The organism is Nocardia nova NBRC 15556 (genome assembly GCF_001613005.1).
GTDB classification, from domain to species: Bacteria; Actinomycetota; Actinomycetes; order Mycobacteriales; family Mycobacteriaceae; genus Nocardia; species Nocardia nova.
In genome coordinates this window covers 1-57,671 of record NZ_BDBN01000023.1, presented here as the reverse complement: position 1 = coordinate 57,671, position 57,671 = coordinate 1, and the positions used below count along the sequence as shown (strand labels likewise).

Sequence of the window (57,671 nt, the reverse complement as noted above, 5' to 3'; positions counted from 1 at the left end):
GCCTCGCGCGCGATGATCCGCCCGGGTCCTTGTGGGGCATGCTCGGACGCCTCGGACACCAACTGCGCCAGCGCCTCGGCGGCCCGCATCGCCGGCGCGTCGGGGTGAACCCGGCCGCGACCACGATGCGCGACGACCACGACGGCCCCCGCGACACGCACGACGACATGGTTACCGGCGACAACCTCGACCTGCCGATCCATCAACGGAATCGGCCTCCGAGCGAGATCAGCGCAGCGGTCAACACACGGACAAGGTTAAGGCAATCGTTGTCCATGAGTCCCCGCTGTCGGGTCCGGTCCGGTAATTTCGATGTCGGAGAACCGGGAGAGAGCACCGGGAGAAGGGGGCGGTCCATGGGCCGGACGATTCGCAGATCTCTTGTTTTCACCTGCGCCGCACTGCTTGCCGCGCTGACCGGTTGCGGCGTGCAGGGAACCCCGACCGCCGCCGAACTGGATGTCCGCACGCTCGACGTCGGTCCGTATCCGGTCGACCGCCACAGCTACGACGCCACCGCGGGCAGCAAGGGCGCGCTGGCGGAGGGGATGCGGATGTCGCAGGCCGTGGTCCCGGCCGTTCGCATCGACCCGTCGCTGACGGTCGGCGCCGGAGGGCGAGTCGTCGCCGACAGCACCGAGGCCACCCGTCGCCTGCTGGCCGCGGTCTCCAAACCGGTGCTCGACCGCAACAAGATGATCGTCGCCTATGTCGCGGCGGGTTCCGACAAGCCGGGCTCGCTGGACAGCGCGGCAGCGGCGACCTCGGTCACCGATCTGGTGCTGCGTTTCCCGGACGAGTCCGCTGCCCGGCAGGCCGCGCGCGAACTCGAGGATGTCGACTTCGGTGTGGCACCCGACCTCAATCGCAAACTCGCACAGCCGAAATACCCGGATGCCTATATCCACTACCGTCCCGGGATCCCCACCATCGGCACCTTCATGGCCTACAAACAGTTCGTGATCTCGCTGTTCATCGAGCGGCCTCGCTCCGAGGAGGCCGACCTGCTGGCCTGGGTCCAGAAGACGCTCGACGCCGAGGTGCCGGCACTCGATCACTTCCAGGCGACGGCGGCCGGCGGCCTCGACGCGCTGCCGGTGGATCCGGACGGCCTGCTCGCCCGCGCCGTCGTGCGCGACCGCTCGAACCGCACACCCGATGCCGATCGCTTCGCGGTCTATGCCGCATCGGCATTCGTCCACATCTCCTCCGACGAGACCACACGCCAGCGCCTCGTCGACGACACCGGCATGGATGCCATCGCCGTCGCCGACAACAGCTCGGTGTTGCGCGTCCGCGACGCCGATGCGGGGGCGCGCATGATCAAAGGGCTGATCTCCGGTTCCGGTGAGCAGTACGAGCCGGCCGACGCGCCCGAGACGGTGCCCGGGGCCAAATGCCTGACGCTCAACAGTTCGGGAGATCCCCAGAAGGACAGCCGTTTCCGCTGCTACGTGCCCTACCGGCGATACGTGGAGGTCGTCAACGCCAACAGCCGCGAGGATATAGATCAGCGGGTCGACGCGGCGTATGCGTTGCTGGCCAACAACTTCTGACCGAGCCCGGGCGGCGCGGGAGCGTCACCGTGCTGGAGTACTATGCCGCGAGACCCAGCCTGGAAGGGGGAGCTGATGTCCACGGTCGATCTGATACTGACCGACAGCCGATTGTGGGCGCGCAGCGAATCCACTCATTGGGACGGCGCTCCCTCGGTGGTCCCCGCCAGCGACGGCGCGAGTCTCGTTGTGGGAGAACCACTTCAACCGCCCTCCCCCGCCGTCTCGGTGGTACGGCTGGCCGCAGCGGACCGCATCGCCTTCGTCCCGATGCTGCCGACCGTCGCCGACGCCTTCGCCGCGATCTTCGGCGCGGTGCTGACGAATCTGCGGCTGCCCAGCGCGTGTGAGCGGCTCACGGTGGTGAGCCCGTCGGAGTGGGGCACGCGCCGCCGCGCCGCGCTCGAGGCCGGCGCCCGCCGTCTGGCCGGCGAGATCAGCGTCGAACCGCTGGCATTGCGGGTGGCCGGACTGTCCGCGAGCACCTCGCAGCAGCAGCGCATCGCGGTGGTGGAACTGAATACGCTCACCACGACCGTCACCCTCACCGGCCGTTCGGGCACCGAGACCTGGATCGAGGCCTGCGAATACGAGCCGACGATCGGCTCCGCGGACCTGGCCGAGGGACGCGGCGTGGAGGCCGTCGTCGATGTCGTCGATCGACTGCTCGGCGGCCGCAAACCCAGCTATCTCGTGGTCGTCGGCGCCGCCGAACCCGCACTGCTCGACGCGATGCGCGCGGAACTGTCCCGGCGCTACGGCTTCGGTGTCGACCTGCGCGGGATGTCCGGTGTGGATCTGGTCCGGGGCGGGCCCGCGGTGTCCCCCGCGACTCGCCCCGCGCAGTTCGCCCCGCAGACACCGTGGGTCGGCTCGCTGCACGAGCATGCGGCCGCGACCGCGCCGCCACCGAAGCGCCGCACTCCCCTCTTCATCGGCGCCGCTGTGTTCGCGGTGATCGTCGCCGCGGTGGCGGCCGCCGTGGTGCTGACCCGATCCGGCGGCGAGTCGCAGACGGCCGAATCCACCGGTACGCACCCGTCCCCCATCGCCTCACCGACCGCGGCGGCGGCACCGCCCGCGGAGTCCTTCGGGCGGGTCGAGGCGGTGGTCCCGGCGGGCTGGCATATCACCAATCGCTCCGGCGCCCGGGTCGATTTCTCCCCGAACGACGGTGCGCGGGAACGTATTTCGCTGGTCCAGAAGGATCTCGCCGCGGGCTCCGGCATCGAGGACGTCGCCGCCACGCTCGAAACCCAGATCGCCAAACGACCGGCCGGCACGGTCGGGCCGCTGCAGCGCAACGTGATCTTCGGCGGCCGCCCCGGGCTGTCCTACGAGGAAACTCCCGGCGACGGCACCACGGTGCGCTGGCAGGTGCTGGTGGATTCGGGCCTGCAGGTCAGCGTCGGCTGCCAATATCCTGCCGGCGACTGGCAGCCCATGGCCGCAGTGTGCGAGAAGTTCGTCGGCGATCTGCGGACGGGGGCCTGACACCCCGCCCACAGCGACGCCCGCACATCGGGTGCCGCCGCCGGTGAAGGGCACCCGTCGGAGACGGGTGCTATCTTCTTCGCAGCGTCGGCCGAGCAGGCACCTGTGTTCACCGGCGTGGAGCCTGTGGGAGGGGACTATGCGAAATTCCGTGCGTGTGCTGGCCGCTGCCGTGGCCGCGCTGGCGCTGGCCGCGACGGGATGCGGCTCCGATCCGGCTCCCCCTCCGGCCGCCGAACCGACCGTCGATCTCAGCGGTCTCGACGTGGGACCGTACGACGCCACACCGCGCGATATGGGCAAGCCCGCCAATCCGGGTCAGGCCGCATTCTTCGAGGCGGAGCGACTCGGCAGCGCGATGCCGCTGCCGATGGATATCGATCCGGCCTTCACCCACACCGGCAAACTCGACACCCTGGTCTTCCTCGATCCGAAGACGTCGGTGATGAAGGACTTCACCGACCTGGGCAACTTCGCCGAAGACGCCCCGGACCTGATCGGCGGCTTCGCGTCCTACGGCCGCGACGACCCGGACAACCTGGGAAGCGAGCTGGTCAACGCGGCCATGATCTTCCCGACCGAGCAGCGCGCGACCGAGGTCGCCGTGGCCCTGGAGCGGCGCGATTTCGGCCGGGACCCGCAGACCCAAGCGGTCGCCATCCCCAATTATCCGCTGGCGCATGCACATTGGGTGCCGACCAAACAGGCGATCAGCAACTGGTATCCGGCGGGTCGGCTGGTCGTCTTCACCGCGGTCTACGACCAGGCCAAGAACTGGTTCAACAAGGTCGATCTCCCGGCGCTCGTCTCGCGTGTGCAGAAAAGTCTCGACACCGTCGCGCCCGCGCTCGCGAAGTTTCAGCCGACACCCCCGGACAAACTGATGGACCACCCGATCGACATCGACGGGATGCTCGGCCGGAGCATGATCCGGCCGAAGGAGGCGACCGGCGAATGGCTCAACCCGCCCGGTGTCTACCTCGGACATGCCGGGCTGCACTTCAGTAGCGATCCGGGCGAGTCCCGGGCGTGGTACGACCGCGACGGCGTCGACCGCTTCGCCGATTACGGCAACGAACTGTACCGAGCCCGCGATGCCGTGGCCGCCGCAGATATTCGCGACGAATTGGGCGGAGCGGAAAAACATTTCAAGCAGGCGGCGTCCCCGCGGAATCTTCCGGTCGCGAAATGCCGGGAATACAACGGCAAGGAGATGTTGGCCGTCCGCTTCTACTGCTCGGTGTACTACGGCCGATATGCCTCGCTGGCCTGGGGCGAGCAGTTACTGGATGCGCAGCAACGCATTTCGGCCCAGTACACCATCCTGGTGAAGGCGGATCCGAAATGACCACACGATTCGTCCGGGCGGCGGCCGCCGCGGCCTGCCTCGGCGGAGTTCTGGCGGCGACCGGGTGCGGCGCGACCGTCGGCGGCTGGGCCGGTCCGTCGGAAATAGATGTCCGGAAGCTCGATGTCGGCAACTACGATGTGCGGCCGCTCGATATCCACGTGGACTATCGGCCGGGCTTCGTCAACGCACCCGAGGCCGCCGGCATGCGCCTCGCCGAGTACGTGGTAACCGCGGACCAGGTCGACCCGTCGCTGACGAAACGCGAGAAGGCGGGCAGCTTCTCCGCCGGCGTCCTGCCCGATGCGCTCGGCAACGAGAACGATATGGAGGCCGTCGCCAAGCGCGACCACATGGTGTACGGATTCTCGACGGCGGCCAGCGACAAGGACGCGGGCTGGGGTTTCGCCGGCTGGCCGAAACCCGAGAAGCCCTATTCCACGGTGCTCGCACTGTCGGTCATGCAGTTCGACGACGCCGCAAGCGCCACCCGGGCCGCCACCGATTTCTACAACGCCGATTTCAACGCCTACAAAGACCAGAACCAGCCGGTGCCACTCGCGAAATATCCTGATGCGCACGCCCATTGGCTCCCCGGAACACCGTCGATCCGCTCCTTCCTCGCGCACGGCTCCTATGTGGTGTCGGTACTGGCCCTCACTCCGACACCGAACCTGAACAGCCTCACCTCGCTCACCGAGAAGGCCCTGGACGTCGAATTCCCCCTGCTGGACCGGCTGCCGCCGATTTCCGACGAGGACACGGTCAAACTTCCCTGGGATCCGGACTACCTGCTCAGCCGGGCGCTCAATACCGGTCAGTCGGGGCGTCCCCAATACGGCGACGACAACGGCGTATTCGGTCCGCACGGAATCCTGCACTACATGTCCGATCGAAAGGCCGCCGCGCAGAGCGTCGCCGCCCTGAAGGCCGACGAATTCGCCAAAACCTCCGACGCTCTGGTGGTGCGCGCCGCCGACGGCGCATCGGCGAAGAAGGCTGTCACCGATCGCATCATCTTCCAGGGCGGTGGCCCGGCCGTCGATCCGGTTCCCCAGCTCACGGATTCGGCATGCGTAGAGAACGGTACGAAGAACGCCGACGGCGGGCTGAAGCGCTATACCTGCATCGTCGCCTACCGCAACTACGTCGGCTATGTGACCTCGAATCAGCTGGTCGACGTGCATCAACGCGCGGCCGCGCAGTACGCCCTGTTCGCCAACAGCCAGTGGCAGCCGTGACTCGACCGCCCACCTCGAAGTCCAGTAAGCTCCGCGACGATACGCGGCCCGCCGAACTACCAGGAGTTTGTTACTGATGGTGATGAGTCCCGGCACCATCGTCGGTGGGTATCGGATCGTTCGCCAGCTGGGCGCCGGTGGGATGGGCACGGTGTATCTCGCCAAACATCCGAGCCTCCCCCGCATGGACGCCATCAAGGTGCTCAGCGGTGAACTGTCGTCCAACCACGAATTCCGGGGCAGATTCGAACGCGAGGCCAATCTCGCTGCCGGCCTGGATCATCCGAATATCGTCTCGGTCTACAACCGGGGTGAAGAGCACGGCCAGTTGTGGATCGCCATGCAGTACGTCGACGGCACCGACGCCTCGGCCGAACTGGCCCGCGACCCGCATTCGATGACTCCGCTGCGCGCCCTGCGCATCGTCACCGAGGTCGGTAAGGGCCTGGACTACGCGCACCGCCGCGGACTCCTGCACCGCGACGTCAAACCCGCGAACTTCCTGCTGTCGACCCCCGAGGACGATGACGAGGAACGCGTCCTGCTCACCGATTTCGGTGTTGCCAAATCCGCCGACGACGCCACCGAACTCACCCAGACCGGCAGCTTCGTCGCGACGATCGCCTATGCGCCGCCGGAACAACTCCAAGGCATGGCGGTCGACAGCCGAGCCGACATCTACAGCCTGGGTTGCGCGCTCTACAAGCTCATCACCGGCCAGAACCCGTATCCCGCAACCCAACCCGCGATGGTCATGATGGGGCACCTCTACGAGCCGCCGCCTCGCGCCACCGCCGTCAATTCCGGGCTACCACCGGCGATCGACCACGTCTTCGCGCGCGCCCTGGCGAAGAATCCCGCCGACCGCTTCAGCAGCTGCCGCGAACTCACCGACGCCGCCGCGAACGCCCTCACCCCCGGCCACAGCCCGATCCGCACCACCACCTCCCCGACCTACCCCATCCAGGTCTTCGACCCCCGCCCCCAGACCGACCCTCGCACCCCGATCCCCCACCGGACCCAATCCGCAATCCCCACCCAAACCGGCCACCGCCCCGACCCCGACCTCTCCCGCCTCCTCGAACCGAAACCCAAGAGCCGCAAACCCTTGCTCCTCGGCGGAGTCGGAGCACTCGTCGCCGTAGGATTGGCCGCCGGCATCGGAGTGTGGGCAACCCAGGGCAATTCGGGCGGGACGGGGCCGGCGACCACCTCGGCATCGGCCGCCGCGACGACGACCGTCACTGCCTATACGTCACTGCCCCAAGCGCGTGCGGCGAATCCTTCCTTCGCGGGAAAGACCATCACGATGCTGGATGTGACAGGCGAGAAGACTTTCAGCGTCTATCTCGGCGGCACCTCACAATCCAAGTTCATGGAAGACCTCGGCTTCGTCTACAACCTTCAGTATCAGAAGAACGGCGACGAAACTTCCCCGCGTCCCATCACGGACCCGTATCCGGAGCTCCAGGCTTCGGCAGACAGCTACATCCTTGCCGTGCGCAGCGACCCGAAGGCAGGCGGCGGAGGCCTGCTGGGTTTGCCGTACAGCATCGCGAGTGCACGAGCAACAGTGATTCCTCTCGATGACCCCGTTGCCGTCTCCGCCATGCGGAACTGGACACCGGCCTCGGAGCAGACACTGTTGGAGAAGCTGGTCCCGATTCTCCACAACCAGGTGAAGTAGGTCCGGCGCCGACCTGAAAAGTCCGGTCGGTCACACTCGTACGCCTCGAATTGCGGCTGGATCATCGGCCGTGCAAGATCCGAAAAAGAGGGGGGAGCATTGAAATCATTGACAGTTGCCGCCAAGATCATCGCGGCGATCGGGCTGGCCGCCGCCGCCACAACGTCTGCGGCATGCGGAACCGACACGGACACAACGAAAGTCACCGACCCGGTTGTCGATCTCGCACAACTCGACGTCGGCGGATACAGCACCAAACCGGCCGACCTCGGTCTGCCCAAGAACATGTATGTCGCACGCTTCATGGAAGCCAACCGGCTGGGGAGTGCTCTGCCACTGCCGTACGAGGTGGATTCGAAGCTCACCGTGGGGCAAAGCTCCGGAACACACGCATTTCTCGATGTCGGGCCGCAGTTCCACCTCAGCTCGATGTTTCGATGGCTTCACGAAGAGAATTTCAACGCAGCGGCGAAGAACTATGTCGGCGGATTCACCGCGTTGGGCAGTTCCAACGAAGCCTATTCGCTCTCATACGAACTTGCGAATTCGGTGCTTCTATTTTCCGATGCCGAATCCGCTCGAAACGCGGCCGGTGAATTATCTAAAGCGGACTTCTACGACGACGGACCGGTTGAGCCGACGACGTTGGCGAAGTATCCGGATACCGTTGCGAGGTGGAAGCCGGCCAAACAAACGTTGGCAACATGGACGGCATACGACAAATACGTCATAGTGACGATCGTCGACAACTTCGAGAATACCGAACTCGGAGTCTCGGATCTGCCGTCTCTTACAGATCTAGCTCAGAAATCCATTGCCGCTACCACCGACAAGTTACGAAGTTTCACTCCCACACCGGTTGATCAGCTCATGAAGGTCCCCGTCGATCCGGATGGCGTCCGCTCCCGAGCGTTGCACCGACCCGAAGGAGACTCTTTTCAAAATGTGCCCGGTACTTTCGATTTACATGGCGCTATGCAGTTGATCGACGAACCGCAGGCTATCGAAAAGCTATATCGTGACAACGGTGTGGACCGTGTCGCCTACGATGCCGGCGAGGTGGTACGCGCCAAGGACAAAGCAGCAGCTGAGCGGATATTCGAGCTTCGGAGCGCGCCGGGAAAATTCATGCGCCGAGTGGATTCACCACCCCATCTTCCCAACGCAAAATGCCTCAATTACAAGGGCCCGGACACGAATATCCGATACTACTGCCATGTTCGGTACGACCGGTATTCCGCTATTGTCTGGTCTCAGCAACTTCGAGACGCACAACAGCGCATATCGGCACAGTACTCCATTCTGGCGAACAGCAAATAGGGAGATCGAACGATGCACATTATGCGAGCATCCGGCTGCCTATCGGTCATCGCAGCATTAGCACTGACCCTCTCATCATGCGGAGCGAGCGTCGGAGGAACTCCGACACCGGGGGAGATCGATGTCCGCAAACTGGACGTGGGCAGCTATTCAACCGACCCGATCGATATGCAATATCGGTACATCCCTCAACTCTATTTCGGAAAACAATTGGCCGCAATGCGGTTGCTCGACAAAATTGCAATCGGTACCGAGATCGAACCCAAATTGACCAGCAACAGCGCGGGCGCAATCGTGGAACCGAAGGACGGGCTGAATAAAGACATGTCCGAGGGGCTCGTGACTGCTCTCGAAAGAAACGGCATGCTGTATGGAGTCATGACGGAGAAGCGGCAACAAAAAGAAAACGAGGTGTTCGACGCCGATGAGCTCGTCGATATCTCGGTATACCAGTTCCCGGACAAACAGTCGGCCGATGCCGCCGCCAAAGCCTTCGAAGACGCTGATTTCGCAATAGCGGGAGATCAAAATCAGTCCGTTCAGCTGGACAAGTATCCCACTGCCCGGTCGCATTGGCGCCCCGGGATAAGAACGATCGGTTCGAGAATGGCTGAAGGCAACTACCTTCTGGACGTATTCGCCCGCGCGCCACAGCCGGAACTACCGCAGCTCACGTCATTTATCGAGCATATTTACGACGTCCAGATTCCGTTGCTGCGCGATTTTCCACCGCTGTCCAAGCGCGATATTCTGCATCTCCCGTACGACCCGAACGGAATGTATCGCAAGACGCTCGCAGCGAAAGGTTTCTATGGCCCCAGCCTGCTCACGTCGGGGTCGTTTACGACGCGTGGATTTCTGAACGTCTCCAATTCGGACGGCAAGATATTGGCCGACAAAGGCAAGATCGAGGCGGTATCCACAACAGAAGGTTCTACAACGCTCTTTCGCTCAGCGGATGCAGCGAGCGCACAGGCACTGGCCGAGGAGTTGCGTCGAAGAGTAAGAAGCTCAATCGATCCTCCACAGGGCGTGCCGGATGCGTTTTGCGAGGAAAATACCGAACAGCAGGTGTTCACCGACAACAGATTCCGCTGTGTTGTTCGATACGGCCGCTACGCTGCCAGAGTAGCCAGCTCACAAATCAAGGACGCTCAACAACGCGCCGCAGCGCAATACGCGATACTCGCCACCAGCTGGTAGAGCGACCGCTGCGGCTCCCACACCGCGAAAGACGAACGGCCGCACCGCCCGAATTTTCGGGTGTGCGGCCGTTGCCGTCTCGATCGATCGGATACTTCCTGTCAGCCGGCGATCAGCTTGGCCGCCAGAACGTCTGCGCCCTGCATCTGCTCCCCGGCGCCGACAGTGTGGGCACCGAGCTGAGCCAGCGAAGCGCTGAGCTCATCGGACTGCTGACGCCAATTCTGCTGCACGCTCTGGAACGCGTGGGCGGCATCACTACCGGTCCAGTGCGCGGTAATGAAGTCCTGAAACTTCTTTTCCATATCCTCGAGCGCAGCGGTGATGTTCATCGCCTCGGTCTTGATACCGCTACCGGCATCGTCGATCGTTCCGAAGTCGTAGGAAATCTGGCCGAAGTCACCCATCGTTCTTCTCCTTAGGGTCTTCTAGGAATGATGTGATGAGCCGAGCGAGCTGGGTCGGTCAGGCCCAGTTCAGGCTGTCGGAGGTCTTCTGAAGAGTGCTCAAGTTGCCCTCTTCCATCTCCGCATATTTCTTGCCGGCGCTCTCGAGATTCTGCGAATTCTGCATCAGCGCCTCGTTCATCTTGTTGGCCGAGGTCAAGAACTGATCGAAGGTGTTCTGGAAGGCCGTTCCGGCGCCACCCTGGAACGCAGGACCCTGGAGAGTGGTCGCGTGATTGTGCGCGTTGGTAATCATGCGGCCGATCTGGTCGTGCTTGTCTTGCATCTCGCGGACGAAACTCGCGAGCTGCTCGGCGTCGGCGTGAAAGGGCATCGTGGCTCCTTCTATCGGTCACCGCGGGCCGCGGCGAGGAATGGTCTTTATCCTGCTAGTGGTTTGGACGCATGACGGGCGTCCTCGGTTCCATCGTCATGTCCCGCGCATCGGCGCAGTTCGACAGTCGATCGCATGGCTCGGATGCCTGCGGTGTGGATGTCTTGCACCTCCCCCTCTCGTGTTGAACAGCCCGTGTGCCGTCAGTCGGTCCCGCTCAGCGATGAGCATCGCGCCCCCGAGCGTTCCTGTTCTGTCGGCCGGTGGTACCTGGGGCGACGGTCCTGCTGGATATCGCGCATCAGACGTTCACACTGTCCGGATTCTGAGCCTGCCATCTTCTGCGCGGAATTTCCAGCGCCTTCGGATTTTCCGCTGTGGCCGTCGGTGATGACCTCGGCCACAGCGGTTTCGACACAGGCGCCGGTGCCCGTCATCAGGGTGCCGGGGTCCAGGCGGTCTGGATCAGGCTGTTTCCGGAACGGGCGACCAATGTGCCGCGGCCGGGCGGCATTTCGCTGAGCCTGACGTTGCCGAGCAGCGCGCCCTCGTCGCGGTTGCCGCTCATCAGCAGGCCGATGGTGCCGATATCCTTCATCCGGCCGATCAGCGGCTCGTACAGCGCTCGTGACGCACCACCCGAGCGCCGGGCGATGATCAGGTGGAAGCCGATGTCCTTGGCCTGCGCGAGATATTCGGTGAGGATCGACAGCGGGTTGCCCGACGGAGTGGACACCAGGTCGTAGTCGTCGACGATGACGTAGACCTCGGGGCCCGACCACCACGACCGCTCACGCAACTGCTGCTGGGTGATGTCGGGGCCGGGCATGCGTGCCTTCAGCACACCGACCAAGTCGCGCATCATCGTGTCCAGCATCTCCGCCGACGGCGCATATCCCGCGACATGGCGGCCCTCGACCACTCCGAGCAGCGTCCGGCGGTAGTCACCGATGATCAGCTTGGCATTCTCCGGCGTATTCGAGGCGACGATGTTCAGGATGATGTTGCGCAGCACATTCGTCTTACCGCATTCGGTGTCGCCGAAGATCAGTACGTGCGGTTGCTCGGCCATGTTGAGGAAGACCGGCGCGAGCTCGGATTCGTTGAGGCCGATCGGGATCTGCACGCACCGCGTGTACTGATCCACCGCGCCCGGCCAGCCACCGAGAACGTTGTGTACCAGCTCGTCGCGGTTGAGGACTTCGGGGAGCATGCGCACGCGCGGCGCCGGCCGGCCCGGGGTCGAGGCGATCAAGCGTTGCACGGCATCGGCGACACCGGCGCCGAGGGTCTCGGGATTCGAATTCCCGTCCACACGAGGCAGTGCCGTGAGCATATGCAGCGCGTCGGGGGTCATACCGCGGCCCGGACGGCCCTGCGGTACCAGCGAGGCCACCTTGCGGCCGAGATCGGAATCCATCGGGTCGCCGAGGCGCAGTTCGATGCGGGTGCCGATCTGGTCTTTGAGGGCGGGCCGCGCTTCCGCCCAGCGGTTCAGCGCGATCACGATGTGCACACCGTACGAAAGACCTTGCGTCGCAAGGTTCATGATCGGCTGTTCGAGCGAATCGAAATCCTGGCGAATGGAGCCGAAGCCGTCGACGACCAGGAAGACGTCACCGAAGGGGTCTTCGTGGGCGCCGGCCGCGGCGGGACTGCTCGCCGGGTCGGTGCCGCGCAGGCGACGGAAGTCGGCCATCGACTCGATACCGAGTTGGCGGAACCGCATTTCGCGCTGACGGACGATGGTCGTCATCTCCGAGATGGTGCGGCGCACCTTGTCCACATCCAGGCGGCCCGCGACGGAACCGACGTGCGGCAGGCCCTCCAGGCCCGACAGGGTGCCACCACCGAAGTCGAGGCAGTAGAACTGAACCTGTTCGGCGGTGTGGGTCAGCGACATGCCCATGACCAGCGACCGCAGGGCCGTGGACTTACCGGACTGTGGACCACCGACGACGGCGACGTTGCCGCGGGCGCCGGACAGGTCGACCACCATCGGATCGCGGCGCTGGTCGTACGGCCGGTCGACGATGCCGATCGCGGTGCGCAGGCTCGCGACCGGGTTGTATTCGCCGGTGAGGATCGAGCGCGGAATGAGCTGATCGAGGGTCGGCGCCGCGTCGAGCGGCGGCAGCCAGATCTCGTGGGCGGTGCGACCGTGGCCCTGGATGCGCGAGACCAGCATGCCGAGGTTGGAGATCTTCTCGGTGCTCTCGTCCTGCTGCACCTCTTCGACCGCACTGGGCTCGGGCGGCAACGGAATTCGGTCGCTCTTGCGGAAGGCCACATGGCCGGCGACGAAAGGCCTGGCGTTGATATCGATTTCGCCACCGACGATGCCGGCCTGGGTGACCTCACGCTGAGCGCCACCACCCACATACGCCCCGGAAACATAGGAGGCCTGGAAGCGCTGAATCTCACCGGAGTCCGACTTCAGATATCCGCCACCGGGACTGTTCGGCAGATTGTAGGCATCGGGCACACCGAGAACCTGACGAGATTCGTTGGCCGAGAACGTCTTCAGGCCGATGCGATAGGACAGATGTGATTCCAGGCCCTTGAGCTTGCCCTCTTCCAAACGCTGCGAGGCGAGCAGCAGATGCACGTGCAGCGACCGGCCCAGACGGCCGATCATCACGAACAGTTCGGCGAAATCCGGGTGCTGACTGAGCAATTCGGAGAACTCGTCGAGCACCACGAACAGGGCGGGCAGCGGATCCAGGTCGGCGCCGGCCGCGCGTGCCTTCTCGTATTCGGAGACGTTGGCGAAGTTGCCGGCCTGCCGCAGGACCTCCTGACGGCGGTTCATCTCACCGGCCAGCGCGTCCTTCATACGATCGACGAGATCGGCCTCTTCCTCGAGGTTGGTGATCACGGCCGCGACGTGTGGAACGCCCTCCAGGCCGAGGAAGGTCGCACCACCCTTGAAGTCGACCAGCACCAGGTTCAGCTGGTCGGGCGAATGCGTCGCCAGCAGCGAAAGCACTAGTGTGCGAAGGAATTCCGATTTGCCCGAACCGGTGGCGCCGATGCACAGACCGTGCGGGCCCATACCGTTCTCGGCAGCCTCCTTGATATCGAGGTAGACCGGCAGGCCGTCGGCGCCCACACCGAACGGCACGCGCAACCGGTCCCGGCCGTACCGCGGCTTCCACCCGTTCTCCGGGTTGAAGGTGCCGATATCGCCGAGCCCCATGAGTTGCGACCACGAACTGATGACCTCGGCGTTCTCCTCGACCACGGATTCGCCACCGCGCTGGACGGCCGCCACGCGGAACGGCGCCAACCGCCGCGCGACCTGTTCGGCCTGCCGTGCGCTGATGCGGTCGATGAGGGCGAAGCGTTCCATGTTGCCGGTGGCGCCGCGGCCGACGCATTCACCGTTCTCGACGACCATCTGAATGCCGCGCGAAACCGCCAGGCGCGGAGCGTAACTGCACAGATCGATGATGGTGACGCCCTCGTAGCCGGATTCGCGCAGCGAATCCTCTTCGGCCTCGAGCAGACCACCGTCGACGATGATGACGATGTGGACCAGATTCTGATTGGCCGGCTGGTTGCGGGAGTAGCGAACGCGGTTGTGCAGCAAAGGATTCAGGCCATCGGCGAGTTCGCGGATGGAACCGTAGACCATGCGCTCGGTGCCCACGCCGTCCTGGGAATCCGGGTGCTGGGTGTGCGGGAGCCATTTGGTCCACTCCCATTCGGCGGCGGTGTCGGGACCGCAGACCACCGCGACCAGCACCTGGTCCGGCGCCTGAAACATGCACAGCTGCAACAACATCGCGCGGGTCATATCGCGCGCCTGGGCGCGGTCACCGTTGAGCTGGATGGTGGCGAAGCCCTTGACCGCGATGGCGGTGGGCAGGTCCGGCACCGTGGAATGCGTACGTACGAAACGACGCAGCGATACGGCCGCGATCGGCTCGAGCTCCTCGACCGGGCCGGTTTCCGGCGAGACCAGCCGGGTGGCCAGGCGCTGACCGCCCAGGCCGATGCGCGCGTGGCAGAAGTCCTTGTCCCCCGGACGGCGTTCCCACATGCGGCTGGTGCCGGCCAGCATCCACACCAAACCCGGTTCCGGATGGCTCCATTCGACCGCCGCGCGCTGCTGGGAGGCGGTTTCGTCGACGTCCTTGCGGACCTGGTCCAGGTAGCGCAGATAGTCCTTGCGGTCCTCGTTGGCCTCGGCGGCCTTCTGCCCCTTACCACCCTGACCGGCGAACATGCCGACCATGGAGAAGACCATCATCATCGGGAACATCATGCTCATCGGGTTGGAGGCGATACCTCCACCGCGGGTGAACATGATGGCCATCATTCCGACCATGCCGACGACCATCACGACGGGCATCAGTTTGCCCAGTAAACTGCCAGGTATCGCGCGTGGAATCTCCGGCGGCGGTTGTAGTGTCACTTCGCCGCCCGGTGACCTCGGAACCTCCCGGCGCGCACGACGCTGGAACCTGACAGTGCTCATCGACGGAAGATCCCCCTTCGGCGGCTGTACTGCGGACTCAGTGTAGAGGCAGCGGCCGACATGTCGTACAGTTCGACCAGCATTCTGCACGGATCGGCCGCGCGACCGCAAACCGGAGCGCATGCTGAAACACCTGGTAGAGACGGAGTTGGGGGAAGCGTGACGCACGCGCGACTGGACCATATCGAAGAGGATTCGAGCCGCGGAATCGTCCGGGCGCCCGATCTGGCGCGGGTGACAATTCTGGCCAAGCACACGCAGGTCGATATGGCGATTCCGGTCGACGTTCCGGTCGCACTGGTCATTCCGAGCGTGGTCGACATGGTGGCGCAACACAGCCGCACCAACGATTTCGACAACAGCGGCGAACAGTTCCAGCCGGCCGAATGGGTGCTGGCGCGTATCGGGCAGCCGCCGTTCTCCAATTCGCTCAGCCTGGGCGAGCAGGGGGTGCGCGACGGCGAGCTGCTCATGCTGGAAAGCGCCGATCACGTCGCGCCCAGTCCGCTGTTCGACGACATCATGTACAACGTCGCGATCGCCGACACCGACCATTTCCGCAGCTGGTCGCCGCAGGTCGCGCGGATCACCGGATCGATCATCGCGGTGCTGACGATGCTCGCCGGATGCACCGGTCTGCTGGCCGCGCCGGATGCGATGGCGGGCTGGATCACCGGGGCCATCGCCGCGGTGCTGACGATTCTGCTGGTGGTGGCCGGCACGGTGATGAGCCGCATGTACGGCGACACCGCCTCCGCGCTGGTTCTCGGCGGCTGTGCGCTGCCGAGCGCGTTCGCCGCGGGCATGTTGATCGTGCCCGACCATTACGGCTGGGCGAATCTGCTGCTCGGCTCGGTACTCGTCGGCGCGACGGCACTGCTGGCCTGGCGGGTCAGCGGGGTCGGTCTGGCCCTGTTCATCGGCGCCACAACACTTTCCGTCTTCGCCATTCCCGCCGCGCTGGTCGGCCTGCTCACCTCGCAGCCGGTCAAGGCCGTCGGCGCGGTCGCCGCCGCGCTCGCGCTCGGCGCCCTGTCGCTGGCACCGCGAGTGTCGATGCTGCTGGCGAAACTGCCGCTGCCGCCGGTGCCTTCGCCCGGCACCCCGATCGATCCCACCGAGGACGATCCCGACGACCACCGCGCGCTGCCCACGATGGACGTGCTGCGCACGAAATCCGAACGCGCGCGGATGTATCTGGCCGGCCTCGTCGGCGCGACCACGCTGGTGACCGTGATCGGAGCGCTCGCCTCGACCGATCCGTCCGCGGACAGCCCCTATTGGCCCGGCATCGCGCTGGCGCTGGTCTGCGCGGTGGTGCTGATGTTCCGCAGCCGCACCTACGTCAGCGCCGAGCTGGCGGTGGTGCTGCTCGCCGGCGGTGCGGCCATCCTGCTGATCATGACGGTCGGCGCGGCCTTCGTGGTGGAACAGCCGCTCGCGGTGTTCGGCGCCGCCATGGTGATGCTCATCGCCGCGCTGATCCTGGGCACCATCGTGCCGAACCAGTCGGCGACGCCGCCGATGCGCCGCGCGGTGGAGCTGCTGGAGTACGGGTTCGTCGCCGCCGTCCTGCCGCTGGTGTTCTGGGTAGCCGAGCTGTACACGCTCGTTCGATCGCTCTGAGCCGCGCATGAATCCGAAAATGTTCGGGCGCAGAGCAATTCGAGTCGCGGCGGTCGTCGCGGTGCTGGGGCTGAGCGCCTCGACCGGCGCGGGCGCCGCGACCGCGGACAAACCGGTGGTGAACCCGGGTGCGCTGCCGTCCGGCGGTAACCCGGCGCCGCCGGATGCCACCGAGCAGCCGGCGAATTCACCCTGTGCCAGCACGAGCACCGGCGGTGACGGCCCGACCGTGCCGACCGCGCAGCGCAGTCTGGAACTGGACAAGGCCTGGCAGTTCAGCAGGGGCGCAGGGCAATTGGTAGCGGTGATCGACACCGGCGTGATGCGTCATCCCCGGCTGCCGGGCATCATCCCGGGCGGCGACTACGTCTCGGCCGGCGACGGCACCGACGACTGCGATGCGCACGGAACCTTCGTAGCGGGCATCATCGCCGCGACTCAGATTGCGGGACAAGGTTTTTCGGGAGTCGCGCCGCAGGCGCAGATCCTGAGCATCCGGCAGACCTCGAGCTATTTCCAGAAGAAGGGCGCCGGCCGTGACAAGGGGCCCGACGCCATGCCCGAGGGGTACGGCACCACCCACACCCTGGCGCAGGCGGTGCGCCGGGCGGCCGATATGGGCGCGACGGTGATCAACATGTCCGAGGTGGCCTGCCAGGCCGGGGCGATTCCCGACGACGACCTCGGCGCCGCGGTACATTACGCCGCCGTCGAGAAGAACGTCGTGGTCGTCACGGCCGCGGGTAACAACGACAAGTGCAAGGGGACCAACCCGGTCATCGATCCGCTGGATCCGAGTGCGGATCCGTGGACGAAGGTCGATCTGAACGTCTCGCCCGCGCGGTGGGACGACTATGTGCTGCCGGTGGGCTCGATCGACGACAACGGCCAGCCCTCGAAGTTCACCGTGCCGGGCCCGTGGGTCGGCGTCGCGGCACCGGGTGAGAATCTGACCTCGCTCGACCCGCACTGGGACGATCCGCGCAGCAAGGGGACCGCCGTCGCGAAGGTGGATCAGCAGGGCAAGGCCGAGCCGATCTCCGGAACCAGTTTCGCCTCACCGTATGTCGCGGGGGTGGCCGCGCTCGTCCGTGCCCGCTACCCGGAACTGAGCGCGCTCGACGTCATCAAGCGGATCGAGGCCACCGCCCACGCACCCGCCGAGGGGTGGAACCCGTATGTCGGATACGGCGCGGTCGACCCGGTGGCCGCGCTCACCGCACAGGTCCCGAACTCGTTGCCGCCCAAGCGACCCAGTGCCGCCAAGAGCTGGCAACTGCCGGTGCCGACCACTCCCCCGGCCCCCGACCACACCTCCCGCAATGTGGCGCTGATCGGAACCGGTGTCATCGCCGTGCTCGCCGTGCTCGGATATCTCGCCTCGTTCCCGCTGCGCCGCCGCTTCGGTGATCGCGGCGAGTGAGGTTCAGCGCGGCTCGTCGAACCGCCAGCGCGTCGCGCCGCCCGGTTCGACGGTCGACAGCGCCGTCGCCGCGCGCACCGCGATGCGGTAGACGTACCAGGGCGGCGGGCCGGCCGACGGCGCGCTGAAATCGGCGGTCAGGGCCGTGCCCGACTCGTCGACCCGGCACGGCCATCCCTCGCCGGCCCAGTCGGCGACCCGCTGTGCCACCGTCGCCGGGTCGGTGACGCGTTCGGCGGTGCCGTTCACACTGAGGTCGAAGGTATCCAATGCCACGCCGAGCGTGCAGCGCGGATCGCGAGAGATGTTGCGGGCCTTGCGTGTTCGCGGGCCGGTTTCGAACCAGAACGCACCGTCGACCCAGAGCGCGCCCACCGCGGTCATATGCGGACTGCCGTCAGGATCGATCGTGGCCAGCCAGCAGGTGTGGCGATCGGGGCCGCCCGTACCGGGCGCCTGCGGGAATCCGGCGTCCAGACCGGCCACGACGGCGGACCAGTCCAGCGGATCCAGCTCGTACAGTTCGGCGAGGTTGGTCGTCTGCATGGTGTCCATGATGGTGCGACGAGGCACGGCGACCGGATTCATCGGTGCGCGCGCCATCGATTCGTCCGTTATAGGCGATATGCCCTGGTCGGCGCGGGTGAATCCGCCCAAGATCGACACGGGCCGCCCGGGGATGACTCAGTATTTCTGACAGCGGCGGTCCAGCGGTACGGCCGTCGCGGGTCGTCGCACGAGGGGCAGGAACAGCCATGACAGTCGCCGGCAGGCAACGTCTCACTCCCGATCAGCGCAATTCGTTCATCGCGGCCCAACTGGGCTGGACGATGGACGCTTTCGACTTCTTTCTGGTCGTCTTCGTCTATGCCGATATCGCCGCTTCCTTCGATATGCCGAAATCCGACGTCGCGTTCATCACTACGGCGACGCTGATCATGCGTCCGGTGGGCGCGCTGCTGTTCGGTCTGTGGGCCGACCGGGTGGGCCGGCGTATTCCGCTGATGGTCGACGTCGCGTTCTACTCGGTGATCGGGTTCCTGTGCGCCTTCGCACCGAATTTCACTGTGCTGCTGATACTTCGGTTGCTCTACGGCATCGGCATGGGTGGGGAATGGGGCCTCGGCGCGGCGCTGGCGATGGAGAAGATCCCCGCCGAACGGCGCGGCTTCTTCTCCGGCCTCCTGCAGGAGGGCTACTCGTTCGGCTACCTGCTCGCCTCGCTGGCCTCACTGCTGGTGATGAACTGGCTCGGCCTGTCCTGGCGCTGGCTGTTCGCGCTCTCGGTGATTCCGGCCCTGATCATCCTCGTGATCCGGACTCGCGTGGGTGAATCGGAGGCGTGGGAGAGCAGCCGCGAACATATGCGGCTCACCCAGACCTCGTTGCGTGATGTGGTGATGAACCCGGTCGTGATCCGCCGCTTCGCCTACCTCGTCCTGCTGATGACCGCGTTCAACTGGATGAGCCACGGCACCCAGGACGTCTACCCGACCTTCTTGTCCGCGGTCGACAACGGCGGCGCCGGGTTGTCCTCGGCGACCGCGAAATGGATTGCGGTGGTGTACAACATCGGCGCCATCATCGGTGGTCTGGTGTTCGGCAGCCTGTCGCAGAAGTACGGTCGCCGCTACACCATCATCTTCTGCGCACTGCTCGGACTGCCGATCGTGCCGCTGTTCGCGTATTCGACGACCGCGGCCATGCTGTGCCTGGGATCGTTCCTGATGCAGCTGGTCGTGCAGGGCGCCTGGGGTGTCATCCCGGCACATCTGACCGAACTGTCGCCCGACGCTATCCGCGGCTTCTATCCGGGCGTGACCTACCAGCTGGGCAATCTGCTCGCCTCGCTCAATCTGCCGATCCAGGAGCGGGTGGCCGAAAGCCACGGATATCCGTTCGCGCTGGCCGTCACCATCGTGCCGGTGCTGATCGCGGTGGCCTTTCTGACCCTGATCGGCAAGGAGGCCAAGGGAATTCGCTTCGGCACGAACGCGAGCGCATTACCCGAAACGCCCGCCCGGCAATAGCCGGGCCGGCTAGTTCTGCGGTTGCTGCGCCGACTGGTCCTGCTTGGAACGCACCAGCTGCTTGGCCGGATTCGGATCCGGCGCCACGCCGTCGTGGGCCACCATGGCCTCCTGACGACCGAGCGTCGGACCGGCGGCGAGCAGGCCGACGATCTGATACGGCGCGAGTTCGGGTTTGGCCTTGTCGGCGTCCATTCCCAGCGCCTTCTGCGCCGCGGCGTCCTTGATGCCGTAGCGCACGCCGGTGTCGGCGATGAAGAACATGCTGTCGCGGCGCTGGCTGTCGGCCTCGATACCCGTGGTCTGGACGAAGAATCCCGAGCCGGGTGTGGAGTAGAAGGCATCGACGTTCGGGCCGGACCCGTCGGCCTGCGCCAGCGGTGTGGTCTGCGCGCTGTCCGGGATCGGCAGCGAATGTCCCGTCAGCACAGCCAATTCCGCGCGCTTACTGCCGTCGGCCTTGTCGGCCGCACCGGACAGTGGCTTCCAGGACATGCATTCCACCGGCTGATCCTTCGAATCGACGATGGCCGGCGCGGACGTCGGATACTGCTGGACCGGAAGGTCGTTCGACGGCGGCGCCTGGGTGCTGTCGTACTGGCTGATCTCGGGATTTTCCGAAGCCGTCGGATTGGAGTTGCGGATGATGTCGGCGGTCAGCGGCGAGATGGGCTGCAAACCGTCGTGCAGGACCACGTAGTACTGATCCTTGGTGTCGACATGCACCACATCGCCGATGCGGTGATTGCTCAGCGAATACGCCGGGGTGCCACCGGGATCGACGATTTTCGGCGGCGTGATGGGCAGGACCTCGGGCACCGCGTTCAGCAGACCGGCACTGATCGGGCGAGGAGTCATCCCGCGGATCTTCAGCGCCTCGGTCACTTTCGGATCGTTCATATCGACCCGGGCGCGCTGATTGTCGTAGATCAGATAGGCGGCGTCGCGACCCTGCACCAGCAGCGCCTTACCCGAATCCAGCTTGGTGGCCTTGGAACCCAGCGACGGATCGCCGGCGAGCACGGTGGTGGTCAGCTCGCGGCTGCCGTCGTTCTTCAGCTCGTCGCAGATCGACCATGCGCGCCCCTTGCCGTTGCCGTCGAAATTCAGCGACGACGGCGCGCCCGGAATGCCGATCAGCGCCCCCCGGGGCTTCTTCGACAGCTCGGATTCCTTGATGGACACCGCTTTTGCGGGTTCGCCGACCGCGAGCCGCGCCGACGCGAGGTTCAGCGACGGGTGCACGACGCCGTCGATGACGGCGTAGACGGCGCCGGAATCCTTGCCCAGCAGGATCTTGTTGTCGCCGATCGACCCCTGCGGCCGCAGCAGCGCGAGCACGCCGCAGCCGGCCAGCGCGACGACTCCCAGTACCAGCCCGGCGGCATAGGCACGCGACTGCGAGCGCATCGGATCGTGCAGCATCCGCACGTCCCGGCGTACCAGGGCGTGCTCCATTCGCCTGACCAGGAAGCGATAGCCGCTCACCTGCCAGCGCGTAGTGGGCTTTGAAGGCATGAGTCCTCCCCCGAACAGTGCTCGCGTTCGCCCAACACAGTACAGTTCAGCAGGACTGAAGTTCAGCTCGGCCATCGAGGAATCGGCCGACACCGGGTACTTGGGGGACGACGATGGCCGAATCCAGCGGCACCAACAGCCGCCCGCTCCTCGGACGGATCTCGCTGCCGAATCTGCTGGCCGCACAGTTACTGGGACTGCTCGTCGGCGTCGTCGTGCTCGCGGTGGGGGTACCCGGCTGGTACGCACTGGGTGCCGCGATCGTGGCCGGCCTGGTGCTGCTCGTCCCGATCGGCAAGCGCACCCTCGCCTCGTGGATCGCGACGGCGTGGCGCTACGTCATCCGCCAGGACTACGACCTCGGTGACACAGTCGATTTCCGCGGCCCGGACGGCCGCTCGCTCGGTCTGTACTGGGAGGGCAGCCGCGTCGTCGCCGTCGTCGAGGTGCTGCCGCCCAAGGGCGGTCTGACCCGGATCGACCGCAACACCGTGCACGCGTCGCATCTGCTGCCGCTGCCCGAACTGGCGCAGTGCCTGAGCCAGCACGACATCCTGCTGTCCGGTATCGACATCATCAGCCACGGCCACCGCAGCCGCTCCGGAACGCCCGCGGGGCCGATCTACGAATCGCTGCTCGGTCCGCTGCCCGCGACCGCACACCGAACCGTCTGGCTCGCAATCAGTTTCGACGCACTGGCCTGTCCGGAGGCCGCGGCCCGGCGCGGCGGCGGCACGGAGGGCGCGGGCCGGGCGGTCACCATCGCCACCCAGCGCATCGTGCGCGCACTCGAGGATGCCGACTGCGCGTCGCGCGTGCTCACCGCGCCGGAGATCCGCAAGGCCGTCTGGCAGATCAGCGCCGGTGTCGACCCGCGGGCGCTCACCCATCGCTGGCGCTATGCGGAACTGGGCAACAGCGTGAACATCGGCGCGGCGGTCGATCCCAAGCAGCTCGGCTCGGATCTGCTGGCTCAGCTGTGGGTCGCGCCGTCGCGGGGAACCACCGTGGCGGTCCGCCTGCGGCCGGGTAGTTCGCCCGAGACGGTGAATATCGGCGCGGCCTGGCGACTGACCGCCCGGGAGCTGCCGGAGAAGACCAAGCGCAAGGGCATGGTGTCGCTGAGCGGCCGGCATCGCCAGAGCCTGCTGGCCCACCTGCCGATCGCGATTCCCGGCGTGGACGACACCGTCCCGATGAGCCAGTACCCGATCGACGTGGTGGGCGTGCTGCATCTGCCCTCCTCCGGCTGCGGTCAGCTGATCGGCTCCGACGAGGACGGCAACGGTGTTGCGGTTCGCCTTGTCGGACAAGGCATTTCGACCGTCTACGTGGCGGGTGAGCTGTATCTGGCGCAGCAGCTGGTGTTCCGCGCACTGGCCGTCGGCGAGCGCATCCTCATCCGCACCGATCGCCCGCACGCGTGGGAACAGCTGGTCACCACCATCGGCAATCCCGAGCGGCTCACCATCGCGGTGGAAACCCATCAGAGCGATGCCGGATTCACCGCGGCCGTGGTCGACGGTGTGCTCGCGCCCGCACCGCACGCCGGTGTCACCACGATCTACGTCACCGGCGATCCGATGGGCTGGCCGGCCACCAATCCGGATCTGTCGATCCACCAGCCGGGCGCGATCGGCAACCATGTGGTGATGCGGACCGGAACCACTCAGGTCGATCTGACGCTGGTCTCGATCCCCCGGGAGACGACCTATATCGGCAGCCCGCGGGGCCGCCGCCCGATGCCGCAGCCGGATCCCCGGCAGCGAGTCGCGCAGGCGCACGGGTAATTTCGCCCCACCGGGGCCGAGTCCGGAGCACCTGCTCACGTCGACGCGGCGGCCCGGCACGCTCAGCCCGGATACGGGTCGGTTCTGCGCGCCGTGCGCAAATGACGTGCCCACCAAGCCCATTGCCGCAGGAGCCGCTGGGCGGCGTCGACAGCGGCCCCGTCGGCGGTGTTGCCGTCCGCGTCGAATTTGCGTTTGGCCTCGTGGAAACTCACGGTCTCGCGAATCGACACCATATGGATTTCCGCGACTACCTGGCGCAATTGCTCGACAGCCCGCAGACCGCCCGACAGCCCGCCGTAACCGACGAATCCGATCGGCTTGGCCCGCCACTCGCGCTTGGCGCTGTCGAGCGCCGTCTTCAGCGAGGCGGGATAGCCGTGGTTGTACTCGGAGGTGACCGCGACGAATCCGTCCGCGGCGCCGATCCGCTCGCGGAAGGCCTCGACCTGCGGCGTCGTCGTCAGGTCGGTGGGCAGGGGGGTGTCTGCCAGATCGATGACCCCGACGTCGAGGCCGGCGTCGGCGCGGGCCGTCCGCAGGAACCAGTCGGCCACCACAGGCGCGAACCGCTCGGGCCGCACACTGGCGACGATGACCTCCAACCGCAGCGGATCGTCCATGGCGTCAGCCTAGTCGGCACCCTCGCCGCAGCGACGGCCTGCTCGCCGACCGCGCCGGCGGCACCGATACCCTGTGCCCCGGGCGAAAATCTTCGAGCACCATATTGGACGGCTATGGCCGATGGCCGCGACTGACGGGGCGCCGCGGATCGATCAGGAGGGGGCGAAATTCGTGATTCTCGGACATTGGTTGCTGATCGAAACACTCGACATTCCCCCCACCTGGTCGGTCCTGGCCGTCGACACCGCACCGCGGCGATGGAAGTCGTTGGCGCGCACCGTTCCCACCCGGCTGATGCCGATCCTCACCGCCGCCGCCGCGAGCGGTGAGAGGGTCGAGCGACAGCTGCCGAAGTCCCGACATGCCTGGTCCGGACATCACGCCTGCGCGATCGCGCTGACCGGGCCCGACGGTCGGGTGCACGCGGTGCAGCTGTGGGTGGGCCCCGGCGAGCCACCCGCGCCGCCGCCGGTCGCGACCCACCTGCTCGACGCGCGCACCCGGCGCACGGAAGTGCGTTCCGCCGGTCTGGGCCCGGCATTCGACCGCAAGCGCAGCGTCTGGATCGGAGCCGAATCCTTCGAACATGTCGAACGTTTCGACGATGCCCTGGATCTGGCCGCGATCGTGGCACGCGCCACACCCGGATCGCGCTGGTGCGGCGAAATCTGCGTGCGCACGCCGGACGGGCTGCGCACGTTGATGATGGCGACACGCAACTCCGCCGCCGATCCCTACCTGTGGCGCGGCATTCTGGCCGATGTCACCGACAGCGTTGCGCCGCAACCCAAGTCGTTCGAGGCGGCCACGGTCGAGACGCTGGTCAGCCGCAATCCCGGAATGTATCTGGCGGTGGTCGACACCGAGCGGGTCCGGGTGATCCGCTGGATCAGCGCGCCGGTGCCGGGACTGGACTGGTCCGGCGGCACGGACGAACGCACGCTGCCACATCCCGGCGACCGGGAGCGAATCATCGCCGCGCGCACGGCGATCCGGGCCGGCGCGCCGTCGTGGACGCTGCCGAACCTCCGGCTCGCGGATACGACCGGAGGCTGGATCACCGTGGACGTGGAGGTTTCACCCCTGCCCCACGGCCCGGACGGCACCGGCGTACCCCATTTCGCGCTGGCCCGGATCGATCTGCGTGAACCCGCCACTCCCTAGCGGTCGATGCGGTGTCAGGGCAGTTCGAACGGCAGCGCCACCCCGGTGTGCACGGTGCAGTGTTCGCAGGTATCCATGCCTTCGACACCGGCGACCGCGCGACGTACCAAGGTCTTGAACGGCACCAGGTTTCGCTCGAATTCGGCGAAGACGGCGGCCGCACTGACACCGTCTCCGGCCTCCAGTCCGGCATCGAGATCGGTCACCAAAGCGATGGCGGCATAACACATTTCGAGTTCGCGAGCGAGAACGGCTTCCGGGTATCCGGTCATGTTCACCAGTTCCCATCCCTGTCCGGCGAACCAGCGGCTCTCGGCACGGGTGGAAAAGCGCGGGCCCTGCACCACGACCATGGTGGCGGCCGGTTGCATCGGCAGCTCGGGCACCGCCGCGCGGGTAGCGACCGCACGCAGGTCGTCGCAGTACGGATCGGCGAAGGAGACGTGGATGCCGCCGTTGTCGAAGTAGGTCTGCGCGCGGCCGGAGGTCCGGTCCACCAGCTGGTCGGGGACCGCCACGGTGCCCGGTCCCCAGTCCGCCCGCAGGCTGCCCACCGCGCACGGCGCGAAGATCCGCCGCACGCCGATCGAGCGCAGAGCCCACATATTGGCCTGATACGGCACGGTGTGCGGGGAATACTCGTGCTTGCGCCCGTGCCGCGGCAGGAAGGCGACCTGGCGGCCCTCGACCTCTCCGACGGTGATCGGCGCGCTCGGCACACCATAGGGTGTCTCGACCTCGAGGGTGGTCGCATCGTCGCCGAAGAAATCGTAGAAGCCGCTACCGCCGATGATGGCCAGCGCGGGGCGGGGATCCGAACTCATGCCCGCAATTCTCGCGTACGCCGCGACGGCGGCCCCCGCCGCCTCACCCCGCACCCGCTACCCTGACAGTGCCCCTCACATAATGTACCCTAGGGGGGTATGGACCATCAGGGCGGGAGCGAGGAACAGCCGGTGACCGAGGATCAGAGCAACACGGTTCGGACCGCCGAGGCGGCCGTGCAGCCCGGGCACGACCACGCCACCCACGGCTATATCACCGCCAAGGACGACTACCTCAAGCGGCTGCGCCGGATCGAGGGGCAGGCGCGCGGCCTGCAGCGCATGGTCGAAGAGGAGAAGTACTGCATCGATATCCTCACCCAGGTCTCGGCCATGACCAAAGCCCTGCAGGCGGTGGCCATGGGCCTGCTGGAGGATCACATCAGTCACTGCGTGGTCGATGCCGCGGTCCAGGGCGGTCCCGAGGCCGAGGCGAAGATCAAGGAGGCCACCGACGCCATCGCGCGGTTGGTCCGTTCCTGAGCCGCGACGCCATCCCCGCACGACCGCCGCACCGCTCCGGTTGCCGGATGCGGCCGGCGGTCGCGTGAACGACGATCAGACTCGCGCGGCCAGCGCCGGCGCCAGCGCGCGCAGCACCCCGATGTGGTCCTCGTCGGTGACCTGGATGGCGACCTGATCGGCGCCCGCCTTCAGGTGTTCGACCAGTGCGTCGGCGATCTGATCGGCCGAGCCGTGCAGCGCGAGCGCGTCGATCAGCCGATCACTGCCGGGCGGGGTCAGGTCCTCGTCGCTGAAGCCGAGCCGACGCAGATTCGCCACATAATTGCGCAGGTTCAGGTAGAACTCCGTGCGCGGGCGGGCCGTCAGGCGCGCCTGGACCGGATCGGTGTTGAACGAGATCTTGTGTTCGGGCACGAGCAGCGCATCGGGACCCAGGATTTCGCGCGCCTGCCGGGTGTGTTCGGCGGTCACGAGGTAGGGCAACGCTCCCGCGGTGCGGTCGGCGGCCAGCTTCAGTACCCGCGGTCCGAGCGCCGCCAGCGCGAGCTGCTGTTTCGGGACTCCGTTGGCGTCGAGCACGTCGACATAGTCGACGAGCGCGTCGTAGGGCTTGCGGAAATCCGAATCCTGCTCGGGATGTCCGGCGCCGAAGCCGAGGATGAACCGGCCCGGAAAGCGGCGGTCGATGCGATGGAAGGACTCAGCCACCTGTTCGGCGGGCGCCGACCAGATGTTGACGATGCTGGTTCCGACCGTCAGCGTCTCGGTCTCCTCGAGCAGCGCCTCCACGGCCGGTAGATCCGCCGGGGGCGAGCCGCCCAGCCACAGCGTGCTGTAACCGAGACCCTCCAGCTCACGGGCCTGCCCCGGTTCGAAGCCGGCGTAGTACCGCCAGACGCCGAATTTGCCGATACTCGTGGTTCGCGCAGCCTCAGTCATATTCCTTGCGAACTCCGTTGCGCGGGCGACTATTCCGCCCGGCGCCGGAAAAAATTCCGGTCGCACAATCTGGCACTCGCACCATGAGAGTGCTAAATTGGGCATCGAACAGCTTACGGCGCTCGCCGCCGAGGCGGGCGTCACCACTGGATATGGAGGTGATTCCTGTGCTGAGGTTCGACCCGTTCCACGACATCGACACCGTCGCCCGGCAGCTCCTGGGGGATGCCGCCGGAACCACGCGCGCGCCACGTTTCATGCCGATGGATCTGTTCAAGGCCGGTGACCACTACGTCCTCAATGCCGATCTCCCGGGCGTCGATCCCGGCTCGGTCGACGTGAGCGTGGACAACGGCACCCTGACGCTGAAGGCGCAGCGCAGCCTGCCCGGTGACGAGCATGTGCAATGGATCGCGTCGGAACGATTCGCGGGAACGTACATGCGTCAGCTGTCGCTCGGTGAGGGCATCGACACCGACCACATCAGCGCCACCTACAACGACGGCGTGCTGTCGGTGACCCTGCCGATCGCCGAGAAGGCCAAACCGCGGCGCATCGAGATCGGCGGTATGGGACAGGGCCCGAAGACCATCGAGGCCGGCCACACCGAGAGCAGCTGACCGGTCGCGGCAGGGATGTGCCCGCGCCGGTCGGCGACAGATGAGAGTGCAAGCAGCACACCACCATTCACCGGTGCAAGGTGGCCGGGTGCGCGGGCGGAACCGAGGATCGTCGCAGCGAGAAGGAGGTGAGAGCGCGCAACCCTCGAATAGCGACTGCGTGCGGCCCCGCGATCTCGCGGGGTCGCCGCCATGTCCGGGCGCGGCGAACACCGGCGGACGACCGGAGTATCGCCCGTAGGCGGCTCAGTCGCCGCAGCACCCCTCGGCGGACGGAATCGTCCGCATCTCGCGGGTTTCGGCGTTGCGGGCGGCCAGGTCCGCATCGGCCGGATAGTCGACGGCGATCAAGCTCAGGCCGTGCGCGGGGGCCACGATGACGGAACTGGACCGTTCCCGTTCCGCGAGAAGACCTTCCACCCATTCGGGAGTGCGGCGCCCCTCCCCCACCGCGAGCACCGCGCCGACCAAACTGCGGACCATCGACCAGCAGAAGGCGTCGGCGCTGACGTAAGCGGTGAGCATGGCGGCTCCGCCGGCACCGTCCAGGGCCCCGCCGGGACCATCGATCGGCGTCACGGCCCAATCGAACCGCTGCAATTCCCGGACCGTCGTCGCCCCTTCTCGCCGACGGCAGAATGCGGCGAAATCGTGCAGTCCCAACAGCTTTCGCGACGCCTCCCGCATGGCGTCGAGATCGACACCGGGTCGGCATGCCACCACACTGCGAGCCAGCAGGGGCGGGGCTCCGTAGGGAGCCGTGGTGAGCCGATACGCGTAGTGACGGCGGATCGCGGAGAAGCGGGCGTCGAATTCCGGTGGCGCCGGGCGGATTCCGGTGACCCGCACATCCTTCGGCAGGAACCGCGCCAGCCGGTGCAGCAGCTTGTCGTGATCGGGCGGCGTGGTCGCGTCGAAATGTGCGACCTGTCCCTCGGCATGAACTCCGGCATCGGTGCGGCCGGCCACCGTCAGCTGAATCGGTTCGCGCAGGACCTTGCTCAGCGACTCCTCCAGCACACCCTGCACGGTCCGCAGACCGGGCTGGCGGGCCCAGCCGGTGAAATCGGTGCCGTCGTAAGCGATATCGAGCCGTACTCGAACCGCAACCGAGGTTGCCGCCGGATCCTGCATGGTCACAGCCATTTCCTGGTTAACATGAGCGAAGCCCGCCGACCCGGAGGGGACGGCGGGCTCACTCGTGAATTCCCGACGCAGATCGAGAGGTCCCCGCACGTGGCGGGGACCAACTCATTCCGCCTTGTCCTCGGCGGGAGCCTCGGTGGACTCCGCCTCGGCAGCCTCGTCGGCCTTCGCCTCCGCAGCCTCGTCGGCCTTCGCCTCGGTGGCCTCTTCGACCTCGGCAGCCTCGGTCTTGGCCTGCTGGGCGGCGACCCGGCGAGCGCGATCGGCCTCGTTGGTCACGGTCTTCTCCCGGACCAGCTCGATGATCGCCATCGGCGCGTTGTCACCCTTGCGGGGCACGGTCTTGATGATCCGGGTGTAGCCACCCTCGCGACCCTCGAACGACGGTCCGATGTTCGCGAAGAGTTCGTGCACCACGTCCTTGTTGCGGATCACCTTGAGCACCTCGCGGCGGTCGGCCAGCGAACCGGCCTTGGCCTTGGTGACCAGCTTCTCGGCGTAGGGGCGCAGCGCCTTGGCCTTGGCCTCGGTGGTCGTGATCCGACCGTGCTCGAAGAGCGCCGTGGCCAGATTGGCGAAGATCGCCTTCTGGTGCGACGCCGACCCGCCGAAGCGAGCACCCTTCTTGGGCTTGGGCATTGGTTGTTCTCCTTAGGAAAGGCCGAACGGGGCTGCCACCCCGGAAGGCCTAGAGCTGTTCGGTCTCGGCGTAGTCCTGCTCGCCGTTGTCTGCATCGCCGAAGGAGCCGCTGTCACTCCAGGTTCCGGTGGCGGCGTCGTAGCCGACGACGCTCGACGGATCGAAGGAGGCCGGGCTGTCCTTCAACGACAGGCCGAGCGAATGCAGCTTGACCTTGACCTCGTCGATGGACTTCTGGCCGAAGTTGCGGATGTCCAGCAGATCCGATTCGGTCCGCGCAACCAGCTCGCCGACGGTGTGCACACCCTCGCGCTTGAGGCAGTTGTACGAGCGCACGGTGAGGTCCAGGTCCTCGATCGGCAGCGCGAACGAGGCGATGTGGTCCGCCTCGGCCGGGCTGGGCCCGATCTCGATACCCTCGGCCTCCACGTTCAGCTCGCGCGCCAGGCCGAACAGCTCGACCAGGGTCTTACCGGCCGACGCCAGCGCATCCCGCGGGGAGATCGAGTTCTTGGTCTCGACGTCCAGGATGAGCCGGTCGAAGTCGGTGCGCTGCTCGACACGGGTGGCCTCGACCTTGTAGGTCACCTTCAGCACCGGCGAGTAGATCGAATCCACCGGGATCCGGCCGATTTCCGCACCCGAGGCCTTGTTCTGCACGGCCGGGACGTAACCGCGACCGCGCTCGACGACGAGCTCGATCTCCAGCTTGCCCTTGTCGTTCAGGGTGGCGATGTGCATATCCGGGTTGTGCACGGTCACACCGGCCGGGGGAACGATGTCACCGGCGGTGACGGTGCCCGGGCCCTGCTTGCGCACGTACATGGTGACCGGCTCGTCCTCTTCGGACGACACGACCAGGCCCTTGAGGTTCAGGATGATGTCGGTGACGTCTTCCTTCACACCCGGGACGGTGGTGAACTCGTGCAGCACGCCGTCGATGCGGATGCTGGTCACCGCGGCCCCCGGAATCGAGGACAGCAGGGTACGGCGCAGCGAATTGCCGAGGGTGTAACCGAAGCCCGGCTCGAGGGGTTCGATGGTGAACTTCGAGCGGTTCTCGGCCAGTACCTCTTCGGCCAGTGTGGGTCGCTGTGAAATCAGCATGAGGATCTCCTCCTTCAGGGGCGCCCGCTATTTGACGCCCACGAACTGGGGTGTGGATGAGCACGGAAAGTGCTCACCCACCAGCAGCACGAACGGCTTTACTTCGAGTAGTACTCGACGATGAGCTGTTCGTTCAGCGGCACATCGATCTGCGCGCGTTCCGGGAGCTGGTGGACCAGGATCCGCAGCCGGTTCGGAACCACCTGCAGCCAGCCCGGGATCGGGCGATCGCCCTGGGTCTCACGGGCGACCTGGAACGGCAGCGTCGGCAGCGACTTCTCCTTGACATCGATGATGTCGTACTGGGAGACCTGGAAGCTGGGGACGTCGACCTTGCGGTTGTTCACCAGAAAGTGGCCGTGCGAGACCAGCTGACGGGCCTGGCGGCGGGTCCGGGCCAGACCGGCGCGGTACACGACGTTGTCCAGACGCGACTCCAGCAGCTGCAGCATGTTGTCGCCGGTCTTACCCTTGCGACGGTTCGCCTCTTCGTAGTAGCGGCGGAACTGCTTCTCCATGACGCCGTAGGTGAAGCGGGCCTTCTGCTTCTCCTGCAGCTGGAGCAGGTACTCGCTCTCCTTGATCCGCGCGCGGCCGTGCTGGCCGGGCGGGTAGGGACGACGCTCGAACGCCTGGTCGCCTCCGACGAGGTCGACACGCAGACGACGCGACTTGCGGGTGATGGGGCCTGTATAACGAGCCATTTTTCGCTAAATCCTTTCCCGCTAGACGCGACGCCGCTTGGGCGGACGGCAGCCGTTGTGCGGCTGCGGGGTGACGTCGGAGATCGTGCCCACCTCGAGGCCGGCGGCCTGCAGCGAGCGGATCGCGGTCTCACGGCCCGAACCCGGACCCTTGACGAACACGTCGACCTTCTTGACGCCGTTCTCCTGCGCCTTGCGCGCGGCGTTCTCGGCGGCGAGCTGCGCGGCGAACGGGGTCGACTTACGCGAACCCTTGAAGCCGACGTGACCCGACGACGCCCACGAGATCACGTTGCCCTCGGGGTCGGTGATCGAGACGATCGTGTTGTTGAACGTGGACTTGATGTGCGCGTGGCCGTGCGGAACGTTCTTCTTGTCCCGGCGACGCGCCTTCTGGGACTTCTTGGGGCCGGAGGCCCGACTCTTCGGAGGCATCGGTTATCCCTACTTCTTCTTGCCGGCGACGGTCTTCTTCGGACCCTTGCGCGTGCGCGCATTGGTCTTGGTCCGCTGTCCGCGCACCGGCAGGTGGCGGCGGTGGCGGATGCCCTGGTAGCAGCCGATCTCGATCTTGCGGCGGATGTCGGCCTGCACCTCACGGCGCAGGTCACCTTCGACCTTGAACTCCGACGCCTCGATGTAATCGCGCAACCGGGTGACGTCGTCGTCGCTGAGATCCTTCGACCGCAGGTCGGGGCTGACGCCGGTGGCGTCCAGGATCTCCTTGGCGCGGGTACGACCGATGCCGAAAATGTAGGTCAGCGCGATCTCCATGCGCTTCTCGCGCGGGAGATCGACGCCCATCAGACGTGCCATGTGGCAGCTTCCTTAACTGTTGCGGAGGTCTGCTCCCTGTCCGTCCCCTCGAATGGGGCCCCGGCCTCCGTTCCGGGGGTAGGTCGTCCGTCCGCTCTCCGCTCGTTTCCGAGGCGGCGAGCTCGCCGACGGCGACTGGCGCTGGGAGGTCTTCTTTTCTGTGCCAATCCGAACTGCGTTCGGTGCTTGGCTGGTGAACCCCTGCGTCGGGGCACAGTCCAGGTCAGCCCTGACGCTGCTTGTGACGCAGGTTGTCGCAGATCACCATGACCCGGCCGTTACGGCGGATCACCTTGCACTTCTCGCAGATCTTCTTGACGCTCGGCTGAACCTTCACGTCCGTCCAATCTGGTTGTGGTCCACACCGGGTGTGGACACAGCTTTTCCCCAGCCGTGTGACTGGGGAAATCTTGGGTGCGGATTCCGGGGTGAATCCACCCCTGAACCTCGCGAGTCCGACGTCCGGACTCTCCCGGGAATCGCTTCCCGGAAACTCACTTGTAGCGGTAGACGATGCGACCGCGGGACAGGTCGTAAGGAGAAAGCTCCACGACCACGCGGTCCTCGGGCAGGATGCGGATGTAGTGCTGACGCATCTTGCCGCTGATGTGCGCGAGAACCTTGTGACCGTTCTCCAGCTCGATGCGGAACATCGCATTCGGCAGTGGCTCGATAACTCGACCCTCGACCTCGATGGCCCCGTCTTTCTTCGCCATATCCTCCGCGATCCCGCTTACGCTGAAACCCTGTGTGGTCTCAACTCTTCGGCTAGCTTGTCACTGCAGTTACCGGTGCACTCCAGTCGACCCGGTGCCATACTCTTCGTAGTCTCATGCGGACATGCGTTCGCATGAGCACAGACGTCGGGCAGGTGCACCGCCGACCAAGCTTACCCGTGCGCTCGCGATCCGGCCAAATGCGGTCCCCTCGCGGCGGTCCTGCGCACCGTTCGCGCCGCTTCGGTCAGTGGTCGGCGAGCGGGCCGCGCCCGGTCAGCGGGCCCCACGCCCCGATCAATCCGAGCATCAGCACCAGCGCGACCGTGATCACCGTGAACACCGCGCCGGGCCCGTGGTTGTCCAGCAGCGGGAGCAGCACGAACGGCTGCACGGCGGTGCTCAGTTTCGACAGGGAATAGGCCGTACCCGAGGCGGTGCCGCGCACGGACGTGGGGAACGATTCCGGCAGATACGTGTGCAAGGCGTTGGAGAAGATGTTGCTGGCCAGGGTGAACAGGCCGCCCGACAGCAGAATCAGCGACACGCTCGTCGCGAAGCCGAAGATCAGCCCGAACACCGCCATCAGCGCGGCCGACGCCAGCACCAGATATTTGCGCTCGGTGCGCTCGATCAGCGGAATCGACAGCAGCGAACCCAGCGGATAGCCCAGATAGGTAATGGTCAGATAGCCCAGCGAGTTCACCACCGTGAACCCCTTGTGCTGTAAGACCAGCACCGCCAGCGTGCCGAAACCGTAGTAGCCGAAGACCTGCAGGATCATCACCGCGGAGAACAGCAGGGTGCGGCCGCGATTGGCACCGCGCAGAATATCGGCGAACGGCACCTTCGCCCGTCCGTTCGCAGCGGCGGTGTCGCTCGTGACCTTGTCGTGCCGGGCCTGCCAGCGCGGGGACTCGGGCATGTGCCGACGGGCGACGAACACCAGGGCGGCGCCGAGTCCGCCGAAGACGAACAGCCAGCGCCAGCCGTCGGTGCCGAACGGTTCCAGCGGAACCAGCCACCGAGCCAGGAATCCGACGGTCGGGACGGCGCAGAATCCGATGGTGTAGGCGATGGCGATCATCCGCCCGCGGACCTGCGGCGGCATCGTCTCCGACAGATAGGTGTCGGAGACGGTCATCTCCGCACCGATACCGAGGCCCGCGAGGACCCGCGTCGCCATCAGGAACCAGACGTTGGGGCTGAACGCGCCGAGCAGCGTGAATCCCGCGTACACCCCGATATTGATCATGAACATCCGGCGGCGGCCGAAGAGGTCCGAGAGCCGTCCGATGAGCAGCGCGCCGAGGAACTGGCCGACGAAGGCCGAGGCGAGAATGCCGCTCAGCTGATAGGTCGACAACGCGAGCTGCTGCTTCAGCACGCCGGTGATGGTGCCGGCGAGGAACAGTTCGTAGAGATCGAAGAACAGGCCCAGGCCGACCAGAGCGACAAGTTTGCGGTGGACCGGCCGGACGGGAAGTTCGTCCAACCGGGCCGCGCGAGGATCATCGCCCGCGGTGATTGCCATTTCGATACGCTCCCGACCTCGCAAATAAGGGGCAACCGAACCACGCGGCGCGTCGGCCGACCGGCTTGTCGGCTGTGGGTAGGACGCCCGTCACGGCCGATAGCCCTCGCGTAAACTACCGGCTGTCCAGGAAATCGGTCCAGCAGATCCCAGGGGGACACCCGTGAGCGTGCGCAGCGAGCGAATTACGGACGCAGCGCCCTCGAACCCGATCGGCACGATCCTCGGCGAGGCCCCGACCACGAACCGCGGTGAGGTACTGCCGTGAGTCGCAACAACAACGATCTGCCCATGCTGCCCCCGTGGCTGTCGGAGAGCGACGTCACGCAAACGGGATACGAAGCGCCGGTCGAGAACCTCCCACACGAGGAGTACATCCCGGAGGACAGCGGTCCGCGACGGTTGTTCTCCCGCAAATCCGACGACCGGGCGGAGTCCGACAAGAAGGAGTCCGACCGGAAGTGGCGGAAATCCCGCCGCAAGGACAAGGCCGACGCCGAGCCTGCCGCCGGTGAGACGTCACCCTCGTGGGGGCCGCCGGGAACCGCCGGGCCGCACGGCGATGCGCAGCCGGGGCCGGAATCGTTGCGCGGCAACGGTGTTCAGGGCTCCGAGCCGATGCCGTGGCAGCAGCCGTCCGAGGGCTACGGTTCGGACGCCCAGGGTGTGATCCCGGCCGACTTCCGTGCGCAGCAACAGAATCAGTTCGCGCAGCCGCCGGCTCAACAGGGGCAGGCGTGGAATTCGTCGCCATCCGCAGCGTCCTCGGGCCACGACTTCGGCCGCCCGCCCGCTACCGCACAGCCGATTCCCGCTCCGGCGCCGCAGCAATCGCAGCCGACCACGCCGGGCCCGGACCAGGCGTCCGGCCCGCTGTCCTCCGCGCCGCTGTCCGGCGAGTTTCCGGCGGCACCGCCGCAGACTCCGGCCCGGCCGCCGATTCCGCCCGCACCGCAACATCTGTCGAACATTCCCCTTCCGGCCGCCGAAGGCTCGGATGCGGAGCTGACCGTGCGGGTGACCCGGCGGCCCGACCTGCCGCCCCCGCCCCAGCAGTCGGCCCCGACTCCGCCGCCGCTGCCCGAGTGGCCGGACCCGACTGCCCCCGCCCGTTCCGGACCGCCGCCGCGGCTGGGCGTGCCGGAAGGGTACGAGGACGCGCCGTCGGTCTCGAACAACGCCGCCGCACAGCAGTTTTCACTGCCCGACACTCCCGTCGCACCGACAACAACCGCGCCCGGCCTGCCGCAGCAGGAGGCGGATGCCCGCCCCGCCTCGGCCGAGATGCCGCCGACCGGAACCACTCCTCCCGTTCCGACGCACGGATCGACGGCAGGTCCGTTCGGTTCGGGTCCGGACGCGAGTGAACGGGCCGAGAACGTGGGCGGCGGGGCTTCCGGCGTCACCGAGGAGGCACCCGCCTGGCTCGGCCGCGTGCCGGAACAGTCGGCCGCGCAGGCCGATTCCGCGCCCGCGCGCGACGCCGCCGAGGCCTCGGTCGCGCCGATCTCGGATTCTGGTGCGCCCGGCGAGACCGCCGTATCGAATACGCCTCACGCGGACCTCCCCGCGGCAGCGGATGTGACGGGGAACGGTGGCGCCGGCACGTGGGATGCCTTCGCAATCGGCACTGCCGCAGTTCCGCACGGTGGCGCAGCTTCCGGACCGCGGGCTCTCCACCCGCCGACGGTGGGAACCCATGCGCCGGAGAGTGATTCGGGTGCGTCGTCGGTCGTCGGCGGTGTCGGCTTCTACGGCTCCGGAGATGCCGGCGCCGGTTCGGCAGATCAGCAGTGGAGCGGCCGCCATCGGCTCGACTCCGACCGGGTGCCGGCTCAGGAACCTGTCGTGCGCCCCGGACCGGATGCCGGTGCCGCCTGGAACGGACCGGATGCGCCGGCACCGCGGCCCGACACGCATCAGCAGCTGCCCGAAGGCACCGGTCCGCAGTACGGCGCGGCGCCGCAGACGACGCAGTACCAGCAGCCACCTGCTCCGGACTTCGCAACGCACACACCGCATTCCGGCCCGATGCCGCAGGCGCCGAATTCCGAATCGACGATGGTCGTCGGCCCGCAGGGGGTTTCGCAGCCTCCGATCCCACAGCCGGCCCCGGACGCCCAGTGGCACAGCGCGCCGCAACCGCCGCCGCAGGTGCCGGGCCCGGCGACCGGTCCCGAACAGCAGTGGGCCGCACGGCAGGCGGATCAGTATTCCCAGCCGCAGCAGTACGCGCAGCCGAATCCGTACATGCCGGGGCAGCAGGCCCATTCACCCGAGCAGTATCAGCAGGCCCCCAACCCGCAGGCCCACCAGCCGCAGCCGCAGCATCAGCAGTACCAGCAGGGTCAGCAGGGTCAGCCGCCGCAGCAGTACCCACCCAACGGCGTGACGCCCTCGCTGGAGGATGTGCCGATGCGCCGGGCGAAGAAGGCCCCCGGTTCGGGGTGGCGGCGCGCGGTGCACCACATGTCGGGCGGTGCCATCAATCCGGGTATGTCCGCGGAGGAGCGGCGCCTGCAGGAACTGGTGGCTCGCATCCGGCAGCCGGTGCGGGGCGACTACCGGATCGCCACCCTGTCGTTGAAGGGCGGCGTCGGCAAGACGACCACCACCATGGGCATCGGCTCGATCTTTGCCTCCATCCGCGGCGACCGCGTGATCGCCGTCGACGCCAATCCGGACTTCGGCACTCTCTCGCAGCGGGTGCCGCTGCAGACCCGGTCCACGGTGCGAGATCTGTTGCTGGATCAGCAGATTCGCAGTTACGGCGACGTCCGGCGGCACACCTCGCAGGCCACCAGCCGGTTGGAGGTGCTGGCCAGTGAGCGTGATCCGGCGGCGTCGGAATCGTTCAGCGAGGACGAGTACCGCCAGGTGCTGCGCGTCCTGCAGCGGTTCTACAACATCATCCTGACCGACTGCGGTACCGGACTGATGCATTCGGCCATGGCGGGTGTGCTGGATCTGGCGCATTCGCTGGTGCTGATCTCGTCGTCGGCGATCGACGGCGCCCGTAGTGCGGCGGCGACGCTGGACTGGCTCTCCCTGCACGGGCACGATCACCTGGTCCGCAATGCCGTGGTGGTGATCAATCTGCCGCGCGAGGGGTCGCCGAATGTGGCGATTCAGCATCTGCGCGAATACTTCCTGGCCCGCTGCCGCGCCGTGCACGTCATCCCCTACGACCCGCATCTGGCCGAGGGCGCCGAGATCGATCTGGCTCGGCTGCACAAGAACACCAAGCGGGTGCTGGTCGAACTGGCCGCGACGGTGGCCGACGATTTCGCCACCGACCATCGGCGGTTCGGCGGTTACTGAGTGCCGCGGTCCTGCCAGGTGAGCGGGGTCGCCCGGACTTCGGCGATACTGCGTCCGCGGCGGCGCCGGAACAGGCTGCGCAGAGTGCCCGCGTTGAGGTAGCCGACCCGGGCGGCCACCGTCTCCACGGTGGCGTTGGTGGTGCGCAGCAGCCGGGTGGCGCGCTCGAGGCGGATCTCGTTCACGAAATCCCGTGGTGACATCCCGATTTCGGCCTGGGTCGCGCGCTGCAGGCTGCGCACGGTGACGCCGAGTTCGCGGGCGGCGTCGGTGATCCGGAACTGCTCGGCGATATGGCCGCGCACCCAGCGTTCGAACGCCGCCACCAGCGAGTTCCCGCGCGCGATCACCTGCGGGACGATGTAGTCGCGTTGCTCGCCTCCGCTGCCGGCCAACAGCATCCGGGCCGCGCGTTCGGCTTGGGCGGGACTGCGACCGGCCACCGTGGCCAATGCGAGGTCGAGGTGCGCCAGGGCCGCCGCGGCCGTCGCGATATGACCGGAACGGCACAGGATGCGTCCCTCGTCCAGGTCGACGTTCGGATAGCGGCGGCGGAAGGCCGGGCCGAGCCACCAGCTCGTCGTCGCGGGCAGCCCGTCGAGCACCCCGGCCTCGGCGAGGAAGAAGGTTCCGGTGCACGCGGCGGCCAGCCCGGTCCCCGCCAGGTGCGCCTGCGAAATGCGTTCCAGTACCGGCCTGTTGGCGGGCGCGGCGATGAGGTCGACCACCGCGTCGGCATCCATGGCCAGCACGGCGGGCACGATGATCGGGCCGATGTCGGCGGGTACCTCGGCCAACGGTGTGGTGGGAATCAGATGGCCGTGGCCCGAGCGGACGCTGCCGCCGAGCGCGACGGTGTGCACCCGCCACGGCTCGGGTTCCAGCTCCGGATCGTCGACGAGCGAGTTCGCCGTGTTGAAGACCTCCAGGACGGCGGCGAGACCGAGGTCTCCGACGCCGTCCACGACGAAAATCGCGACATCCATGTCGCAAACAGTACTGAATGCGTCGGATACGACACTGCTATTGCGCGTATCCACCGCTTAGGGTTTCCGGTATGACGGTGTGGGCGAACAGAGGTGCACGATGCGCATCGTGAGCAGTGCGTGTCACCTCTTCGAATACGAGGTCACCGCGGCGGGGCCGTGCGCGGTCGCGCTGGATCCGGCGGCCGTGCGCGCCCGGAAGATGTTCGTGGACTGCCTGGTCCTGCAGATCGCGGTCGAGCCGGGCGATGCCGCGGTGCTTCCGGCGGCGGTCGAGGTCGTGAAAACCATTGCGCTACACAACGACGCCGGCTACATCGTCGTCGAGAGCGTGGCGCCGTGGGCACGAAACGATCGACGCGCCGGCGGTGGAGCACCCGACGACGTACTCACCGGCCTGGCGGATGCGCTGGACGTCGTGTCCGAGCTCACCGAGCGCCTGGAGGAACGCGGCGAACCGGTCCACCTGATGCCGTTCGGCTGGAACACGATTCGCTTCACCGAACTGGCCGGTGGGTCACGACCACGGCGGGTGACCCGATTGAATCCGGCACCGCTGCCGGCGGATCGGTCACGCCTCAGCCGCGCACCGCGGATGGCGGGCTCGTGCCGATCGCTGAGCTACTAGACCGGCTCACCAGCTCGGCAGGCGACGCCGTCCGGCGAGGACCTCACGCACCAGATCGTCGTAACCATCGGCCAATTCGGCCAGGTGATGCCAGGCACTGTGCAGCACATCGTCGTTCGCGTCGAGGGTCATCAGCGCGTGGTGCGCGCGGACCGACGCTTCGGCCAGCCGGTCGATGACGGCGCCGATCGTTTCGGTGTGCAAGGTGGCGCCGGAGCCCTGCTGCGGCACGGCGCGGACGATCCAATCGTCGATCGCCATCACCAATTCCATTCGCCGTCTGCCGATTTCGATCATCAGGGCGGAGTCCGGATCCGGTGTGGAACCGCCGCGGCCGAGCTGGCGTTCGAACAGCACCGCCAGGTCGCGCGCGAACCACAGGATCGGGCCGCCGATCACGCGGTGCCCCCGGCACGCACGCAACAACAGATCCGAACTCGGCAGAACTTCGGTCGTCAGGAACTCGACGGCCGTCGGTGTGTGTGGTGTGTCGGGCAATGCCACGACCACCATCGGGGACGTCTCCAAACCAGCCACGTTGCCTCGCCGTCGTCGCCGTACAACCAATGGTCAGGACGTTCATTACAATAAACCTCTGAATGTGTGTGTCAAGGGTCACACTGCCCCGTCAACCAGCAGAGTAGACTTTCCTTCCTTGAAGGTACAACCGAGGAGCGAGATGGCCGCCGGTCCGAGGTACCAGCGCATCGCCGACGTCCTACGGGAGGCGATTCGCGACGGCACGTACAAACCTGGTGATCGCCTGCCCAGCCACAACGAGCTGGCCGATCAGATGCATGTCTCGATCACCACCGCGCGCAACGCGATTCAGGTGCTCGTCGCCGAAAACCTGCTGTTCACAGCGACTTCCCGGGGCACGATCGTGCGCAGCCAGGAGGTCCTGGAATCCGTGGTGACCAGCCACATTCGGCGCGACCGCCCCAAGTCGGCACACGACATCTTCTCCGAGACCGCCCGCGCTGCCGGGCGGGAACCGGCCAAACAGTTCAGCGCCCGGATGGAACCGGCCGGTACGGACGTCGCGCATTGGCTCGGCGTACCGAAGGACTCCTGGGTCGTCGCCCGCACCGTGGTGCAGTACCTCGACAACGAACCGTGGTCGTGGGAGGTCAGCTACTACCCGCGTGACCTCGCCGAACTCACCGGAATCGATTCCCCGCACGACATTCCGGAGGGCACCACGCGGCGGCTGGCCGCACGCGGATATCCCGAAACGGCCCATCGGGATACGGTCGTGGCGCGCCCCGCGAGTGCCGACGAGGCCGCCGTCCTGGGTGTCGGAGCCGGCACCATGCTGCTCGACCATCTGCGCATCGGCGCCGGCAGCACCCGCATCATGCGGGTCACCCGCCAGCGGTCGCTGGCCGCACGCAACCGGCTGGCCTACGAACTCGGTGACGACGAGGGCACCGCCCTCATCCGCAAGACCCTGGGGGCGCCGCCTCCTCCGGGCAACTCCCATTCCTTCGGTAACTCGCTGGTTCCCGGCTCACCATGACGATCCGCATCCGCCGGGCCCGCTCGGCCGACCTCGGCAGCATCTGCCGACTACGGCTCCAACGGACGGCCTGGCTTGCGGCACGCGGGTCGGACCAGTGGACCCGGCAGGGCCGGGGGCTGCCGATCGAACGGTTTGCCCACGCGGTCGGCCGGTCGGTCTCGGCCGGGGAGACCTGGGTGGCGGAGGTGAACGGCGAATTCGCGGGAACCGTCACCGTGAACGATCGCGCCGACCCCGGTTTGTGGTCACCGCGGGAGATCGCCGACGCGGTGATCGTGCACTACATGATCGTCGATCTGCGCTTCGCCGGCTGCGGTGTCGGCCGCGCGCTGCTCGCCCATGCCGCCGCGGTGGCCGTTGCGCGGCAACGCAATTGGGTGCGATTGGACGCCTGGACCAGGAATACCGACCTGCACCGGTACTACCGCGCGGCCGGATTCCGGCTGGCCCGCATCGCCAACCCGGGGGTCACCGGACCGTCGGCCGCGCTGTTCGAACGGCGCACCGACAGCTGGGACTTACCGGAACCGATAGTGCGGCGGCACCTGCACGCCGACCGGGGCGATCCGGTGCCCTGACCTCAGACCGGCGGCAGATAGCTCACCTGCACCATTTCGTTCTCCCTGGCACGGGATACGAGCGTGCCCCGGCCCGGTGCCAGCTTGCCCGACCGTACGTCGCCGAGCAGTTTGCCCTCGTCCTTGGGCGCCGACATCAGCAGCGCGTCGACCGACAGGTCCTTCATCATGCCCAGCACCTTGTCGTACAGCGCCCGCGAGGCACCGCCGGAGCGCCGCGCCACGATCAGATGCATACCGATATCGCGGGCCTGCGGGATGAATTCCAGCAGCGGTTCGAGCGGATTGCCCGCACCGGTGGCGACCATGTCGTAGTCGTCGACCACGATGTAGATCTCCGGCCCGGTCCACCAGCTGCGGTCGCGCAACTGCTGCGGCGTGATGTCCGAACCCGGAATCCGCTGTCGCAGATAGGCGGCGACCTCCTTGATCATGTCGAACGACGTCTGGCCGGAGGTCGAGTAGCCGGCCAGCTGCTGGCCCTCCAGGACGCCGAGCATCGTGCGCCGGTAGTCGATCAGGATGACGCGCGCCTGCTCGGCCGTCGAATTCTCGGTGATGCCGAGCACGATGTTGCGCAGCAGCGTGGTCTTGCCGCACTCCACGTCGGCGAAGGCCATCAGATGCGGCTGGGCGTCGAAATCCATGACCAGCGGCGCCAATTCGTTCTCGCCGAGGCCGACCACCACCCGGGTGGCGCTGCATTCGATCCCGTGCTTCGCGGCCTCGGCGAGCACCTGTTCGCGCGGCACCCGCAGCGGCAGCATGCGGACCGCGGGCGCGCGTCGATCACCGTAGAGCTCGGCGAACTGGCTGCGCGCCAGCGCGATACCGTCGGAGAGAGTCGCCGGATCGGAGCTGGAATCCAGGCGCGGCAGGGCGACCAGCATATGCAGCTTCTCCGGTGTGAGACCGCGGCCGGGGCGGCCCACCGGTACCAGCACCGCGGTGCGGCGGTCCATTTCGGAATCGCTGGGGTCGCCGAGGCGCAGTTCCAGCCGGGTGCCGACGAGATCCTTGACCGCCGGGCGGATCTCGCCCCAGCGGGTGGCGCCGATCATGAGGTGGATCCCGTAGGACAGACCCTGCGCGGCCAGTGCGTTGAAGGCCGGTTCCAGCACGTCGAATTCGGCGCGGATGGTCGCCCAGCCGTCGACGACCAGGAAGACGTCGCCGAACAGATCCTGCGACAGCGGGTCCGCCGCCTGTTCGGCCGGACTCCGCTGTGCAAGTTCGGCTTTACGGCGGCGGAATTCGTGGATCGACTCGATGCCCAGCTCCCGGAACCGCTCCTCGCGCTGGTGCAGCAGGGTCACCATCTCGGCGACGGTACGGCGCACCCGGTCGATATCCATGCGCCCGGCCACCGAGCCGACGTGCGGGATGTCGGACAGGCCCGCCAGCGTGCCACCACCGAAGTCCAGGCAGTAGAACTGCACCTGCTCCGGCGTGTGGGTGGCCGCGGCCGCCATGATGATCGAACGCAGCGTGGTCGACTTGCCCGACTGCGGACCGCCGACCACGGCCAGATTGCCCTGTCCCGCCGACAGATCCACGATCAGCACATCGCGGCGCTGCTCGTAGGGCTTGTCGATCACACCGATCGGCCACCACAACCGGCCGTGCCGGTTCACCGGCGAGCGCCAGTCCGGATCGGGTAGCAGCATGTCCACCGACGGTGATTCGTCCAGCGGAGGCAGCCACACCTCGTGGGCGGGGCGGCCGTGACCGCGCAATCGGTCCACCACCACGTTGAGCAGTGTCTTGGGCACGGTTTCGGCGGGGGTGCCGGGCGGCAGCTCCAGCTCCGCTTCCGGTGAGCCGGGCGGCGGCGGAAGTTCGGGCCGGCCCAGCGGTCCGCGCGCCGGAGCGGCGGTGACCGGTGTGCGCACCGGGACCGGCGCCGCGGTGAACACCACCGGCTCCTGTCCGCCGCCGCGCTGCCCACCGCCGGTGCGGCCGGGCGCGTTGCCCGCGGGTGATTCGTAGGCGCCGGATACGTAGCAGGCGTTGAACCGCAGCGGATCGTCGGCATCGCTTTTGAGGTAGCCCGAGCCCGGCACACTCGGCAGGTGATAGGCGTCGGTGATGCCGAGCACCGCGCGCGACTCGTTGGCGGAGAAGGTGCGCAGGCCGATCCGGTAGGACAGGTGCGAGTCCAGGCCGCGCAGCTTGTTCTCCTCGAGCCGCTGCGAGGCCAACAGCAGGTGGACGCGCAGGGACCGGCCCAGACGGCCGATCATGACGAACAGGTCCGCGAAATCCGGCTTCTGCGAGAGCAATTCGGAGAACTCGTCGACGATGATGAACAACGCGGGCAGCGGATCCAGCGCCGCGCCGGCCGCGCGGGCTCGCTCGTACTCGGTGACGTTGGCGAAGTTGCCGGCCGAGCGGAGCAGTTCCTGGCGCCGGGTCATCTCCCCCGACAGCGCGTCCTTCATGCGGTCGACGAGGGCGATCTCCTCCTCCAGGTTGGTGATCACCGCGGCGACGTGCGCGAGCGATTCGAGTCCGAGGAACGTCGCGCCACCCTTGAAGTCGACCAGCACCATGTTCAGCTGATCCGGCGAATGGGTCGTCACCATGGACAGCACCAGGGTGCGCAGGAATTCCGACTTACCCGAACCCGTTGCGCCGATGCACAATCCGTGCGGGCCCATGCCGTTCTCGGCCGACTCCTTGATGTCGATCTCGACGGGAGTGCCGTCGGGCGTGATGCCGATCGGCACGCGTAGCCGCTCTCGATCGTTGCGCGGGCGCCACACCGACGCCGGATCGATCTGCGCGGCATCGGGAATCTTCAACAGCTCCATCAGGCCGGGCACGGCTCGCGATTCGTCGCCGAGGCTCACGATCTGGGCCGCGGTGGCCACCCGATAGCGGGCCAGCGCCCGCGCCAGGGTCTGCGCTTCGGCGATCGTCAGCGGGTCGGACGTGGCGAATTGCTCCACGCCCGCGGCGGATCTCGCGGCGACGGTACCGTCGGCGACCACCAGTTGCAGACCGCGGCGCACCGCGAGCCCGGCCTGCGGCGCGGTGAGGTCGAGCACGGTGACCGAGTCCAGGCCGGCGTCGCTGACGATCCGCTCGGTACCGCTGACATAGCCGTCGTCGATGATGACCAGCAGATGGATGCGCCCGGCGGTGGGCTGGGCGTTGCGCATGAACCGGCCGCGCTCGAGCAGTTCGGCCGCCATCGAGGTCTCGAGTTCGGCCAGCGAGCGATACATCATCCGGGCCGCGCCCATGCCGTCGCGGTCCACCGGATGTTGCAGGTGCGGGAGCCATTTCGCCCACGACCAGGCCTCGGCGTCCGGGTCGGCGCAGATGATCGCGACCGCGGCGTGGTCGGGGCCGTGGAAGGTCACGTATTCCATCAGCATGGCGCGCACCAGCATGCGCGTCTCGTCTGGCCGGCCCTCGATGTTGATCGCGGGGAACGCACGCAGCGACAGGGCCGTGGGCAGGCCGTGCACCACCGAGTGGGTGCGCACGAAGCGGCGCAGCGCCACCGTGGAGACCGGTTCGAGGTCCTCGAGCGGACCGGTCTCCGGGCGGGCCAGTTTGGTGGCCAGCCGGTGACTGCCGACCCCGACGCGCACATGCCCGAAATCCGGGTCGTTGGGGCGGCGTTCCCACATCCGGCGGGTGCCGGCCACCGCGCGCAGATCGGCCGGTTCCGGATGGCTCCAGATCAGCGATTGCAGCTGGGCGCCACCGGTTTTGCGCACATCGCGGCGGACCTGGTCGAGGTAGCGGAAGTAGTCCTTGCGTTCCTCGTTCAATTCGGCGGCGCGCTTGGGGCCGCCCGAGCCGCGCATCCCCGCCATCATCCCGACCATCGACATCAGCATCATCATCGGGAACATCAGCATGAAGGGGTTGGCGAGCAGATTGCGCCCCATCATCACCATCATCGCGAGCATGCCGACCACCGCGACCACCATGACCACGGGCATGAGCCGCATCAGCAGGGCGGGCGGCACCGGCCGCGGAATCTCCGGCGGGGCGGTCAGCGCCACCTCTCCGCCCGGTGCCCGCGGCGGGGCGATCCGCGGTCGGCGCACGAATCCGTCGGTGGACATGCCTACTCTCCTCGAGGCGAGTCGGTCCCGGTGGGAGCCGGGGTGGCGGACAGGTATCCGGCGGCCGGATCGTCGGCGACCGGTTCGGATCGCCTGCGCCGGTGGGGAAGGGCGGCGGCCCAGCCGACGGCCAGCAGGGCCAGCAACGCGCCGGAGCCGACGGTCGCCACCCGGCGCGGCAGCGGATCGGGGCCCGGATCCGGGGCGGGCGGCGCGATCGCCCGTGGCACCTGCGCGGCCTGGCCGGGTGGCGGCGGCAGCTGCGCGGTGAGCGCCGCCAGCGGATCGATGAGGCCGAATCCGACCCGATCGTCGCGGCCCGCGCCGGGGTTGTGCGCGGTTCGCTCGATCCGGTCGATCACCTGCGCCGCGCTCAGTTCGGGAAATCTGCTGCGTACCAAGGCCGCCAGACCCGAGACGAAGGCCGCCGAGAAGCTGGTGCCGTCGATGGTGAGCGGTCCGTCGTCACCGTGTTCGGTGTCGACCAGACCGGTTCCGCCCGGCTTGCTGTCGAGGGAGATGATCGACCGGCCGGGCGCGGCGACCCCCACCCACGGGCCGTGGATCGAGAACGGCGAGGTCGCGCCGTCCGGATCGGTCGAGGCGACCGAGAGCACGTACGGGGTGAACCAGGCCGGGCTGATGACGGTGCGCACTCCGTTCCAGCCGCTGGTGTCGTTCTGGGCCGAGCAGGCGGACTGGTCGAGATTGCCCGCCGCGGCGACCACGACGACATTGCGGTCGGCGGCGTATTCGACCGCCGCGCCCAGTGCGCCGTCGGCGGTCTCGGAACCGGCTGGGCTGCAGGACACTTCGGAGATGTTGATCACGGTGGCGCCCATGTCGACCGCGCGCACCACGGCGGCCGCCATCGTCAGCACGTCACCGTATCCGCCGGCGGCGACCTTGCCGGTCTCGTCGTTGTTGCGGTTCTTCGCCTCGTACTGCAGGCTCAGCTGCCGGATGGCCAGGATCTGCGCCTCTGGGGCGACGCCGGAGAAGGCGTCGGCGGGACTCGGGCGCGCGGCGATCAAGCCGGCGACCAGGGTGCCGTGGCCGTCGCAGTCCTCGGTGCCGTCGCCGGCGGTCACGAAGTCGCCGCCGGGTTGCAGATCCGGCAGGCGCGGATGGCGGTTCACCCCGGTGTCGATGACGGCGACCTTCTGTCCGGCGCCGCGACTGAACTTCCAGGCCCGGTCCAGATCGAGAATCCGCTGGGGCAGTGGCGGATCCCGCGGAATCGCCCCGGTCAGATACGGCTCGGCGCAGACCGCGCGCTTCTCGGTCTGGTCCGGCGGACCGTTCTTCGCGTTGACGGCCAGCGCCTGCCCGAGGGCGCCCTCGTCGATCGCCGGCGGTGCGACCGCGGTCGCGGGTCCACCGCCGAGCAGCGACGCGCCGAGTACCGCCGCGGCAGCGGCCACGCGCAGCCGGCGAGCCGCCCCGCGCGCGAAACCCGCTACCGGACAATCTCTTCCGTAGCGCAGCACAGTCATCGGCCCGATCAGATGTTCCGGGCGGCCGAATAGACGTCCATCAGCCACAGCGACAGCGGCACGATGGCGATGATCAGCAGATACTCGAAGATCTCGATCGCCCGCCGCACCACCGGCGACACGTCCGCGCGAGGTCCGAGCACACCGAAGGCGACCACCGCCGCGGCGACGATCAGCAACAGGCCCGCGCCGACCGCGCGCCAATCCTCGTTCGCCACAGCGGCTCCCGCGGTGACGGCGAGCGCCACCGCGGTGCCGCCCGCGATCATCGTCGACGCCTGGGTGAGATCGGCGTACGCCCGGCCACGCAGGCACAGCACCACCGCGGTGATCGCCGCCAGCACCAACCCCTGCCAGCGCGCCTCGCCCAGCGGATCGGCCCCCAGGACGGCGCCGAAACCCGCTGCGAGAGTGGCGCCCACCAGGACTCCGGACTGGTACTGATTCGCCGCGTGGGCCCGGCGCTCCAGCCCGGCCGCCGAGGGCAGCGCGGTCGCGCCGATGACGCCGATATCGGCGATGGTCGGGCGCGGTTCGTGATCGGTGGGGTCGATCGCGCCCCCGGCCGTCGGCACCGGGGGAACCGGCAGGCGCGCCGCGGCGACGGCCGCCCGGGGAGCCATCGTGATCAGCACCAGCCCCGCGATCAGCACGCCGACGGCGATCTTCGCGATGTCGAAGTCCCACACCATCCGTACCGCCGCCGCGACCGCGAGCACCGCGGCGCTGGTGACCACCGCGGCCACCACGAGCGACCCGGCGCGGGTCATCGAATACAGCGCCAGCGCCACCACCAGAGCCGCCACCGCCGCGAACAGGACGTGCGGTGATCCCACCCGGCCCGGTGTGAGCAGGCCCGCGCTCGCGCCCAGCAGCGCAATCGCGAACAGCGACAACACGTTCGCGGTCGTGCGCTCGGCCGGATAGCGGCGCGCGACGATCACCGCGGCGCCGGCGGCGAGCACGCCCACGCCGAGCGCGATGAATCCGTTCCAGATGCCGGTGCCCTTACCGGACACCAGGACCGCGACCGCGACGAGTACCGCGATCAGCCCGGCGCCCAACCCCATTCGGCGCGCCGCCGTCGGTGACCAGGCGTTTCCCGATTCGGCGGTGAGCCGCGAGACCGCGTCGATCACATCGTCGAAGAGCGCGGGCGCCTCCTTGGCGGTCACCGAGCGCAACACCAGCAACTCGCCGTCGAAAACCTCGGCGTCGGTGAGTGATTGGTGCGGCGGGATCGGATCGCGGCCGATCCGCGCCAGCGTCCAGTGCTGTGCGCGCACGGGCGCGCCCTCGTCGTGTTCGGTCAGGTCGGGATTGCGGGAATCGATCAGCTCGACCAGGTCGGTGATGTAGGCCGCGACCGGCACGGTCGCGGGCAGGCCCACATCGAGTTGAGTATTTCCGCCGATCACCGACACTCGGCACAATTCCGGGTCAACGGCCCCCACGCCGCTGCTCGACGACTCGGTCACGGATTACAGAACTCCCTACGATTTTCGTCGCTGTATTGCGATGTTCCAAACTTAACCGAGATCGGCTGTCACGGCAGCCGGTATGCTGAGCGAGAATTAGCACATTCACGCGTTTAGGGGACTGTCCGTATGACCGGCAACCGCCAAGCACAACGCGCCTTCGATGCCGGCGTATTGTCATTGGGCATCGCTATCGACGGCCAGGAATCCACGCCCGATCTCGAATATGCGAAGCTCGCATTCCAGCGCGCCACCGAATGGGATCCGGGCATGTGCGACGCCTGGCTGGGCCGGGCCGCGGCCGGGGAGACTACCCCCGAGGTGGTGTTCAACCTCCACAAGACCAGCGGCTCCACCCTCTACCGCGAGCAGCGCCGGCTCGGCCTGGCGCCGCGGCAGCTGGCGGGCCGGTTCGTGGTGGGCCAGTACATCGACTATCCGCTGGCCGGATACACCGAGATCTGGCTGGCGCAGGCGACCCAGCTGATCTCCGCCGGCGATTACGACGAGGCCGAGCAGGTGCTCGACGAGCTGGCCCGGCATCGCGCGGGTCTGCTGTCGCAGCCGGATCGGGATCTCGACGACCGGATCTGCCAGTACGTTCGCGGCCTGCTGCACTACACGACGCAGCGCTGGCCGGATGTGATGACCGTGCTGGCCGGTTCGGCGGACTGGCAGGACTCCTACCTGGCCGCGGGCGCACACGTGATGGTCGGCACGGCCTGTGCGCAGCTCGGCCTGTTCGGCGAGGCGATCCGCCGGATGGAGGCCGCCGAGAGCGGTCCGATTCCGGCCGCGGCCACCACCGCCCGATTCTGCCGCGGACTGTGCCTGCGCGAGATGGGCCGCGAGGACGAGGCACAGGCCCTGTTCGAGAAGGTGTTCTCCGAGGCGCCGGACTTCGCCGCGAACACCCAGGCCATGCGCGACCGCAAGTACCGCCTCACGGTGACCTCGAAAGAACTGATCGACGCGCGCACCGACCGCTGGGATCCGGCCTCGGCGCCCACCGCCGAGCAGGTCGAGACCGAGGAGCGCGGCGATCGGGCCAAGCGCCTGCTCGAGGTCGCCCGCGCGGAGTTGGACGAGCAGATCGGCCTGGCCGCGGTGAAAACTCAGGTGGCGAAACTCCAGGCCACCGCGCAATTGGCGAAGATTCGAGCCGAGAAAGGTATGTCCAGCGCGCCACGCGGACAACACCTTGCGTTCACCGGCCCGCCGGGAACCGGTAAGACGACGATTGCCCGAGTGGTGGCAAAAATTTACTGTGGGTTGGGTTTGTTGAAAACCGATCGACTGGTAGAGGTAAAGCGTTCGGATTTCGTCGGTGAACATTTGGGAAGCACCGCGATAAAAACAAATAAATTGATCGATTCCGCGATGGACGGAGTGCTGTTCGTCGACGAGGCGTACACACTCATTCAGACCGGCCTGTCCGGCGGTGACGCGTTCGGCCGCGAGGCGGTGGACACCCTGCTGGCCCGGATGGAGAACGACCGCGATCGGCTGATCGTCATCATCGCCGGCTACGACGGCGAGATCGACCGGTTCCTGGCCTCCAACGACGGTCTGGCATCCCGCTTCGCCAAGCGCGTGAAGTTCGAGTCCTACACTCCCGAGGAACTCGGCCGGATCGGTCAGTTCATTGCGAGCAAACGGGATTCGGAGGTCGCCGAAGATGCGCTGGAACTGCTCCAGGCGGCGTGCCGGGAGCTCTACGAGCGCCAGGTGGTGGATCAGAGCGGTGAGCAGCGGCGGGCGGTGGACCTCGCCGGTAACGGCCGGTTCATTCGCAATGTGATCGAAGCCGCCGAGGAGGAGCGCGAATTCCGTTTGGCCACAGACGAATCCATCGACCTGTCGGCGGTGGACGAGACGGTGCTCATGCGGATCGAGGGCGCCGATATGGCCAAGGCGCTGGAAGGTGTACTCGGCGGATTGCGCTGAGCCGCACCGCGATCGGCGGACCGGTCGCGCTGCCGGGCGGCCGTGGCGGTCAGTTGTTCTTGCCCGGCGGTGGGATCGGCCGGGCGCAGGCTACCGCGCTCGCGCCCGCGTCCGGGCACTGCGGCAGGCTGTCGTGACTCATCAGAGCGTCCTGCCGGGTCAGCGCCGGGCCCGCCGACAAGGCCTCCACGATCGGCTTCGGCGCCGGCTTCGGCGTCTTCGGCATTCCGAGGACCTTGGCGGTGTCGGCATCCGGGATGCCGTACCGAATCCCGTTGTCGCCCACATAGAACAGCGGGCCGTTGCTCACCGCGCCCGGCTCCGCGCCGACCGACCGCACGAACTCCCCCGTGCCCGGGCGCAGATAGACGCCGTCGATCCGATCGCCGGCGCCGTCCGCGGTCGCCGGGACGACCGGCTCCGCATCCGCGGGCAGGGGCAGCGCGCGGCCGGCGAGCAGAGTGACCGTGGCGCGCGCGTCGTCGGCGGCACGGGTCCACGACAGACAGGCCACCGGATCGGCGTCGGGCGCGAGCACGGACGGAACCTGCTGCGGGAAATCGTCGATCGGCAGCCGGTGCAGAACCGGGATACCGACGATGCGGTCCGGCGGAACGGTCGAGATCTCGTTCATCCCTTGCGAATTCGCGTCGCGGATCAGGCCCGCGGCGAACGGCGTGACCCGTTGCACGCCGTCGGCGAGGACCACGTACAGCTCGTCGGCGTCCACGCCGTGTACTCGGATCACACCGCCGACCGGCACATCCGACAGCTTGCCCGGACCGGGCGTCCCGTGCCGGTCGATGTCCGGAACTGCCAGCGGCGGAACGGGTTCGGTGGCATCGAGCAGCGCACCGCCGATCGGCCGTGGACGCTCATCCCGCAAACCGAGGGAGCGGACCAGAACGGAATCGCCGGGATCGATCTCGGCACGCTTACCGTCGTAGACGAGGAAGGTCTTACCGCCGTGGGTGGCCAGCAGCGCCTGGTCCGCGCGCACCGGCACCGCGCGGGCGCCACCGGCCGGATTGTCCAGCGGCCCGGCGATCACCGTGGTGAGCGGGCCCGTCGCGGCCGCACCACCCGTCGCGGAAGGCAGCAGGTTGTCACACATCGTCCAGGTGGACCGCCGGGGATCGCCCGATCCGGGCAGGGCACCGGGCGCGCCGGGAATACCCAGTAGCGGACCGCGCGGCTGGGTCAGTTTGCTGTCCTTGACCGAGGCCGGCGAGGCGTCGGCGCCGGTGACGAGGCGCGCCGAGGCCAGATTGAGCACCGGATGCAAGGTTCCGTCCACGAGGACGTAGAGCGCACCGGAATCCTTGCCCATCACGATCTTCGAGTCACCCACGGAGCCCTGCGGGTGCAGGAAGGCCAGGATCGCCGCACCCGCCACGCCCAAAAGTCCCAGTACGGCGCCGATGACGAGCGAACGGAACTGGGTCCGCATGGGGTCGTGCAGCATCCGGACGTCGCGCCGCACGAGCGCGTGCTCGTAACGCTTGAGCAGGAACCGGTAACCGTTGACTTGGGCACGGGTCGTCAACTGCGCCGGCACAACCGCCTCCCGATACCCACTAGCTGATTCCGATGACCCGATTCGAGGGCGCGAACCGATTCCGCCCGCGCTTCGACAGACTAGCGAAGCCGAACGAGTTCGGTCCATTATGTGCGCATGAACTCCACCGCGCGCGGAGAAAAAGTCACACCGCCTCGAGACGATTCATCCGATGCTTCCGAATCGCGCTCGAACGCACCGCAATTGCGTTCGACGGAATTCTGGCTCTTCCACCTGCTCCCCCTGCGCCTGGTGCTTCCGGTGCTGGTCACGGCGGCCGTGGGCGCCTTCGTGGCAAGGGTTTTCACACCGCTGTGGTGGGTCCCGGTCGTTGTCGCCGCGGTGGTGGTGATCGTCGCGCTGGCGCCGATTCGAGGCACTTCTCTCGCGCAATCCCTGGCGCGCGGAATTACCTTTCGTTGGCAATTGTTTCGTAATCGTTCCACCGCCGTTCAACATTCGCCATTCAATGTTCCACTGACGGAAGGCGGAAGTTACGGAATGCGCTGGGACGGTGGCCGGCTCATCACCATGTTGCGGATCGACGCGCAGCCGCGAACGGTCACCCGGCTCAGCCCGAGCGGTCTGCTCGGCGACGATATGCTGCCGCTCGCCGAGATCGCGCGCTGTCTCGATCAGTTCGACATCCGGCTGGCCGCCATCGATGTGATCAGCACCGGATCACGCAGTGCCGGCACCGGTGCGGTGGCGCGCGCCTACGAGAGCATCCTCGGGCCGCTGCCGGCCGTGGCGCATCGGACGGTCTGGGTGGTCCTGCGGCTGGATCCGCTGGCCAACGCCGCCGCCGTGGATCGGCGCGGCGGCGGGGCGGAGGGGACCCTGCGCTCGGCGGTCGTGGCCACGCGGCGGGTGGCCAATCGGCTCGCCGCGCGCGGTCTGTCGGCGGTCGCGCTCTCGGCGACCGAGATGAATCAGGCGGTCGCCCAGTTGACCCTCGGCGCGACGCCGGAGGAATTCGAGGAGACGACGGACAGTCTGATCCACAACGGTTTTCACCACACCACCTACCGGATGACACCCGAGGCCCTGGGCTCTCGCGGCATCGCGGAGGTGTGGTCGACGCCGACGGTGACCTCCACGATCACCGTGCGGCTGCAGCGGGTGCCGGATGCCGGGCCCAGTACGGCCGCGACCACCGACACTTCGATCGCCGTGACGGCGACCGCACGCTTCGCGACCCGCGACGCGCCGTGCCGGGTGCGCTCCGCCGGACTGATTCCTTTGCCCGGAAAGCAGCGGCGCGCAATGCTTTTCAGCCTGCCGCTCGGCACCGGCGTGCCGGCTCTGCCGCTGGACAGCTACCTCGGACCGCCGGACGCCCTGGACCGGGTGCCGATGCCGATCGCCGGCTGCGGACAGCTCATCGGCGCCGACAACTCGGGCCAGGGTGTGGCGCTGCCGCTGGTGAGCCGGCACGTGCGCCGGGTCGAGGTCATCGGCTCCCCCCTGGTCGCCAAACAGGTGATCCTGCGCGCGATCGCGTTGGGCGCCAGTGTGGTGGTGCACACCAATCGGCACGACGAATGGCGGCCGATGGTCGGTTACGTCGATATGCCGCAGGCGCTCACGCTCGCCACCTGGTCGGCCGGTTCCCAGCAGGCCAGCTCGTATCGGTTCGCGACCATGGTGGTCTTCGACGGCATCGCGCCGAGCGGGCACCACTCCGACGCGACGGTGATGCTGCTGCGCCGGCCCGGGCAGGCAGCGGACGGATTCGAACCCGACGTCACCCTGATCGAGGATCCCGAGACGGCCAACCTGGTCACGGTGCGCACCGAGGCCGGGGAGACCCGGGTGTACATGGTGGCGACACCGGAGGAACTGCGCTACGTCGGCGCACATCCCGCCGTTCCGGCCTGACGCCGGCCGAGCCCGCCTCGGCGGTTCCGGCATGTGAAGCGGCTGCCCGCCGAACCCGGGCGACGACAGCGAAAGGCCCGCCCGATCTGGGACATCGGACGGGCCCTTCGTGGTGGAAACTGCGGTGCGGACTCAGCCGCCGAAGCCGTTGGCGACGACCTTGTCGGCGGCGGTCGCGTTGTTCATCGCCGCGGCGACGGCCTTGGACAGCGCCGACACCTTGCCCATGGCGGTGCTGGGGTCGCTGTCGCCGTTGATGTCGCCGAACTGCTGGTCCCACTTCTGCTTCGACTGCTGGAACGCCTCGAGACCGGCGTTGCCCTCCCACGCCTGGGCCAGCTTGGCCGCGCAGTCCTGCAGGTTGCTCGCCTCGGACTGCAGATCCTTGTGGAAGCCGTTCAGCAGGTCGGAGAGCTCCTGGAGAACTGTTCTTTCGTAAAGCATGTCGCTACCTTTCGTACGTGTGCGGTGGAACGGTTGTGCTGGATTCGCCTCAGACGCCGAGGTTGGTCAGACCGCCGGTCTGCGAGATGAGCTGACGGAACTCGTTCTCGTTCTCGCTCTCCAGGCCGGTGTAGGTCTTGTTACCGTGGCCGACCTCCTCGGTCATCTCGTTGAGGATCTGGTTCAGCTTGGCCGCTTCCTCGTCCCAGTCCTGGGCGGCCTTGTTGCACGCCGAGAACGCGTCGCCCTGCCAGCCGCGCTTGGCGGAGTCGACCGCCTCGGTCACGCGGGCGATGGTGGCGCGGATGCGATCGACCGAGTTGGCCATATCGGTCTGCGCCTGCGAAGTACTCGCTGCATCGTTACTGATTTGCTGTCCGGCCATCGTCAGGCCCCTCTCTGTGTTTTCCGGTAATGCGGGTGGTCGGTACTACAGGTGGTCACTGGCACGGGATCTCGCGAGCTAGGGCATCCACCTTCCCCCGGGCAAGGTGCCGATCAGCGCCGTAATCGCCTGTGCGACGCGGTGATCGGATCCCGGCGTGAAGGTGGTCCACATCCGCTGGTCGGATGCGATGCCCGGGCTGGCCGCGATCCGGCCCCGGGCGGTGTCGTACACCACCGCGGCGCCGGAGGATCGGGTGGTGATGCCGTCGGCGTGGAGGTAGGCGACGATCTCGGCGTGCGCGTGGCACTGCGAGAGCGCCATGCCGAATTCGATCGCCGCGCGTTCCGCCACGTCCAGTCCGTACAGGGCTTCGGCGAATTCCGTTGCCGCCGTGGCAGTGTCCAGTCGCTGCGCCAGCTCGTCGGTGGGGGCGCTGAAGCTCGCGATATCCGCGGGTTCGGCGGGACCGAGGACCTCCAGCACGGGACGGGCCAGTGCCGCACCGTCGTCGTCCGCCCAGATGGTGCGGACGTCGATCCGGTCGCCGGTGCGGACGGCGACCGCGTGCCCGGCGCCGCGCCGCACCACCGACACTCGATGCACCCCGGCCGCGGTGACGATCCGCGCCGCGAGTTCGGACTCGGGCCGGGCCAGAATCGACAGGGCCGCACCGAGTTCCGGCTCGACGTCGTCGTAGCGGTCCACGAGCCCAGCGCCGCGCAACCCGCGCAGTGCCTCGGCTCGCGCCGCGGTGAAGGCGTCGATCGAGTCCTGTCGTGGTCCGACCTCCAGCACCAGCGGCAACGTCTGCACGCCGAGCAGTTCGGCGACGGCCAGGACGGCGTCGTTGGTCAGGGTCGCCATAACACTCCTTACGCGGGACTCGCGGTTCCGGATGCGGGCGGCGTCTCGACGCCACCGAGAACCGCTGGGGCGGCGGCCAATCCGGCGTCGATCTCGAATTCGCCGACGGCGGGTGCGTCCGCCGCCCCCGCCCGGGCGACGCGTTCCTCCTCGGACTGCGCGGCGGCGGGGCCGGCCGCGGCGGGAACCGCTTGGCCGGTGGCCGTCCCGGTCTGCGCGGGCGAGGCCTGCAGCGCGGTGAATTCGGTGGACCGCGCCACCTGGGCGACGGTCTGGACACGGGTGCCGGTGAGGGTGCGCGGCATATCGAAGGCGGCCAGGTTCGGCATGGCGGGCATCCCGGGAACGGCGGGCATCGCGGATGCCGATTCGGCGGCCACCGCGGCGGCCGCCTGCTCCCCCGCCAGGGCGTCGCCCGTGGCCAGCACCGGCGGCTCGATCTGCTGCCACGGCATCGCGAGCGGTTCGGTGGCGGCCTCGTAGGTGCGCATCACCCGGGCCGCGCCGGCCTTGGCCACGTCCTGATCGGCGCTGATATCGGCGGCGGCGCCGACCAGCGGCGCGCCCATCGCGGCCCCGATGGCCTGCACCGTGTGCATCGCCTGTTCCAGCGCCGCGATCTCCGCAATATGCGGCATCGCCAGCCGGGCCACCTCGTACGCCGCGGCCTGTTCGGCGGCGTGGGCGGCGTTGCGCCCGGCGGCCGTCGCGGCGTCGAGCAGCCAATCCCGCATCCGCGCAATGCGTTCCAGCACTTCGTCACTGCGGTCGGACTGCCAGTGCCCGCGGATCTCGGCGACGATCCGGTCGTAATCCACCACGGCGGCACCGAAGTTCGCGGCCAGCCGCCCCCAGGCCGAAGCGGCCTCGGCCATCGGCACCGATCCCGGGCCGGTCGTCAGTTCGCGTGCCAGCCGCTCGGTCGGCCTGGCTTCCCAGACCACCCCGGTGAAGCCGTCACCCGGTGGTTCGACCATGTCGTCGCGCCCCGATCAGGCCGTGGCGCCGAGGTCAGCGGCGTTGTCGCTGTCCATTCGGGACAGCCCGCGCGACTGCGCCCGCAGGGTGGCGGCCAGTTTGCGCAGCTCCTGCACGCCGAGGTTGCCCGACGAGTCGAACGACGCGCCGACCTCGGTCAGGGTCGTCGCCGCACGCAGCGACACCTCGTCGATACCGGGAGCCGCCACCGACAGCGCCGGGGTGTCGGCCCGCAGGCCCGCCTCCAGACGGTCGGCGAGTGCGTCGAGATCGGCGGCGGTGCGCGCCGCGACTACGGGATCGAATTCCATCGCGAACTCCTAGAGGGTGAGAGCTTTGTCCGGCGGCTCGGTGTCCGGTGTGGTGGTGACCGCGTCGGCGGCGCCGACCACGGGGAGGGAGACTCCGGCGATATCGCCCACGACGTCGTTACCGTGCGCGGCCGTGACGAGCTGTCCGCGCACCGCGTCGCTCGCGCTGCTGGAATCCGAAGCGGCGCGGGCCATTCCGGCCGCGCCGGCGCCCGGCGTCATCGGCATCATGCCCGGGCTACCCGCCGTACCGGACGAGGCGATCGCGGATTCGGTGCTCGCGGTGACGGCCGCCTCCGTCATGATCGACGGGGTGCGCGCGGCCTGCAGGGATGAGGACATCTCGGGTGGCCCGGCGGCCGGTGCGCCGACGCCACCGGGTGCGCCGGCTCCGGATCCGGTTCCGGC

Annotated in this window: 49 protein-coding genes and 1 pseudogene (1 of these 50 running past the window's edge); 20 read left to right on the top strand and 30 right to left on the bottom strand. The window is 67.6% G+C overall.

The window, feature by feature from the left end; translation table 11 throughout:
* On the bottom strand, positions 1 to 203 hold the 5' portion of the coding sequence (locus NN2_RS10375) for an FHA domain-containing protein (RefSeq protein ID WP_063012592.1). It extends 1,096 nt beyond the left edge of the window; only the first 203 of its 1,299 coding nucleotides appear in the window; the start codon lies at positions 201 to 203; its stop codon lies off the left edge, out of view.
* Positions 204 to 356: 153 nt separating this feature from the next.
* Here NN2_RS10375 and NN2_RS10370 point away from each other — a divergent pair, with 153 nt between their 5' ends.
* The 7 genes from NN2_RS10370 to NN2_RS10340 all read left to right on the top strand — a co-directional run bounded on the left by NN2_RS10370 (position 357) and on the right by NN2_RS10340 (position 9,849).
* Complete coding sequence (locus tag NN2_RS10370; RefSeq protein ID WP_063012590.1) at positions 357 to 1,556, top strand: DUF7373 family lipoprotein; 1,200 nt, start codon at positions 357 to 359, stop codon at positions 1,554 to 1,556.
* Positions 1,557 to 1,631: 75 nt separating this feature from the next.
* Positions 1,632 to 3,050: a type VII secretion-associated protein gene (locus tag NN2_RS10365; RefSeq protein WP_063012588.1), complete on the top strand. Its 1,419-nt coding sequence runs from the start codon at positions 1,632 to 1,634 to the stop codon at positions 3,048 to 3,050.
* 139 nt (positions 3,051 to 3,189) lie between these two features.
* Positions 3,190 to 4,398: a DUF7373 family lipoprotein gene (locus tag NN2_RS10360; protein ID WP_063012586.1), complete on the top strand. Its 1,209-nt coding sequence runs from the start codon at positions 3,190 to 3,192 to the stop codon at positions 4,396 to 4,398.
* A complete protein-coding gene (locus NN2_RS10355; RefSeq protein ID WP_063012584.1) occupies positions 4,395 to 5,639 on the top strand; it encodes a DUF7373 family lipoprotein in 1,245 nt (414 codons plus the stop codon). Before NN2_RS10360 ends, NN2_RS10355 begins: the two co-directional genes overlap by 4 nt.
* Before the next feature lie 76 nt (positions 5,640 to 5,715).
* The gene (locus NN2_RS10350; RefSeq protein ID WP_063012582.1) at positions 5,716 to 7,326 is read left to right on the top strand and encodes a serine/threonine-protein kinase; all 1,611 of its coding nucleotides are present in this window, start codon (positions 5,716 to 5,718) and stop codon (positions 7,324 to 7,326) included.
* A gap of 99 nt (positions 7,327 to 7,425) precedes the next feature.
* On the top strand, positions 7,426 to 8,646 hold the full coding sequence (locus NN2_RS10345) for a DUF7373 family lipoprotein (RefSeq protein ID WP_156511296.1): 1,221 nt from the start codon (positions 7,426 to 7,428) through the stop codon (positions 8,644 to 8,646).
* Positions 8,647 to 8,667: 21 nt separating this feature from the next.
* Positions 8,668 to 9,849, top strand: coding sequence for a DUF7373 family lipoprotein (locus NN2_RS10340; protein WP_156511295.1), 1,182 nt, complete (start codon positions 8,668 to 8,670; stop codon positions 9,847 to 9,849).
* A gap of 101 nt (positions 9,850 to 9,950) precedes the next feature.
* On the opposite strand, the gene NN2_RS10335 is transcribed toward NN2_RS10340, so the two are convergent.
* The 3 genes from NN2_RS10335 to eccCa (NN2_RS10325) all read right to left on the bottom strand — a co-directional run bounded on the left by NN2_RS10335 (position 9,951) and on the right by eccCa (NN2_RS10325) (position 15,112).
* A complete protein-coding gene (locus NN2_RS10335; protein ID WP_030513461.1) occupies positions 9,951 to 10,256 on the bottom strand; it encodes a WXG100 family type VII secretion target in 306 nt (101 codons plus the stop codon).
* A gap of 58 nt (positions 10,257 to 10,314) precedes the next feature.
* Positions 10,315 to 10,629 carry a WXG100 family type VII secretion target gene (locus NN2_RS10330; RefSeq protein ID WP_063012576.1) on the bottom strand — a complete coding sequence of 105 codons (315 nt, stop codon included), beginning with the start codon at positions 10,627 to 10,629 and terminating at the stop codon, positions 10,315 to 10,317.
* A gap of 436 nt (positions 10,630 to 11,065) precedes the next feature.
* A complete protein-coding gene (gene eccCa / locus NN2_RS10325; RefSeq protein WP_063012574.1) occupies positions 11,066 to 15,112 on the bottom strand; it encodes a type VII secretion protein EccCa in 4,047 nt (1,348 codons plus the stop codon).
* Positions 15,113 to 15,271: 159 nt separating this feature from the next.
* Here eccCa (NN2_RS10325) and eccD (NN2_RS10320) point away from each other — a divergent pair, with 159 nt between their 5' ends.
* Together eccD (NN2_RS10320) and mycP (NN2_RS10315) are read left to right on the top strand one after the other, a co-directional pair.
* Complete coding sequence (gene eccD, locus NN2_RS10320; RefSeq protein ID WP_063012572.1) at positions 15,272 to 16,738, top strand: type VII secretion integral membrane protein EccD; 1,467 nt, start codon at positions 15,272 to 15,274, stop codon at positions 16,736 to 16,738.
* Between the two features lie 7 nt (positions 16,739 to 16,745).
* Positions 16,746 to 18,161, top strand: coding sequence for a type VII secretion-associated serine protease mycosin (mycP, locus tag NN2_RS10315; protein ID WP_227462740.1), 1,416 nt, complete (start codon positions 16,746 to 16,748; stop codon positions 18,159 to 18,161).
* 3 nt (positions 18,162 to 18,164) lie between these two features.
* Here mycP (NN2_RS10315) and NN2_RS10310 read toward each other — a convergent pair whose 3' ends face one another.
* Complete coding sequence (locus NN2_RS10310) at positions 18,165 to 18,764, bottom strand: pyridoxamine 5'-phosphate oxidase family protein (protein ID WP_245658643.1); 600 nt, start codon at positions 18,762 to 18,764, stop codon at positions 18,165 to 18,167.
* 152 nt (positions 18,765 to 18,916) lie between these two features.
* Between NN2_RS10310 and NN2_RS10305 the strand changes: the two genes are divergently transcribed.
* Complete coding sequence (locus NN2_RS10305) at positions 18,917 to 20,191, top strand: MFS transporter (protein ID WP_063012570.1); 1,275 nt, start codon at positions 18,917 to 18,919, stop codon at positions 20,189 to 20,191.
* 9 nt (positions 20,192 to 20,200) lie between these two features.
* Here NN2_RS10305 and eccB (NN2_RS10300) read toward each other — a convergent pair whose 3' ends face one another.
* Entirely contained in the window at positions 20,201 to 21,709 is a 1,509-nt protein-coding gene (gene eccB, locus NN2_RS10300) for a type VII secretion protein EccB (protein ID WP_063012568.1), read from the bottom strand.
* Between the two features lie 113 nt (positions 21,710 to 21,822).
* Between eccB (NN2_RS10300) and eccE (NN2_RS10295) the strand changes: the two genes are divergently transcribed.
* Positions 21,823 to 23,499, top strand: a complete 1,677-nt coding sequence (gene eccE, locus NN2_RS10295) for a type VII secretion protein EccE (RefSeq protein ID WP_063012566.1) — start codon at positions 21,823 to 21,825, stop codon at positions 23,497 to 23,499.
* A 62-nt stretch (positions 23,500 to 23,561) separates the two neighbouring features.
* On the opposite strand, the gene NN2_RS10290 is transcribed toward eccE (NN2_RS10295), so the two are convergent.
* Complete coding sequence (locus NN2_RS10290; protein WP_030513453.1) at positions 23,562 to 24,122, bottom strand: NADPH-dependent FMN reductase; 561 nt, start codon at positions 24,120 to 24,122, stop codon at positions 23,562 to 23,564.
* A gap of 121 nt (positions 24,123 to 24,243) precedes the next feature.
* Here NN2_RS10290 and NN2_RS10285 point away from each other — a divergent pair, with 121 nt between their 5' ends.
* Complete coding sequence (locus NN2_RS10285) at positions 24,244 to 25,287, top strand: GAF domain-containing protein (RefSeq protein WP_227462742.1); 1,044 nt, start codon at positions 24,244 to 24,246, stop codon at positions 25,285 to 25,287.
* Positions 25,288 to 25,301: 14 nt separating this feature from the next.
* Here NN2_RS10285 and NN2_RS10280 read toward each other — a convergent pair whose 3' ends face one another.
* Entirely contained in the window at positions 25,302 to 26,111 is an 810-nt protein-coding gene (locus tag NN2_RS10280) for an S-methyl-5'-thioadenosine phosphorylase (RefSeq protein ID WP_063012564.1), read from the bottom strand.
* A gap of 99 nt (positions 26,112 to 26,210) precedes the next feature.
* Here NN2_RS10280 and NN2_RS10275 point away from each other — a divergent pair, with 99 nt between their 5' ends.
* Complete coding sequence (locus NN2_RS10275) at positions 26,211 to 26,594, top strand: metal-sensitive transcriptional regulator (protein ID WP_228796217.1); 384 nt, start codon at positions 26,211 to 26,213, stop codon at positions 26,592 to 26,594.
* Positions 26,595 to 26,669: 75 nt separating this feature from the next.
* Here the strand turns inward: NN2_RS10275 and NN2_RS10270 are convergent, their stop codons facing one another.
* Positions 26,670 to 27,515 (bottom strand): LLM class F420-dependent oxidoreductase, encoded by an 846-nt coding sequence (locus NN2_RS10270; RefSeq protein ID WP_063012563.1) that lies wholly within the window; start codon positions 27,513 to 27,515, stop codon positions 26,670 to 26,672.
* 167 nt (positions 27,516 to 27,682) lie between these two features.
* Between NN2_RS10270 and NN2_RS10265 the strand changes: the two genes are divergently transcribed.
* Positions 27,683 to 28,135, top strand: a complete 453-nt coding sequence (locus NN2_RS10265; protein WP_063012682.1) for an Hsp20/alpha crystallin family protein — start codon at positions 27,683 to 27,685, stop codon at positions 28,133 to 28,135.
* A 246-nt stretch (positions 28,136 to 28,381) separates the two neighbouring features.
* Here NN2_RS10265 and truA read toward each other — a convergent pair whose 3' ends face one another.
* The 9 genes from truA to NN2_RS10220 form a co-directional block, all read right to left on the bottom strand.
* On the bottom strand, positions 28,382 to 29,281 hold the full coding sequence (gene truA, locus NN2_RS10260) for a tRNA pseudouridine(38-40) synthase TruA (protein ID WP_063012561.1): 900 nt from the start codon (positions 29,279 to 29,281) through the stop codon (positions 28,382 to 28,384).
* Between the two features lie 105 nt (positions 29,282 to 29,386).
* Entirely contained in the window at positions 29,387 to 29,920 is a 534-nt protein-coding gene (gene rplQ / locus NN2_RS10255) for a 50S ribosomal protein L17 (RefSeq protein ID WP_063012559.1), read from the bottom strand.
* Positions 29,921 to 29,969: 49 nt separating this feature from the next.
* Positions 29,970 to 31,028 (bottom strand): DNA-directed RNA polymerase subunit alpha, encoded by a 1,059-nt coding sequence (locus tag NN2_RS10250; RefSeq protein WP_030513445.1) that lies wholly within the window; start codon positions 31,026 to 31,028, stop codon positions 29,970 to 29,972.
* Positions 31,029 to 31,126: 98 nt separating this feature from the next.
* Complete coding sequence (gene rpsD / locus NN2_RS10245; protein ID WP_030513444.1) at positions 31,127 to 31,732, bottom strand: 30S ribosomal protein S4; 606 nt, start codon at positions 31,730 to 31,732, stop codon at positions 31,127 to 31,129.
* A gap of 21 nt (positions 31,733 to 31,753) precedes the next feature.
* A complete protein-coding gene (gene rpsK, locus NN2_RS10240) occupies positions 31,754 to 32,167 on the bottom strand; it encodes a 30S ribosomal protein S11 (RefSeq protein WP_025347281.1) in 414 nt (137 codons plus the stop codon).
* 9 nt (positions 32,168 to 32,176) lie between these two features.
* Positions 32,177 to 32,548: a 30S ribosomal protein S13 gene (rpsM, locus tag NN2_RS10235; protein WP_030513443.1), complete on the bottom strand. Its 372-nt coding sequence runs from the start codon at positions 32,546 to 32,548 to the stop codon at positions 32,177 to 32,179.
* Positions 32,549 to 32,771: 223 nt separating this feature from the next.
* Positions 32,772 to 32,885, bottom strand: a complete 114-nt coding sequence (gene rpmJ / locus NN2_RS10230; protein WP_025347279.1) for a 50S ribosomal protein L36 — start codon at positions 32,883 to 32,885, stop codon at positions 32,772 to 32,774.
* A gap of 157 nt (positions 32,886 to 33,042) precedes the next feature.
* On the bottom strand, positions 33,043 to 33,264 hold the full coding sequence (gene infA / locus NN2_RS10225) for a translation initiation factor IF-1 (protein WP_003886926.1): 222 nt from the start codon (positions 33,262 to 33,264) through the stop codon (positions 33,043 to 33,045).
* A 247-nt stretch (positions 33,265 to 33,511) separates the two neighbouring features.
* The gene (locus NN2_RS10220) at positions 33,512 to 34,798 is read right to left on the bottom strand and encodes an MFS transporter (RefSeq protein ID WP_063012557.1); all 1,287 of its coding nucleotides are present in this window, start codon (positions 34,796 to 34,798) and stop codon (positions 33,512 to 33,514) included.
* A 264-nt stretch (positions 34,799 to 35,062) separates the two neighbouring features.
* Between NN2_RS10220 and NN2_RS39070 the strand changes: the two genes are divergently transcribed.
* Positions 35,063 to 38,119, top strand: a complete 3,057-nt coding sequence (locus NN2_RS39070) for a MinD/ParA family ATP-binding protein (protein WP_369689955.1) — start codon at positions 35,063 to 35,065, stop codon at positions 38,117 to 38,119.
* On the opposite strand, the gene NN2_RS10210 is transcribed toward NN2_RS39070, so the two are convergent.
* Entirely contained in the window at positions 38,113 to 39,105 is a 993-nt protein-coding gene (locus NN2_RS10210) for a GlxA family transcriptional regulator (RefSeq protein ID WP_063012555.1), read from the bottom strand. The two genes, NN2_RS39070 and NN2_RS10210, sit on opposite strands and share 7 nt — an antisense overlap.
* A gap of 109 nt (positions 39,106 to 39,214) precedes the next feature.
* On the opposite strand from NN2_RS10210, the gene NN2_RS10205 reads away from it, so the two are divergent.
* Positions 39,215 to 39,733: a hypothetical protein gene (locus NN2_RS10205; protein WP_146098675.1), complete on the top strand. Its 519-nt coding sequence runs from the start codon at positions 39,215 to 39,217 to the stop codon at positions 39,731 to 39,733.
* Between the two features lie 6 nt (positions 39,734 to 39,739).
* On the opposite strand, the gene NN2_RS10200 is transcribed toward NN2_RS10205, so the two are convergent.
* Positions 39,740 to 40,261, bottom strand: a complete 522-nt coding sequence (locus NN2_RS10200; RefSeq protein ID WP_227462744.1) for a DUF4254 domain-containing protein — start codon at positions 40,259 to 40,261, stop codon at positions 39,740 to 39,742.
* Positions 40,262 to 40,412: 151 nt separating this feature from the next.
* Between NN2_RS10200 and NN2_RS10195 the strand changes: the two genes are divergently transcribed.
* Positions 40,413 to 41,252, top strand: coding sequence for a GntR family transcriptional regulator (locus NN2_RS10195; RefSeq protein ID WP_063012551.1), 840 nt, complete (start codon positions 40,413 to 40,415; stop codon positions 41,250 to 41,252).
* The gene (locus NN2_RS10190) at positions 41,249 to 41,833 is read left to right on the top strand and encodes a GNAT family N-acetyltransferase (protein WP_063012549.1); all 585 of its coding nucleotides are present in this window, start codon (positions 41,249 to 41,251) and stop codon (positions 41,831 to 41,833) included. The genes NN2_RS10195 and NN2_RS10190 overlap by 4 nt, the downstream gene beginning before the upstream one ends.
* Before the next feature lie 2 nt (positions 41,834 to 41,835).
* On the opposite strand, the gene eccCa (NN2_RS10185) is transcribed toward NN2_RS10190, so the two are convergent.
* Genes eccCa (NN2_RS10185) through eccD (NN2_RS10175) form a run of 3 tightly spaced genes read right to left on the bottom strand, consistent with a single transcriptional unit; the run spans position 41,836 to position 48,892 of the window.
* Positions 41,836 to 45,918 (bottom strand): type VII secretion protein EccCa, encoded by a 4,083-nt coding sequence (gene eccCa, locus NN2_RS10185; protein ID WP_063012548.1) that lies wholly within the window; start codon positions 45,916 to 45,918, stop codon positions 41,836 to 41,838.
* Positions 45,919 to 45,920: 2 nt separating this feature from the next.
* Entirely contained in the window at positions 45,921 to 47,414 is a 1,494-nt protein-coding gene (gene mycP / locus NN2_RS10180) for a type VII secretion-associated serine protease mycosin (RefSeq protein ID WP_082856884.1), read from the bottom strand.
* Between the two features lie 8 nt (positions 47,415 to 47,422).
* The gene (gene eccD, locus NN2_RS10175; protein ID WP_063012546.1) at positions 47,423 to 48,892 is read right to left on the bottom strand and encodes a type VII secretion integral membrane protein EccD; all 1,470 of its coding nucleotides are present in this window, start codon (positions 48,890 to 48,892) and stop codon (positions 47,423 to 47,425) included.
* Positions 48,893 to 49,021: 129 nt separating this feature from the next.
* On the opposite strand from eccD (NN2_RS10175), the gene eccA reads away from it, so the two are divergent.
* A complete protein-coding gene (eccA, locus tag NN2_RS10170) occupies positions 49,022 to 50,839 on the top strand; it encodes a type VII secretion AAA-ATPase EccA (RefSeq protein ID WP_063012545.1) in 1,818 nt (605 codons plus the stop codon).
* Positions 50,840 to 50,888: 49 nt separating this feature from the next.
* Here eccA and eccB (NN2_RS10165) read toward each other — a convergent pair whose 3' ends face one another.
* Entirely contained in the window at positions 50,889 to 52,397 is a 1,509-nt protein-coding gene (gene eccB / locus NN2_RS10165; RefSeq protein ID WP_063012543.1) for a type VII secretion protein EccB, read from the bottom strand.
* 204 nt (positions 52,398 to 52,601) lie between these two features.
* Between eccB (NN2_RS10165) and eccE (NN2_RS10160) the strand changes: the two genes are divergently transcribed.
* Positions 52,602 to 54,278: a type VII secretion protein EccE gene (gene eccE / locus NN2_RS10160; protein ID WP_169812393.1), complete on the top strand. Its 1,677-nt coding sequence runs from the start codon at positions 52,602 to 52,604 to the stop codon at positions 54,276 to 54,278.
* A gap of 132 nt (positions 54,279 to 54,410) precedes the next feature.
* Here eccE (NN2_RS10160) and NN2_RS10155 read toward each other — a convergent pair whose 3' ends face one another.
* The 6 genes and pseudogenes from NN2_RS10155 to NN2_RS37700 all read right to left on the bottom strand — a co-directional run.
* Entirely contained in the window at positions 54,411 to 54,722 is a 312-nt protein-coding gene (locus tag NN2_RS10155; RefSeq protein WP_030513429.1) for a WXG100 family type VII secretion target, read from the bottom strand.
* A 49-nt stretch (positions 54,723 to 54,771) separates the two neighbouring features.
* On the bottom strand, positions 54,772 to 55,107 hold the full coding sequence (locus NN2_RS10150) for a WXG100 family type VII secretion target (RefSeq protein WP_030513428.1): 336 nt from the start codon (positions 55,105 to 55,107) through the stop codon (positions 54,772 to 54,774).
* Between the two features lie 78 nt (positions 55,108 to 55,185).
* Entirely contained in the window at positions 55,186 to 55,974 is a 789-nt protein-coding gene (locus NN2_RS10145) for an ESX secretion-associated protein EspG (protein ID WP_063012539.1), read from the bottom strand.
* An 8-nt stretch (positions 55,975 to 55,982) separates the two neighbouring features.
* On the bottom strand, positions 55,983 to 56,951 hold the full coding sequence (locus tag NN2_RS10140; protein WP_063012537.1) for a PPE domain-containing protein: 969 nt from the start codon (positions 56,949 to 56,951) through the stop codon (positions 55,983 to 55,985).
* Positions 56,952 to 56,966: 15 nt separating this feature from the next.
* The gene (locus NN2_RS10135) at positions 56,967 to 57,263 is read right to left on the bottom strand and encodes a PE family protein (RefSeq protein WP_063012535.1); all 297 of its coding nucleotides are present in this window, start codon (positions 57,261 to 57,263) and stop codon (positions 56,967 to 56,969) included.
* Between the two features lie 9 nt (positions 57,264 to 57,272).
* Positions 57,273 to 57,671, bottom strand: a pseudogene (locus tag NN2_RS37700) (hypothetical protein); the annotation flags it as partial.

Bases quoted from the DNA above. Each gene is read 5' to 3' on its own strand.
- NN2_RS10370 (WP_063012590.1), top strand. From the start codon at position 357: ATGGGCCGGACGATTCGCAGATCTCTTGTTTTCACCTGCGCCGCACTG.
- NN2_RS10365 (WP_063012588.1), top strand. From the start codon at position 1,632: ATGTCCACGGTCGATCTGATACTGACCGACAGCCGATTGTGGGCGCGC.
- NN2_RS10360 (WP_063012586.1), top strand. From the start codon at position 3,190: ATGCGAAATTCCGTGCGTGTGCTGGCCGCTGCCGTGGCCGCGCTGGCG.
- NN2_RS10355 (WP_063012584.1), top strand. From the start codon at position 4,395: ATGACCACACGATTCGTCCGGGCGGCGGCCGCCGCGGCCTGCCTCGGC.
- NN2_RS10350 (WP_063012582.1), top strand. From the start codon at position 5,716: ATGGTGATGAGTCCCGGCACCATCGTCGGTGGGTATCGGATCGTTCGC.
- NN2_RS10340 (WP_156511295.1), top strand. From the start codon at position 8,668: ATGCGAGCATCCGGCTGCCTATCGGTCATCGCAGCATTAGCACTGACC.
- NN2_RS10335 (WP_030513461.1), bottom strand. From the start codon at position 10,256: ATGGGTGACTTCGGCCAGATTTCCTACGACTTCGGAACGATCGACGAT.
- NN2_RS10330 (WP_063012576.1), bottom strand. From the start codon at position 10,629: ATGCCCTTTCACGCCGACGCCGAGCAGCTCGCGAGTTTCGTCCGCGAG.
- eccCa (WP_063012574.1), bottom strand. From the start codon at position 15,112: ATGAGCACTGTCAGGTTCCAGCGTCGTGCGCGCCGGGAGGTTCCGAGG.
- mycP (WP_227462740.1), top strand. From the start codon at position 16,746: ATGAATCCGAAAATGTTCGGGCGCAGAGCAATTCGAGTCGCGGCGGTC.
- NN2_RS10310 (WP_245658643.1), bottom strand. From the start codon at position 18,764: ATGGCGCGCGCACCGATGAATCCGGTCGCCGTGCCTCGTCGCACCATC.
- NN2_RS10305 (WP_063012570.1), top strand. From the start codon at position 18,917: ATGACAGTCGCCGGCAGGCAACGTCTCACTCCCGATCAGCGCAATTCG.
- eccB (WP_063012568.1), bottom strand. From the start codon at position 21,709: ATGCCTTCAAAGCCCACTACGCGCTGGCAGGTGAGCGGCTATCGCTTC.
- eccE (WP_063012566.1), top strand. From the start codon at position 21,823: ATGGCCGAATCCAGCGGCACCAACAGCCGCCCGCTCCTCGGACGGATC.
- NN2_RS10290 (WP_030513453.1), bottom strand. From the start codon at position 24,122: ATGGACGATCCGCTGCGGTTGGAGGTCATCGTCGCCAGTGTGCGGCCC.
- NN2_RS10285 (WP_227462742.1), top strand. From the start codon at position 24,244: ATGGCCGCGACTGACGGGGCGCCGCGGATCGATCAGGAGGGGGCGAAA.
- NN2_RS10280 (WP_063012564.1), bottom strand. From the start codon at position 26,111: ATGAGTTCGGATCCCCGCCCCGCGCTGGCCATCATCGGCGGTAGCGGC.
- NN2_RS10275 (WP_228796217.1), top strand. From the start codon at position 26,211: ATGGACCATCAGGGCGGGAGCGAGGAACAGCCGGTGACCGAGGATCAG.
- NN2_RS10270 (WP_063012563.1), bottom strand. From the start codon at position 27,515: ATGACTGAGGCTGCGCGAACCACGAGTATCGGCAAATTCGGCGTCTGG.
- truA (WP_063012561.1), bottom strand. From the start codon at position 29,281: ATGGCTGTGACCATGCAGGATCCGGCGGCAACCTCGGTTGCGGTTCGA.
- rplQ (WP_063012559.1), bottom strand. From the start codon at position 29,920: ATGCCCAAGCCCAAGAAGGGTGCTCGCTTCGGCGGGTCGGCGTCGCAC.
- NN2_RS10250 (WP_030513445.1), bottom strand. From the start codon at position 31,028: ATGCTGATTTCACAGCGACCCACACTGGCCGAAGAGGTACTGGCCGAG.
- rpsD (WP_030513444.1), bottom strand. From the start codon at position 31,732: ATGGCTCGTTATACAGGCCCCATCACCCGCAAGTCGCGTCGTCTGCGT.
- rpsK (WP_025347281.1), bottom strand. From the start codon at position 32,167: ATGCCTCCGAAGAGTCGGGCCTCCGGCCCCAAGAAGTCCCAGAAGGCG.
- rpsM (WP_030513443.1), bottom strand. From the start codon at position 32,548: ATGGCACGTCTGATGGGCGTCGATCTCCCGCGCGAGAAGCGCATGGAG.
- infA (WP_003886926.1), bottom strand. From the start codon at position 33,264: ATGGCGAAGAAAGACGGGGCCATCGAGGTCGAGGGTCGAGTTATCGAG.
- NN2_RS10220 (WP_063012557.1), bottom strand. From the start codon at position 34,798: ATGGCAATCACCGCGGGCGATGATCCTCGCGCGGCCCGGTTGGACGAA.
- NN2_RS10210 (WP_063012555.1), bottom strand. From the start codon at position 39,105: ATGGATGTCGCGATTTTCGTCGTGGACGGCGTCGGAGACCTCGGTCTC.
- NN2_RS10195 (WP_063012551.1), top strand. From the start codon at position 40,413: ATGGCCGCCGGTCCGAGGTACCAGCGCATCGCCGACGTCCTACGGGAG.
- NN2_RS10190 (WP_063012549.1), top strand. From the start codon at position 41,249: ATGACGATCCGCATCCGCCGGGCCCGCTCGGCCGACCTCGGCAGCATC.
- eccCa (WP_063012548.1), bottom strand. From the start codon at position 45,918: ATGTCCACCGACGGATTCGTGCGCCGACCGCGGATCGCCCCGCCGCGG.
- mycP (WP_082856884.1), bottom strand. From the start codon at position 47,414: ATGACTGTGCTGCGCTACGGAAGAGATTGTCCGGTAGCGGGTTTCGCG.
- eccA (WP_063012545.1), top strand. From the start codon at position 49,022: ATGACCGGCAACCGCCAAGCACAACGCGCCTTCGATGCCGGCGTATTG.
- NN2_RS10155 (WP_030513429.1), bottom strand. From the start codon at position 54,722: ATGCTTTACGAAAGAACAGTTCTCCAGGAGCTCTCCGACCTGCTGAAC.
- NN2_RS10150 (WP_030513428.1), bottom strand. From the start codon at position 55,107: ATGGCCGGACAGCAAATCAGTAACGATGCAGCGAGTACTTCGCAGGCG.
- NN2_RS10145 (WP_063012539.1), bottom strand. From the start codon at position 55,974: ATGGCGACCCTGACCAACGACGCCGTCCTGGCCGTCGCCGAACTGCTC.
- NN2_RS10140 (WP_063012537.1), bottom strand. From the start codon at position 56,951: ATGGTCGAACCACCGGGTGACGGCTTCACCGGGGTGGTCTGGGAAGCC.
- NN2_RS10135 (WP_063012535.1), bottom strand. From the start codon at position 57,263: ATGGAATTCGATCCCGTAGTCGCGGCGCGCACCGCCGCCGATCTCGAC.